Here is a 56,090-nt window from a genome sequence, read left to right on the forward strand (position 1 = left end):
TTCTTTACCAGCATTTTTATCCCCCCACACTATTATACCGCTTTCTTTTCCTCAATACGAGAAAAAGGCCACCTTTCGGTGACCTTTTTCGACAGGCTGAAAGGGCCGCCCGAATGATCGGGCGGCCCTTTTCCTTATTTCAGAAAAAAGGTGTATATCGTGTCCAGAAGCATCAGGGCGGCAAGACTGCCGCTCACTGCGAAAAGTACGCGGTCCGGCATTTTGGCGCTCAGGCGGCGGAACAGAGGCTGGAGCAGATACAGAAAAAGCATGCCGCCAAGCCCGAACCGAATGCTGGGATTCAGGGCGATGCGGCCCTGGAAGTTAAAGGCGTAGCTGGTGTAGTCCCACAGCCAGCCGCCGGTGATAGCCTGCATGATGTAGCTGGCGATCAGCTCCAGTACGGTGGTCAGTACCACCACGCCGACGAACACCAGAGCAGGGGTCAGATTCACGCGGCCCAGACGAACCGGCCGCCGCTGCAGCGGCCCCAGACAGAAGATGAGCAACAAAGCGCCGGTGCCGTACACCACGCACCAGGGCCCCAGCAAAACACCCCGGTTGGAGAAGCCCCAGCGGTAAACCACCACTTCCAGAAAGACTTCATACAGCCATCCCAGTATAGAATAAAGAACAAAATACAAATAGTATTCTGCAAACCAGCGCTTTCGCTTCTCCATACCCTGCTCCTCCTGCCTGAATTCATATTCGCTGACTGGAAAAATCATACCATAAAGGGGCGAAAATTGGAAGATGCAGGGAAAAAGAAAGCTGCCCGGAATATGGGCAGCTGAGAAAATCAGGAAAAGAGACCGGGGACGGAACGATTCTGAATACGGCTGCGAAGCTCCAGAATCTTTTCTTCAATGGCCCGGATGGTTGCTTCAAACACTTCGTCCGGCTGGCCGGTGGGATCTTCGAGCCCCCAGTCCTCCCGGTGGCGGCAGGGCAGAGTGGGGCAGCTCACATTGCAGCCCATGGTCACCACGATGTCCACCGGGGGCAGCTCGGCCAGCAGCTTGCTGCGCTGGGTCTCTTCCATGTCGATGCCATGGATCTGCTTCATCAGGCGCACGGCATCCTGATTGATGCGGGGCCTGGTTTCGGTGCCGGCGGAATAGCTCTCGAAGGTGTCGGCGGCAAGGGCTTTGCCCAGAGCTTCGGCAATCTGGCTGCGGCAGGAGTTGTGCACGCAGACGAAGGCCACACGGATGGTTTGTTCCATAGCTTACTCCATCCCTTTCCGGATCAGGTCCTTGACCTCATCCTTGCCCGGCACACGGCCGTAGCACACCACTTTGCGGTTGACCACCAGAGCGGGGGTGGTCATTACACCGTAAGCGGCGATCTGGGAAAAATCGGTGATGTGATCCACCTCAGGGGTAAGGCCCAGCTCGATCATGGCAGCCTTGGCGGCTTCTTCCAGCTGGTTGCATTTGGCGCAGCCGCCGCCCAGTACCTTGACCATACGGCCGGTATCACCGCTCTCTGCGGGAGTGGAGCAGCCGCCGGAGCAGCTGCAAGCCGACTTCGGCGCTTCGGATTTCTTCTTGAAAAACAAACCCATTGTAATATTCTCCTTGAATTAAACGAAAAGGAATTGAATTGCGTTGAAAAAGTAGCCCACCAGAATGATTCCGGTGGTGCAGATGGCAACGAACAGAGCCAACAGGCGGGGCTTCACTGCCTTTCGCAGCATGATCATGGAAGGCAGCGAAAGGGTAGTTACCGCCATCATGAAGCTGAGAATGGTGCCCAGCTGCGCCCCTTTGAACAGAAGCGCTTCCGCCACCGGGATGGTGCCGAAAATATCCGCATACATGGGCACGCCCACCAGAACGGCAAGGATCACACCGAAGGGATTGCTACCGCCCAGAACGGTTTCTACCCAGGATTCGGGAATCCAGTTGTGGATGATTGCACCGATGCCCACACCCACCAGAATGTAGGGGAATACCTTTTTAAAGGTTCCGATCATCTGTTCTTTGGCATAGGTCAGTCGGTCTTTGCGGGTCAGGGTGGGGGACTGGATGTCCACGCTGCCTGCTTTGAGGATGAATTCCTCCACATGGCGTTCCATGTGCAATGCCTCGATCAGGCTGCCGCCCGCCACTGCAATGACCAGCCCAACGACCACATAGGTCACGGCGATCTTCGCACCGAAAATGCCGGTAAGCAAAATCAGGCTGCCCAGGTCAACCATAGGGGAGGAGATCAGAAAGGAGAAGGTGACGCCCAGCGGCAGGCCAGCGCTGGTGAACCCCATGAACAGGGGGATGGAGGAACAGGAGCAGAAGGGGGTAACAGTGCCCAGAAGAGCGGCGATACAGTTGGCCCCAAGACCGTGGAAGCGGCCGATGATCTTTTTGCTGCGCTCCGGGGGAAAATAGCTTTGGATGTAGGAAATGAGGAAGATCAGGGCGCACAGCAGGATGGTGATCTTGATCACGTCGTACAAAAAGAATTGCAGGCTGCCGCCCAGCCGGGAAGAGATGTCCAGACCGAGGGCACTGAGCAGGGAGCCAATGGCGCTGTTCAGCCATTTCATGCCCAGAATCTGATCCTGAAGAAAGGTCCATATCATTGACAGCAGCCCTCCATGGTTTCGGAATTTCGGCCCAGTTCGGTCAGAAAGGCCTGAAGAGCCTCAAAGGTTTCGCGGTTCAGCGAGTAATGGGACCATTTGCCCTCCTTGCGGGCGGTGACCAGCCCACATTCGCAGAGAATCTTCATGTGATGGGAAAGGGTGGGCTGGGTAAACTGGAACTGTTCCAGCAGCTTACAGCCGCATTTCTCACCATCGGAAAGCATTTGAACGATCTGAAGCCGGTTGGTATCGCCAAGGGCTTTGCAAAGCAGGGCAACATCGGCAGCGACCATGAAAATCACCTCACATAGAAATTTGTCTATATGAGAGTATACTGGATACATAGATAAATGTCAATATGAGAATGGCGAAAAGAACGCCGAAAAACGAAAAAAGCCCGGCGGGCAGGAAAAAGACCTGCCCGCCGGGGGATTTTTGAGGGAATAGTGAAGAGTGAAAAGTGAAGAAGTAAGGTGTGCCGCAAGCGGCACGGATTTTAATTGACCAAGCGGAACGGTTTGCGTATCGCATTCCGGTACCCGGTCGAGTCCGCAAAAGGCAGTTGACGGTGTTTGCTGAGGAAAGCCCGGTGTGTATTGGCTTGTGGATTGCATCCCAATGGCCGGTCGAGTCCGCCAAAAAAGGCAGCTGGAGGTTTTCACTGAGGAAAGCCCGGTGTGTACCAGTTTGCGTATCGTGCCCTGATGCCAGGTCGAGTTCGCCAAAAAAGGAAGTTGGATGTTTTGGCTGAGAAAAGCCCGGTGCGGAACGGTTTGCGTATCGCATCCCGATGGCCGGTCGAGTCCGATAAATCAATCTTCGTCGAGTTTGAGAACGGCGGTGAAGGCTTCGCTGGGCAACTCCACGCTGCCGAGCTGACGCATCTTCTTTTTGCCTTCCTTTTGCTTTTCCAGCAGCTTTTTCTTACGGGTAATATCGCCGCCGTAGCACTTGGCCAGCACGTCCTTGCGCATGGCCTTCACAGTCTCGCGTGCAATGACTTTTCCGCCAATGGCTGCCTGAATGGGAATCTCGAACATCTGGCGGGGAATGTTTTCTTTGAGCCGCTCGGCCAGACGACGGCCCTTGGCATAGGCCTTGTCCGCATGTACGATCATGGACAGGGCGTCCACCATGTCACCGTTGAGCAGCATGTCCAGTTTCACCAGCTTGGACTCCTTAAAGCCCTTCATCTCGTAATCGTAGCTGGCATAACCGCGGCTGCGGCTCTTGATGGCGTCGAAGAAATCGTACACAATCTCGCCCAGAGGCAGCTCGTAGTGCAGATCCACGCGGGTGGCGTCCAGATACTTCATGTCGATCATGGTGCCGCGCCGATCCTGACACAGATCCATCAGGCTGCCCACATACTCGCTGGGGGTGTAGATGTGCGCGTCCACAACCGGCTCCTCCTGCTTGGCAATCCGGCCCGGATCCGGGTAATCGGAGGGGTTTTCAATCACCTTCACCTCGCCGTCGGTCATGGTGATGCGGTATTCTACGCTGGGCGCGGTGGTAATCAGATCCAGATCGAACTCCCGCTCCAGACGCTGGGTGATAATATCCAGATGCAGAAGGCCCAGGAAACCGCAGCGGAAACCAAAGCCCAGCGCCACACTGGTCTCGGGCTCAAAGCTCAGGGAAGCATCGTTCAGCTGCAGCTTTTCCAGCGCGTCCTTCAGATCGGGATACTGGGAGCCATCCACCGGATAGATGCCGCAGAATACCATAGGGGTGACCTTGCGGTAGCCGGGCAGGGGTTCGGGCGTCGGGTTGGATACCAGGGTCACGGTATCGCCCACACGGGTATCCTGCACGGTTTTGATGCTGGCAGTCAGATAACCTACCTCGCCTGCCTGCAGCTTGTCGCAGGGGGTCAGGCTGGTGGCACCCATCCGGCCCACCTCCACCAGAGTGAACTCCGCACCGGTGGCCATCATGCGCACGGTGTCGCCCGCCTTCACGGTACCGTCGAACACACGGATGTATACGATAACACCCTTGTAGCTGTCGTAAACGCTGTCGAAGATCAGGGCTTTCAGCGGGGCGTTCTCGTCACCCTTGGGGGCGGGAATGTCCTGAATCACCTGCTCCAGCGTATCCTCAATGCCGATCCCCATCTTGGCCGATACACGAGGCGCATCCAGGCAGGGCAGGCCGATCACATCCTCCACTTCCTGAGCCACCCGATCCGGCTCGGCGCTGGGCAGGTCGATCTTGTTCAGAATCGGCACCAGCTCCAGATCATGCTCCAGAGCCATGTAGGTGTTGGCCAGCGTCTGGGCCTCCACGCCCTGGCTGGAGTCCACAACCAGAATCGCGCCCTCACAGGCGGCCAGGCTGCGGCTTACCTCATAGCCGAAGTCCACATGACCCGGGGTGTCGATCAGGTTGAATTCATAATCCTTGCCGTCGCGGGCCTTGTAATTCAGGGTTACAGCGCGGGCCTTAATGGTAATACCGCGCTCCCGCTCCAGATCCATATTGTCCAGCAGCTGATCTTCCATCTGGCGCTCGTCCACGCTGTGGGTCTTTTCCAGAATGCGGTCGGCCAGGGTGCTCTTGCCATGATCGATGTGGGCAATGATGCAGAAATTACGGATATTATCTCTTGCCAAAAATATTTCCTCCTATAAATTTAAACTTTATATGTTATGCGCTCTGGATTTCGCTGTGAGGCGCAGCCAGAAGGGAAACTCCAAACAGCAAAAGGCAGCAGGAATAACAAAACGGATAGCGCGCGTTCGCTTCCCAAAGGGTAAGAAACGAAAGGTTCCCCAAAAGGCAGATCGCGCAGAGAAACAGTCCGGATTCCCCCGGCTGGCGGCGATTTCGAATCCCACGTATCGCGGCAATGAATGCTCCGGCCCACAGCATCCAGTAGAATGCCTGGCCAAAATCGGCGGTCACATCGGAATGGATACCGTCCACGCTGAGCCATTCATGCAGCCAGGTACGCTGCACCGGCGCAAGGTTCACAGTTTGCGGGGCGGTGTACAGTCCGTCGCCCCAGTCGGTTTCTGCTTTGGTGAAAAACAGCCAGGCAAGGCTTTGCGGGCTGCTAAGCAGGTGCTTCAGATTGGTTTGGATACGAGCAAGATTTGCGGCTTTCTTTTCCTCAATGGTGGAAAAACGACCGGTGTAAGCATAGCTGTCGTTGCTGAAGGCGCCATCATTTTCCAGTCCCATCATGATCCAGTGGGTAATGGGGGTGTGCATGGATTCATACAGCGAAAGATCCAGCAGACCACAGTTCCACTTATAGGCGTTAAACCCGAAAACCACTGCCGCACTGCCCATACAAAACAGCAGCACAGTGGCAAGTGCACTCCGCCAGCAGCGGCGCAGAGCAGCCCAGAAGCCCGGGCGCAAGGCCAGATACACCACAAAGGCAGGATAAAGCAGAAGGGCGTTTCCCTTCATCAAAAAGGCTGTTCCCACAAGGAAACCAAGCCCGATGCAGCTCAGCAGGCGGGTGCGCAGCGACAGGCGGTTCCAGCGGCCTTCCAGCGCCAGAAATCCCCACAGGCTGCCCACCACAAGAGGGGCGGCCATGGTGTCGGTGTACACAAAGGAAGTGAAGGCGTAATAGGGTAAAAACAGAAGACAGAGGATCAACGCAGCTGCCTTGCCCCGGCGGCCCCATAAATGCCCCGCTGTACCGCATACGCAAACCGCCGCCACAAACAGGAACAGGGTATTCAGTCCCATGGCCCAGGCGGGGCCGGTGGAGCCGGTAAGCAGATAGACCGGCCGGTACATCCAGTACAGTACAAACATGCAGAGCACGTTGGTGTCCACACTGGCAAAATAGTCGTTGTACAAAGCAGGTACGGTGCCCTGCGCCAGCTCGGTGGCCGTGCGCAGCACTGCTTCGGTGTCAAACGGAGAGGTGGTCAGATCCTGCAAAAGCAGAAAACCGCTGCCCAACTGCAATGCAAACAGAAGCACCAGCCCGCCGCCGAACACCGCTCGCCAGCGGCCGGGGGTGAGCCTGTCCACCAGTGGCAAAAAGCGCCGCAGCAGAAAAGCACCCGCTGCCAGCAAAGCGCATAAGAGTAGCCTCCGCGGCCCGAAGCTCCAGTGGCCCCGCAGTGCAATCACAAGAAAAATACATCCGAACGAACCGAGAAGCAGCAGCCAGACAGCCCGTCGAAGCCAGACCTGCAGGCCGCCCTGATTCAGGGCGCTCACCGGTTACCCTCCACGATGCGATACCCCATGCCCTTCAAAAGGTGAAGAGCGTTCTCATGGTCGGCGGGATCCCCAGCGGCACACAGGTCCGCCCGTACGGACACATCCGCGTTCAGAAAAGCCGAGTGCAGCACAATGGCGTTGCTCACCACGCAGATGTTGGTGACCACGCCGCAAACCTCGATCTCCTCCGGCTCGCCGCCGCACAGCGCCCGTACAGCAGCAGGCAGGCCCTCGGCGCCGAAGGTGGGCTTGTCCAGAAATGCCACGTTTGCCAGCGGGGTGCGCTCGTATTCCGCCAGCTGGCCGTAAAGATGCCAGCCCTCGCTGTTTTTCAGGCAATGGGGCAGGGGAAGAAAACGACCCTCCCGGCTGGTCAGATAGTCCGCTCCGTGCGTATCGCGGGTAAACAGCACCTTCCAGCCCTCGTCCAGAGCCTGTTTTACCCGGATTGCCAGAGGAGTCTCCAGCGTGCGAGCGGCTTCAAAGCCCAGTGCGCCGGAAACAAAATCCACCTGATAGTCTACAACACACAAAAGTCTGCTCATAACAGACACGTCCTTTCGTTTTCAGGCAATGCCGTATAATTTCCGACGTGTTGCCTTCACATCTGTTTCAGATAATCCGCAACGGCCACACAGCGGTCCTCACGCAGATACACACGGGGAACACGCAGCGCCAGACCGCACATGATTTCGTAGGGAATGCTGCCGACCTTATTGGCCACGTCGTTCAGGCTGTCCGCACCCGGGCCGCCAAATACAACGGCCTCGTCGCCTTCCTTCACATCATCCAGACCGGTCACATCCACCATCATCTGATCCATGCACACCCGGCCCAGTACCGGTGCGGAATGCCCGCCAATGGAGCAGACACCCTTGCCGGAAAGCAGGCGGGGGTAGCCGTCCGCGTAGCCAACGCACAGGGTTGCCACCTTGCGGGGAGAATCGGCGGTGAATTGCAGCCCGTAGCTGAGTGCCTGACCGGGCAGCAATTCCTTCACCTGGCTGACCACGGTTTTTAAGGTCAGCACCGGGCGCAGCCCGTCCAGATGGACCTCGTCGCTGGGATCGCAGCCGTAAAGCACAATGCCGGGCCGTACCATGTCCATGCCCCATTCCGGGTGCTCCACCAGAGCGGCGGAGTTGCAGCAATGTACAGTGCGCAGCTGGTGGCCACGGGCCTCCACTTCGGTTTTTACCTGTACAAACAGATCGTGCTGACGGCCGGTGTATTCCACATCCTCCACGGCATGACTGTCGGCTACCGCGAAATGCTGGAACATACCGGTAATTTCCAGCCCATCCAGAGCGAAGCAGGCTTCCAGCTGTTCCAGACAGGCGGGGATGTCGTCCTCACAGCGGGCGATGAAGCCCAGACGCCCCATGCCGGTATCAATTTTCAAATGGCAGCGCACCCGGCAGTTTGCCTCCAGCGCTGCATCGCTCAAAGCCCGGGCATATTCCGGGCTGAATACCGCCTGAGTCAGCCGATGGCAGGCCAGGGTGGCCGCACAGGCCGGGTCGGTGTGACCCAGGATCAAAATCTCGCCGGTCACGCCGCCGCTGCGCAGATGCAGCGCCTCCGCCAGGCAGCTTACCGCGAACCACTTCGCGCCCGCGTCCGCCAGGGTACGGCATACGATGCCATCGCCATGGCCGTAAGCTCCGGCTTTGACCACGGCGCACACGGCGGCAGATCCGGCGTGCTGTTGCAGCAGCCGGAAATTATGGGCCAGTGCGTCCAGATCCACCTCGGCCCAGCAATGTTTTTCAAAATTCAAACCAAAACACCTCGATGTTATCGTGTTGAAAAAGGGATGCTGTCAGCCCTTCGCCACAGGGGCCCAGCCGTCCAGGTCCGCGCCCTGCATGGCTCCCAGCATTTTCTGGCGGAAGGCCCTGTCCTTGCGGCACATATCAGCCACATATTCCTTCATCTCCTGGCGGCGGGTGGCGCCGTCTGCCGGGCAGGCGCTCTTTACCACCGGCAGGCTCTCGTGCTTCACTGCGCGGCGAACGTCGCTTTCGGTGGCAAGAATCATGGGCCGAATCATGGTCAGATCCTTGCGGGAAAGATAAGTCACCGGGGAGAAGCAGCTCAGCCGCCCCTCGCCCCAGAGGTTCATGTAAAAGGTCTCAATGGCATCGTCCAGATGATGGCCCAGCGCAACCTTGTTGCAGCCCAGCTCCTTGGCGGTGTCGTGCAGAAGGCCCCGGCGCATCTTGGCGCAGAGGGCGCAGGGATTGGGTTCCTTGCGCACGTCGAATACCACCGCTCCAATGTTGGACCGGCGGATTTCAAAGGGCACCTCCAGCTTTGCGAAAAGTTCCTCCAGTGGGGCGTAATCGGTGGCCTTGCCGCCAAACTGGGGGTCCAGGCTTACCGCAACCACCTCAAAGGGGATGTTCAGATAGCGGCGCAGATGGGCGAGACCTACGGTCAACGCCACACTGTCCTTTCCGCCGGAAACGCCCACACAGATCCGGTCGCCGGGTTCGATCATTTTATATTCTTGAATGGCTTTGCGCATCAGGCCTTCCAGCCGCTGCATGGCAGTACCACCTTTCGCTACTTATATATAGTAATATAAAGCTGTGTATGCACAGTTGCTTATATTATATCATATTTACGCCATTTTGTACGCAGTATCCGCCTGATTTGCAAGACAAGCGTTTCGGGTGATTTTTCGTTGGTAATATACAGGGTGCACAAACACATGAGAAACTTTTTGAAAAAATCGAAAGCGAGAAAACAAGAGAAAACAAGAGTAAGAGAGAGAATAAAAGAGTTTGGCCAGATTAAATTAAAAATATCGAAAAAAGTGCTTGACGCGGCGGGCAAAGTAGGCTATAATCACTCTTGCGTCAAAGTGCGCTTTCAATGGAATGTTTCCCGCGCCCACCGGCGCGACTGTTCAAAACAAATTCAGGAGGAAAATCGACATGAGCACTACTCTCGCTAAACCCGCCCAGATCGAGCGCAAGTGGTATGTGATCGACGCCGCGGGCAAGCCCCTCGGCCGCGTTGCTGCCCAGGCTGCTGTTCTGCTGCGTGGCAAGAACAAGGTTACCTTTACCCCCAACGTGGACTGCGGTGATCACGTGATCGTGATCAACTGCGATCAGGCTGTTCTGACCGGCAAGAAGCTGGAGAAGAAGTACTACCGTACTCACTCCGGCTGGATCGGCGGCCTGAAGGAGATCCAGTACAAGACCCTGATGGCGGAGAATTCCGACAAGGCTATGTACGTTGCCATTAAGGGCATGATCCCCTCCAACACCCTGGGCGCCAAGGCCATGACCCGTCTGCGCTGCTACAAGGGCGCTCAGCACGAGCAGGCTGCCCAGAAGCCCGAAGTTTACGAGTTTTAATAGGAGGCAATAGAGTATGTACGAGACTAAACCTTACTTCTACGGCACCGGTCGTCGTAAGAATTCCGTTGCCCGTGTTCGCGTTTACAACGGTACCGGCAAGATCACCATCAACGGCCGCGATATCGATGATTACTTCGGCCTGGAGACCCTGAAGCTGATCGTTCGTCAGCCCCTGGCTGTGGCCGAGGTTGAGGGCAAGTTCGACCTGGTTGTCCGCGTTGGCGGCGGCGGTGTTTCCGGTCAGGCTGGCGCTATCCGTCACGGCCTGGCTCGCGCCCTGCTGCAGTACGACGAGAACCTGCGCCCTGCTCTGAAGAAGGCTGGCTTCCTGACCCGCGATCCTCGCATGAAGGAACGCAAGAAATACGGCCTCAAAGCCGCCCGTCGCGCGCCTCAGTTCAGCAAGCGCTGATTTCAATTCAAAACAGCTCAAAAACCCCGAAACCATGCGGTTTTCGGGGTTTTTCCTTTTCAGATTGTTTGCCCTGCTTTGGCATAGTCTGACCCGTTTTGAACCATTTTTTATGGGTTAAATTAAGGACAACCACCCCTAAAATGAGGGCTAATGGGTTAAATTATAGGACAACTTTTTTGCCCCTGCACCCTCCCATGAGGTCATTTTTGCTTTTTTGCCCCTCTGAAATTTTATGCAAAATCGGTTTGGCAGAGTTTGACCAAATCTGAACAAATGAATATGATTTTATTGCGAAAGCGTTCAGCGTTCCTGCTGGGCGCTTTTTGCATTTCCGGGAACCGACGTTCCGGGATCAGAAAAAGCCGTCACTCTTTTTTTCAAGAAAGTAGTGGCGGCTTTTTCTATTTCCAGAACCAAACACGACAAACAGAAACGAGGTGAAATACGATGAACGCACAAATCATTGCCGTCGCCAACCAGAAGGGCGGCGTCGGCAAAACGACCACCTGCGCGAACTTGGGCATCGGGCTAGTCCAGGCCGGGAAGAAGGTGCTGCTGGTGGACGCCGATCCCCAGGCCAGCCTTACCATCAGCCTGGGCAACCCGCAGCCGGACAAGCTGCCCTTTACCCTGTCCGACGCGATGGGCCGCATCCTGATGGACGAGCCTATCAAACCCGGCGAGGGCATCCTGCACCACCCGGAGGGCGTGGACCTCATACCTGCTGACATCCAGCTGTCCGGCATGGAGGTATCGCTGGTAAACGCCATGAGCCGCGAGACCGTCTTACGGCAGTATCTGGACACCGTGAAGGGACAGTATTCCCATATCCTCATCGACTGCCAGCCTTCCCTGGGAATGCTCACAGTCAATGCACTGGCGGCAGCCAACAGGATCATAGTCCCCGTCCAGGCGGAGTATCTGCCTGCCAAGGGCCTGGAACAACTGCTGTCCACCATCAGCAAGGTCAAGCGGCAGCTGAACCCCAAGCTCCAGATCGACGGCATCCTGCTGACGATGGTGGACAGCCGAACCAATTTTGCGAAAGAGATCGCCGCCCTGCTGCGGGAGACCTACGGCAGCAAGATCAAGGTGTTCGGCACCGAGATACCCCACTCGGTCCGGGCCAAGGAGACCAGCGCCGAGGGCAAGAGCATCTTCGCCCACGATCCCGGCGGCAAGGTGGCCGAAGGCTACCGAAATCTGACGAAGGAGGTGTTGAAACTTGAAAAGCAGCGCGAAAAAAGTAGAGCTGGCCTCGGTCGATGACCTGTTTTCCACCGAGGAAAGCCGCGCCGACGCCCAGCGTGAAAAAGTCATGGAAATTCCCTTGTCGGAGCTGCACCCATTCAAGGATCACCCCTTTAAGGTCAAGGACGATGAGGCCATGATGGAGACCGCCGACAGCATCCGGCAGTACGGCGTACTGGTCCCGGCCATTGCCCGCCCGGACCCTAATGGCGGCTATGAGCTGGTTGCCGGGCACCGGCGGCACCGGGCCAGCGAGCTGGCGGGTAAAGAAACCATGCCGGTGATTGTCCGCGACCTGGACGATGACCAGGCCACCATCATCATGGTTGACAGCAATTTGCAGCGGGAAAGCCTGCTCCCCAGTGAAAGGGCTTTTGCCTACAAGATGAAGCTGGAAGCTATGAAGCGACAAGCTGGCAGACCGTCCAAAGAAAATTGTTCCCAAGTTGGGAACGATTTTGGGAAGAAGTCGAGCGAGGTATTGGCTGAACAGGTCGGCCAGAGTAAAAACCAGATTTTTCGTTATATCCGCCTCACCGAGCTAATTCCCGAACTGCTGGACATGGTGGACGAGAAGAAAATCGCCTTCAACCCGGCCTACGAGCTGTCCTTCCTCAAAAAAGAGGAACAGGTGGATTTGCTGGACGCGATGGACAGCGAACAGGCCACGCCGTCGCTTTCCCAGGCCCAGCGGCTGAAAAAGTACAGCCAGGAGGGGCACCTGACCCTCGACATGATGCGGGTCATCATGGGGGAAGAAAAGAAAAGCGACCTGGACAAGATCACCTTCACCAGCGACACCCTGCGCAAATATTTTCCCCGGAGCTATACGCCCCAGCGGATGCAGGAGACCATCATCAAGCTATTGGAGGCATGGCAGCGCAAGCGCCAGCAACAGCACGAACGCTGAGAAAGGAGAGCCTATGAGGGATATTTCAGCCCGCGAGCTGAAAGGACACAACATTTTGGCTGTGGAGCGTTTTCAAGACAGTACCCGCTGGATGATCGAGTTTGCGGTTCGTAAGCCCCATACCCCCTACGGCAACCCCGGCGATGAGGTTCGCCTGTTTCTCACCGAGGACGGCTACCGGCAGGCCCTGGACGCCCAGCACAGCCAACAGATCAAAATTAAGCGGTATGCCCACGTTGTCGAGGGGCATATCCTCGATTTCAAGCCAAAAAAGAAACGCCGTCACTCGTAAACCCACCATCTGCCAAGAAAGGAATGAACTATGTGTACCGTTAGAGAGATTCAAGAGGCCATCCGCGAACACTGCCAATCCCAGCATGACATGGAAAGCACTGAGATCGACCGGGTGATGCAACGCCTGCCCTTTGTGAGTGAGCAGGACGTTTTTACCCGGCCCCCTGTGCCAAAGCCGCCTTATTCCTGGCGCAGCCGGAAATATCGCACCTGACCGCCGCAGTCTTTTTGAAAGATTGCGGCTTTTTTCATGCCATAAATGCCGAGAGGAGTGATGAAATGGCCGTTTTTCGTATTGAACGGACCCGTGATTATACCGTGATGAGCAACCACCACCTGCGTGATAAGGCGCTGTCTCTGAAATCCAAGGGGCTTTTGTCCATGATGTTATCTCTGCCAGAGGACTGGAACTACACCACACGCGGTCTGGCGAAGATCTGCAAGGAGGGCGTGGACGCCATCGGCGGGGCGCTGCGGGAGCTGGAAAGCGCCGGGTACATCGTCCGCCACCAGATGCGGGACCGGCAGGGCCGCATCAGCGACACCGAGTATGTCATCTATGAGCAGCCCCAGCCCAAAGCGTCGGATACGCCCCAGCCGGATACGGCTTCACCAGATACGGAAAACCCGTATCTGGCTGACCCGGATGCGGAAAAGCCCGCAGAATTAAATATAGAGAAATCAAAGACCCAAAAACAAACAACGGATGTACCAAGTACCGATTCCATTCCCTTCCGGGGATTTGCGGCGGCCAGGCCGCCGGAACGGAAAGGACGGGATGCGATGTCGGTGGAAGAAATGCAGAGTTATCGGGATTTGGTGTTGGAGAACATCGAGTACGACCACCTGTGCCGGGAGTTTTCCACCTATCGGGAGGACCTGGACGAGATCGTGGAGCTGATCGTGGAGACGGTCTGCGCCAGACGCAAGACCACCCGCATTGCCGGGGCGGACTTCCCCCATGAGGTGGTGCGGTCCCGGTTCTTGAAGCTGGACAGCTCCCACATCGAGTTCGTCATGGAGTGTCTGCACAACAACACCACCGAAATCCGCAACATGAAGCAGTACCTGCTGACCGTGCTGTTCAACGCGCCTACCACCATGAACAACCACTACACGGCCCAGGTCAACCACGATATGCACGCAGGCGGCTGGTAAGCGGCCGCCTTTTCTGCTGCACCGCCCAAGGAGGCACGATATGAACCAGATGGAAATTTTCAAAAACCCGGAGTTTGGAAGCATCCGCACTTTTGAGCAGGACGGCAAGGTGCTGTTCTGCGGAACGGATGTAGCAACTGCGTTGGGATATGCCAATCCCCGTAAGGCCGTCCGCGACCACACCCGCTGTGGAACGAAATGTTCCATAGGGGTCCAGACCGGGAAAAAGGCGGATGGCACACCCGCCGTGCAGATGGTGGAAATGCTCTTTATCCCCGAAGGCGACGTTTACCGCCTCATTGTCCACAGCAAGCTGCCCTCGGCGGAGCGGTTTGAACGCTGGGTGTTCGATGAAGTCCTGCCCAGCATCCGCCAGCACGGGGCCTACCTCACCAGAGAAAAGCTGTGGGAGGTCGCCACCTCGCCGGAAGCCCTGTTGAAGCTCTGTTCCGACCTGCTGGCCGAGCGTGAGAAGAACGCGGCGCTGCAAGCGGACAACGCCCGGCTGCAAGGTAAAGCCGTCTACTACGACCTGTTTATCGACCTGCGCCACAGTACCAACCTGCGCACCACCGCCAAGGAGCTGGAGGTGCCGGAGCGGCGGTTCGTCCGTTTCCTGCTGGAACGCCGGTACGTTTACCGCGCCCCCTCTGGCTGCGTGCTGCCCTACGCCAAGAGCGCCAACGAGGGGCTGTTCTGCGTGAAGGATTTTTGCCGCAACGGCCACACCGGCTCCTACACGCTGGTGACGCCCAAGGGCAAGCTGCACTTTGCGGAACTGCGGTCGCTGATCCTGGTGACGGTATGACGGGCCGCCACCTGTTACGGCGGCTGGTGGTCCCGCCTTAGTACCCAAGACTGCTTTCTGCATAACCGACGAAGGGAGGGATGACCTATGCAGGAGGAAGTAGAAAACAGAACCTTGACGCTGATCGTCAGCGGCACCAAGTTCACCGGGCGGCTGTTCAAGGCCGCCATATCCAAGTACATGGCCCACCGCAGGGAGAAAAAGCTGAACAAGCAGCGCGGCCGGGATTCCCCCGTCACCCCCAAGGGCAAACAGACGGTGAAGCAGCTCATTGGGCAGAACCAGGGCGTTTCCAACATCGAGATCAACGACCCGTCCATCCGGGACTTCGAGCGGATCGCCCGCAAGTACGGCGTGGACTATGCGGTGAAAAAGGACCGCAGCACTTCGCCGCCCAAGTACCTGATCTTCTTCAAAGCCCGTGACGCCGACGCCCTGACCGCTGCTTTTACCGAGTACACCGACAAAAAAGTCAAAAAGGCGGAGAAAACCGAGCGCCCCTCCGTGCTGGCGAAGCTGGCCCAGTTCAAGGAGCTGCTCAAAAATACCGTGGTGGACCGCAGCCGCCGGAAGGAGCTGGAACGATGAAGCAGCTGAATGTGAAAAAGCTGGTGCTGCTGAACCTGCCCTATTTCCTGCTGGGCCTGTTTGCCACCAACCTGGGGGAAGCCTGGCGGCTGGCGACCGGGGCGGACGATTCTGCCAAGATGCTCTCGTTCTTCTCCACCCTGCCGGTGGCGCTGGGGAGCTGGTGGCCCAGCCTGCACCCACTGGATTTGCTGGTGGGGCTTTGCTGCGGCGCTGGCTTGCGGCTGGCGGTGTATCTGAAAGGCAAGAACGCCAAGAAGTACCGCCACAACGTGGAGTATGGTTCGGCCCGTTGGAGTGCATAATCTTAAGTGTAAAGGAACTCTACATGGACGCACAGGAGGATATGCACATGAATGATTACAACAAAATCACAGCCCTTTACTCCCGTCTTTCCGTAGGGGACGAGGACAGGGACGGCGGCGAGAGCAACAGCATACAGAACCATGATGTAATGTATAGAGGGTGGATTACACCAAAAAACATTACATCATGACTGGCGGCTCATTTGTGGCGAATGAAAAGACAGTTATGATAAAGGAGGGATGCCCTCAAACCTACCGTAACTGTCAACCACATTCCCACGAAAGGAGCCTTGTATGGAACTGACTTACACCAAATGCGGCGACTATCTCATTCCTGACCTTGTGTTATCGGATACCAAAGAGTACCATATCGGGAAATATGGCCGGTTGCGCCGTGCCTACTTAAAAGAACACCGGCCCATTCTGTATACCGATCTCATTGTCACTGAAAAGTTGTTTTCCCACTTGGAGGAAATCGACATCGCCTGTCGGGAGCGACTGGAAATCATTGAAAAAGCCATGATGCAGCAAGAGGGTGTCACGGAAACCCTGAAAACTGCCGACCAGATAGCATGGGTGCGCTCCATGAACTCCATCCACAACAGGGCCGAGGAAATCGTCCTGGCTGAGCTGGTCTACTGTTGAGGGAGGGAACGCAATGATTTTGGAAGCCATGTATAACGGGGAGTTTTATCCCTGTGAAACCGTTGTTCCCACGTCCCCGGAATACCGCAAGGCAGTCCAAACCTGTGCGGCGTTGATGGAGCAGTTATCCCAGCGGCTCAGCAAAGAGGACTATGCTCTGGTGGAAGAACTCCGGGCGCAGAACGCTATCGCTCAGTGCGAGGAAAGTGAGAGCCATTTCAAGTATGGCTTTTCGGCGGGGCTGATCGTCCAGCAGGAAGCCCATGAACAGCTGCAAAACAAGAAATAAGCGATTGCCGAAAAAGCCCACGCAGCCGGAAAGAGAACCGGTGGCGTGGGCTTTCTGTGTATATGGTTATTCTGTCAGATCATCCGAAGTTTCCGCAACCAGCCGGTCAAAGTCGCTCTGATAGGTTCGATCCTGCAAAACTCGGAACTTTTCAAACTCTTTTTCAGCAAAGGCTTTGGCAATGGCGGCGGTCACCTTGCCTTTATCATGCAGAATATCTTCCTCGTTGAACTGTAAAAATGCGTCAAGCCGCTTGACCCAATCGGCCATATACATGACATTTCCCCGGCGGGCCTGCCGTTCCGCATAGTCCAGGTACATGGTGACAATCTCGTTCAGGTTACGCATTTCCGTTTCGTTCAGATAGTTTTTAGCGACGGTGACATCCGATTTGCGGATGCGGCCTTTGGGGGCGTTTTTCCATGTGGTCAGCCCCATGTTGGGCTTGGTACTGTCGGCACGGCCATATACGATCTCGGCGGCGGTATGATGGGTGACCGCATAGTGGAGCTTGTTCTGCACCGTGGCGAAAAACTCCTTTGTGATGGGGCTTTCCACATCGTAGTCGGCGCTGCACTGGGAATAGATGTCCGTGATTTTCTGGTAGAACCTTCTCTCGCTGGCCCGGATGTCCCGGATACGCTCCAGTTGTTCCTCGAAATAATCCTTGCCGAAAAAGTTCTCCGGCTCCCGCAGCCGTGCGTCATCCATCACATAACCTTTGATGATGAACTCTTTCAACACCCGGTTCGCCCAAATGCGGAACATGGTCGCCTTTTTGGAGTTCACACGATACCCCACAGCGATAATGGCGTCCAGATTGTAATAGTTGGTCTGATACCGTTTCCCGTCCGCCGCAGTTGTTTCCATTTTGGAAACAACTGAATCCTCGTTCAGTTCGCCGGATTCAAAAATGTTTTTCAGATGCTTGGAAATGGCTGCTTTCTGTACCTCGAACAGCTCTGCCATTTTTGCCTGTGTCAGCCAGAGGTTTTCCTGAAAGAGCAGGATTTCCACCCGCACTTCTCCGTTTTCGGTCTTGTAAAAGAGGATTTCTCTGGTTTCATACGGGGTCAGCCCCTGTTCCTCGCTCATTCCTGGTCACCTCCATCCGTCCGGTTCTTTCCCCGGCTCTTGTAGACATTGTACTGATTTTTACACCGTGGGCTGCAAAAGGCGGCGTTGGACCTGCTGCCCAGAAACACCTTCTGGCAGTGCTTGCACAGGCGCAGGGGCTGATCCCCGTCCACCAGCATGAAGCTGAACATCATCTGGATACCCAGCAGCAGGGAATGGAAATCCCAGTAAATGGTAGGCTTATCCAGCAGCTCAATGTGGTAGGTGGGGGCAATCCCGCCAAATGCGGCCATAGCCTTGCGGTGCAGCCCCCGTTCGTCCTCGCCCATGAAATCATAGTCATTGTAGTAGAAAAAGGCCGTGGTTAGCGTAAAGGCCCAGTCCTTGAACTGTTGAGCAACCCACTCGTAGGGTTCCGCATATTCCCGCTGGAAGCTCATGTTTTTCGCCATCGGCTCGTCCATGAAGGTCATGGTCAGGGCAATCATCGTCCGGTCACCGGACACATTCCACGTGGATTCTATGCCTTTCTTCACCAAGTCCAGCTGGTCAAAAGGATAAAACAGGGACAGGTATTTGTCTGTCGCCATGGATTCTTCCTTGATGAAGTGGTTTTTCGGCAGGTACACCGCCTCATAGTCCATAAAGGACGGCGTGGTGGGCAGGGCGGTCATCAGCCCCAGCAGGCCGTACCGGGTGATAAACTCCATTATCGCCTTTTCCACTTCTGCTTCCGGCTTGCGTCCCATCATCAGCATCCCTACATTCAGGGCATCCAGCACAATGTTGGGGACCTCTTTCAGCGGATTGTAGACATCCGGCTTTGCACTCTTGCCGGGGGTGATGTACCGCTTGCCATTTTCCGCTGTTTTCAGCTCATAGTGATCGTACCGCACCCAATGGGAACGGGACTGTTCAAATAAATTTTTCATCATACACGCCCTTTCTCCTTAATCGTCCCAATTATCAGGGGCGGTTTTTCTTTTTTCTGCGTTTGGTCTTGTTTTCCCGCCGGATCACGGCGTCCTTGCCCTGTTTTCTTGCGATTTTCGAGTATTCCTCCAAAAATTGGCGTTCCCGCAAGGTCAGGCTGCCGCCATGCTCCTGCTTGCTGCACAGATGGTCATACATCCGGCGCTGCAATTTCTTGTGGATGGTCTTTCGCAGCTTGCGGATATTGCGGTCAGACTGCCCACGCACAGCGGCAAGCCGGGTGGTGCTGTACAGCCGCAAAGAGAGAAAATACAAAACTTCCTTGTGTTCCTCGCTCAGTTTCTCCACCATGCGGGAAATAAAGGGATCAGCGGTCAGGTTGTGCATTTCATAGGGGCAGTCAAACAGGATGTCCAGAAAGTTCCCGGCCATCAGCTGCCGGTATGTGGAGTTGTTCATCCAGCGGGGAATGAGCTTCGGCTCAGGCACTGCCTGATATTCCAGAGGCACATCCCCACGGAGATTTTCGTGGTCCCGCTCCCTGCGCTCCCGGTTCCGATCCAGCTTGTCCCATTCCCCTACGACAACCTGGAAGTCCTTTTCGGTGCGGGCCGCTTCCTCCAGCCGCCGCACAGCTTCCGCTCGAATCTCTCGTTTCAGCCGCTTTTCGCTGACCGGGGCGGCTTCTTCTTCCTCGGTTTCCAGTTCGGCATCATAATCGACGGGATGCTCGTCCTGCTCCAGCTCGCTTTCCAGCTCAGCCAGACGTTCTTCCGCAAGCGCCTGTTCCAGCGTTTCCTCCGCCCCAGCGCCTGTCCCATCGTCCCATCCGGTGAAGCCACCCTCGGTATCCAGAAGCTCATCATCAGACAGATACGCCATGACCCCACCTCTTTTCAAAAAATATTTTGCGGTTTTTCAAAAATGGTTCCGTTTTACACCCTGGATTTCTCCTATTAGTGAAAGAGTAATCTAAAAACAAGTTACTTGGGTTGCATTTGCTTTTTCACGCAGGAGAAAGGGGGCTTTCGCCATGTTCAGGCTTGACACAAAAAAGAAGTAACACAATCGCAGGTTACAAACAACGGAACTATAACAACAGTATACACCGGATGCGCCGAAAGCGCAAGAAAGAGAGGTTCTATGGCAGATAAAAACGCCGTGTTTCTGACCCGGCACATTGGCAACACCACCTATAAAGTTCGTGTCTACCTCAGTGAAACCGCCGAGGAAACGATGGAGGATAAAATTTTGCGGCTGATCCGCAACGACGGGCTGGCAAACCAGCCGGAATGTGGTATAATGGAACTGCCACAAATGAGCCGTCCGTCTGAAAGGAGCGCCTAATATGGCAAACAGACAGACGGAAGAAAAAATCACTGCGCTCTATGAGCGCCTGTCCCGTGACGATGACCTCACTGGTGACTCGAACTCCATTCTGAACCAGAAACGTTATCTCGAAAGTTATGCAGCACAGCGGGGCTACACCAATATCGTCCACTACACAGACGATGGGTGGTCCGGCGGCAACTTTGACCGTCCCGCATGGAAGCGCCTTGTGGCGGACATCGAGGCGGGAAAGGTGGCCCATCTGCTGTGTAAGGACCTAAGTCGGATCGGCAGAAACTACCTGCAAACCGGCTTTTACACCGAGGTAATGTTCCGGCAGAATGGGGTTCATTTTGTTGCTGTCGCCAATAACATCGACAGCGAGGAACAGGACAGCGGCGAGTTTGCGCCCTTTCTCAATATCATGAACGAATGGTATCTGCGTGACCAGTCCAAAAAGGTTTCAGCAGCATACCGTGTCAAAGGCAAGGCGGGCAAGCCCACCACCAACAACGCCATCTATGGCTACAAAAAAGACCCGGAGGACAAGGATCACTGGCTGGTGGACGAGGAAGCCGCCGCCGTGGTGCGGCGGCTCTTCCGGCTTGCGGTGGAGGGGCACGGCCCCCATGAGATCGCCAAGATACTCACACAGGAAAAGGTGGAGTGCCCCGCCTATTATCTGGCCCGCAACGGCAGAGGCAGCCGGAAGAACACCGTGGACACCAGCCGCCCCTATGACTGGTACGGCTTCACGGTCAGTTCTATGCTGACCAAGCCGGAGTATATGGGGCACACCGTCAATTTCCGTTCCTCCAAAAAGTCCTACCGGGATAAGCGGGTAAAAAATGACCCGTCCGACTGGCTGATTTTTGAGAACACCCACGAGGCCATTGTTGACCCGGAAACCTGGCAGCTGGCTCAGCAGGTGAAGCGGACGGTGCGCCGGACAGATACCACCGGCGTCGCCAATCCCCTGACCGGCCTTGTGTTCTGTGCCGACTGCGGAGCCAAGATGTATAACCACCGGGGCAAGCGCAAAAAGGCCGGGCGAGAATATTCCGTGGATTTTTACAGCTGCTCCACCTACACCCTGACCTTTGAGCGAGAAACGCAGATGTGTTCTTCTCACACGGTCAGCACTAAGGCTCTGAATGCTCTGATTCTGGAAACCATCCGCACTACCGCCAGCTATGCCATTCAGAACAAGGAGGAATTTATTCAGAAGGTTTGCAGCATTTCACAGGTTCGCCAGCAGGAAGCGGCCAAGGAGCTGAAACGCAAGGTTGCCAAAGAGCGCAAACGCAGCGCCGAGCTGGATGTGCTGATTAAAAAGCTGTACGAAACCTATGCCATGGGTAAATTGGAGGAAAAACGGTTCGAGCTGCTTTGTGCCGAATATGAGAAGGAACAGGCCGAACTGGAACAGCTGCTTGTCTCCGAGCAGGCGCAGCTGGACCAATTTCATGAGGACACGGACCGTGCCAGCCACTTTCTGGCGCTGGCACAGAAATATACGGATTTCACCGAGCTGACCGCCCCCATGCTCCATGAATTTGTGGAGAAAATTCTGGTCCATGCCCCGGATAGAAGCACCGGGGAACGGGTGCAGGAAATCGAGATTTATCTGAACTTTATCGGGAAGTTTGAAGTGCCCATGCCCGAACCCACCGAGGAAGAACTGGCTGCGGAGGAAAAGCGCCGCCAGAAGCGCATCCGTGACCATGAAAAGTATCTGCGCCAGAAGGAGCGCAAACAGAAGATTGCCGAGGGGCTCATCGTTCCGGGTGAACCGTACCAGCTGGTATGCCAGTGCTGCGGAGAGCCGTTCCAGTCTGTCCGCCCCAACGCTAAATTTTGCAAACCCGCCTGCCGGGAGAAATTCTACCGGCAGGAAAAGCGGAAAGCCAAGGAAATGGAAACATCACAAACTGCATAAAGACTGCGGCCTGCCCCAACAAACTGGGCAGGCCGCTTTTTTATGCCCTGAAACGGAGGGATTTTCATGACACTCTTTGAACTGGTAAAACAGAATATTTGTGTGCCGGATGCAGCGGAACACTATGAGCTGCAAGTCAACCGAAACGGGATGTGTCACTGCCCGTTCCATGAGGACCGACACCCCAGCATGAAGCTGAACAAACGGTATTTTTACTGCTTCGGCTGCGGAGCCACCGGCGATGTGATCGACCTTGTGGCAAGGCTGTTTGGCCTGAACAGTTACGAAGCAGCGCAGAAACTGGCACAGGATTTCGGGATTGACCCGGACAAGCCCCCGGCGGCAATCGCCTTACCAAAACCGGAGCGTCCTCTGCTGAAAGCATACCGGCAGGAGGAAGTACATTGCCTGCGGGTGCTGTATGATTATCTGCATCTTCTGGAAAGCTGGAAGGTGCAGTACGCACCCGAGACACCGGCAGATACTTTGGATGACCGGTTTGTGGAAGCCTGTCAGATGTTGGACTATGTGGAGTATCTGGCGGATTTGCTCATTGCCGCCGAGTTGGAACAGCGGGTGAAAATCGTTGAAATGCTGAACAAGGATGGCATGATTGCCGGTTTGGAGGAACGGCTGGACAGACTGAAAAAGGAGGACGGTGCCTATGAAAAACAAAACGCAGCTTGACGGGATGCCCGTCTGGTTCGATGGCAAAAGCATCAACGAAGCCCTGTTTTGTGAGGAGTTCTTGCAGACGCACAAGATTATCTTCACAAACGGGGCTTTTTTCACGCCCGAAGGCCGTGTGACAGACGAACTACCCCTGCGAGGAGAAATTTTTGAGGAGCTGAAATGCTGTGCGGTCAGCAACATTCCCCGCAAAATCAGCAACATTGTGGAGCTGATGAAACTGGCGGCGCTGGTGGAGGATTTTCCCCCGGAGCCGGACCGGATTCATCTTTCCAACGGGACACTCTTTCTGGACGGGACCTTTGTGGAGGGAAAGCCAAAAATTGTCCGCAATCGTTTCCACGTGGCCTACAACTCCAATGCCCCGAAACCTGTTCTCTGGCTGCAATTTCTGGATGGCCTGCTCTACCCGGAGGACATCCCCACCTTGCAGGAATATATCGGCTATTGCCTGATTCCCAGCAACAAGGGGCAGCGGATGATGGTCATTAAGGGCAGCGGCGGCGAAGGCAAGTCACAGATCGGCGCTGTGCTGGGAACTTTGTTCGGTTCCAACATGAAGGACGGCAGCATCGGGAAAATATCGGAGAACCGGTTTGCTCGTGCCGATTTGGAGCATATCCTCCTGTGCGTGGATGACGATATGCGAATGGAAGCCTTGCGACAAACCAACTATGTAAAGTCCATCGTGACCGCCCAGGGCAAGATGGATTTGGAGCGCAAGGGCAAGCAGAGCTATCAGGGATGGATGTGCGCCCGGCTGCTGGCCTTCTCCAACGGAGATTTGCAGGCGCTGTTTGACCGGAGCGACGGATTTTACCGCCGCCAGCTGGTGTTGACTACAAAAGAAAAGCCTGCTGGCCGTATGGATGATCCCGACCTTGCCGAGAAGATGAAAGCCGAGGTGGAGGGCATCCTGCTCTGGGCTTTTGAGGGATTGCAGCGGCTGGCCGCAAACAACTTCAAGTTCACCGAAAGTGACCGCACCAGAGAAAACCGGGAAGCAGTCAAACGGGACAACAACAATGTCTATGATTTTCTGGATTCTGACGGGTATGTTCACCTGAAAGCCGATCTGTCCGCCAGCTCCAAAGAGTTGTATGAAGCATATCAGATTTACTGCACCGAAAACAACCTGCCTGCCCTGAAGCCACGCAGCTTCAGCGAAGCCCTGATCGCCTGCCAGAGCCGCTACAATCTGGAATACTGCAACAATGTGACCAACGCAGCCGGACGGCGGGTGCGTGGATTTCTGGGAATTGAGGTATTAGTGAGAAATCATATATCAGTGTTTTCCGGTGATTCGATGCGTACGTACGTACCGGAAGATGTGCCGGAGGAATGGCGGCGTTAATACTGGGTCCCCCAGCGGAACCCTGTAAAGCGGTTCCGTTGGGGAAAGGACGAGCAGCGGAACGAGTGAGCTTTCGGCTTTAGCCGGAAGCGAAGGATGTGGAGTTTGTGAGGACGCTGTACGTACGTACGTACGCTTTGATTGACCGTTGTTCTCCCTTTTATAGCAATTCGACGGCTATACCAGTCAGAATCACCGATCAAATCCCCATGCTAAATCAAGGCAAGTGGGAATCGAAAAGTATTTGACGGTTGGAAGAAATCATTTTGCGGAACAGTGCTTCTCGCCCCGGTGAACCGGGTGCATGGAACCATGGGAAATTGCACGGTTTCAAGCCAAATCACACGAAACAGAAAAGTCGGAAGGTGCGACCTGTGGACAGGACATCACACCGGCAATTCTGGACGGATTTGTTGACGAGAGAATTTTTCACGACACAGCGAAGCGGTTATGCCAGAGGGCATACCGGCTTCGCTTTTTTATCAAGTAAATTTAGGAGGATTTTTTATGATGACGGTACGCAACGAGATTAAGGCACAGATCGTCCGGGCGGGATACACCATGCAGGAGGTAGTTGACCGGCTCCATGAGGAATACGGCTGGTCGGACAGCGTTTCCAACCTATCGGCCAAGCTCCAGCGGGAATCTATCCGCTACAAGGAGGTCGTGGAGCTGGCTGATGTGCTGGGCTATGACCTGATCTGGCAGAAACGGAGGTAAATCTATGACAAGTGAAGAAAAGAAACTGTTGCAGGCAAAGCACCGCTTGGAGGAAGCCCAGGCACGGGATCGGGTGAAGGAGCGAAAAGCCCGGACAAGGCGGCTCATTCAGGAGGGCGCAGTGCTGGAAAAAGTGCTGCCGGAAGTACAGGCGGTAGGGCTTGACAATCTGGAAGAATACCTGCGGCGAAAGCTGGCAGGATACGATTGAAAACGGCTGGGAGGTCTCCGGGAAACCGGGGGCCTTCCTCTTTTTTATCCCGAAGGGCGCACTTACTCACCACCTGCTAAAGCAGGCGGTGGTAGCCCTCCCGTTGGTCGGGCACGTGCGCTCTCCGAGGGGGATTGCAGCTCCTGCGGGAGCCGCTGGACAAGGCTGCATTTCTGCCAAACTGCCAGCCATGTCCACGCAGCCGGCGCAGGGTTTTCCGTTTTGGAAGCCCCTGTTCATGGGGTGGTATATTGCCACCCCATCCCGCCGCCTGCCTGCGTCAACCTGCCACCGGCAGCTTGACACAGATACAGGGGTGGAACGAATCGTTCCGCCCCTGCTGGTGGTGTGTCGCATTTCACGACGTACTGAGCGAAAACAAGGGTGCCCTGTTTTGGGGCACCCCTTTCAGAAAGGACAAGGTGATTTATGGCGATTTATCATTTGGAGGCCAAGATGGTCAGCCGTGGAGCCGGACGCTCCGCCGTGGCTGCTGCGGCCTATCTGAGCTGTTCCCGGATGCTCAACGAGTATGACGGAGTGCAGCACGACTACACCCGCAAACAGGGACTTGGATGGCGGCAGGTTTTTCTGCCAGCCACGGCCCCCGCAGAGTGGCAAGATCGAGAAACCCTGTGGAATGCTGTGGAGGAAACCGAAACCGCAAAGGACAGCCGCCTTGCCCGTGAATTTGTGGCGGCGCTGCCCATAGAACTGAGCCGGGAGGAACAAATCCAGCTCCTGCAAGATTTCATCAAGGAGCAATTTGTGGCAGACGGAATGTGCGCCGATGCTGCCATCCATGACCCATATCCTCCCGGACACAATCCCCATGCCCATATTCTGCTGACGGTGCGCCCACTGGATGAAAAGGGGAAATGGCAGTACAAGACCGAGAAAGAATATCTCTGCGTCAAAGACGGCGAGGAACGGGGCTTCACCGCTGCTGAGTTCAAACAGGCACAGGGCGATGGCTGGGAGAAGCAGTATCAGTACAAGGTGGGCAAAAAGAAGGTGTATATGACCCCGTCCGCAGCGCAGGCGCAGGGCTATGAACGGGTGTCCAAGTACCCTAAAAGCACCAAATTTGGCAGACAGAACCCCATCACGGAACGATGGAACAGCGACGAGCAGCTTGTCCTGTGGCGGGCTGCATGGGCGGATGTGGCAAACCGCCATCTAGAGCGCACCGGGCACGAAGAACGCATCGACCACCGCAGCCATGCTGAGCGTGGCCTGTTGGAGCGGCCTACGGTCCATGAGGGTGTGGTCGCCAGATCCATGGAGAAAAAGGGCATTATCTCTGACCGGTGCGAACTGAACCGGCAGATCAAGGCCGACAATGCCCTGCTCCGGGAACTGAGAGGACAGGTCAAAAAGCTGGCGCAGGCAGTTAAAAGCACCCTACCGGCGCTTGCCGAGGCCATGGAAAATCTGCGAAAAAATCTGTTGCTATTCTGCTATCAGCTGGGGTATCTCCGCAAAGGCAAGGAGCGTCTGAACACTTCACTGAATACCCTGCGCCCTGCCCTCACACAGTACAACCAGCTGGCAAAGGACATTCGGGATAAGACAAAAGAGCGCCGCAGCCTGCTTACCGAGAAAAAGGCGCTCTCTGCTGTCCATGTATTTCGACACCGGGAGCTGGCGGCTAAGATAGCGGTTCTGACAGAGGATTTGGAGGAACTGCGTTCGGAGAAAAATATGCTTTTGGCATCGCTGGCATATACCGAGGAAGATGCCGCCGATAAATTTCCTAAAGACATTGCCGCCATGGAGCAGAGCCTGAAACGGCTGGAAGAACAGGAACAGAAGCATTCTGCCGAGCTGGACGCTGCCCTGACTGAGTATGCCGGGCTTCGGGAGCAGGCACAGGGCTTTGACCTGGTGCAGCTCTATGAAGCAAGACAGGCCATTCGTCCCAACAAGGAACAGGAAGCGGAGAATCGGGCACAGCAAGTTTACGGCGAGAAGTACAACCCTCTGCTGCTGTTTGACAGCAAAAAGGCGGTTTCCCGGATGCTACATGAAGATATGGAGCGGCAGGCTGTGCGGCGAATGGTGCGTCAGGCGCAGAAGGAGCAGCAGATATGGCATAATAAAAAAGATAAAGAGCGAGACCGATAATGGTTCGTGCATTGCCTCGATATAGTTGCTGCGATAAACAGGAGATAACTCTTAAAAAAGAATTTATACCAAAGATACGATAAAGGCCAAAATGCCCGAAACAAAAGGGTTTTCTGGATTTTTTACGTTTGTTCCCAGCAACGTGCTTCTATATATTGCTGTTGATATCGCTTTTTATACTATATATAGTGTGTTTCAAGGCTTGTAAAACCCGTATTCCTTGTATCTTGACAATTGACAAAAAGTGCTATATTATTAGGAAAGAGAAAATAGATGAGGAAGGAGGGAATCTTATGATTCGTATTGGTTCTGACGCATACGAAGCTCTGCTGGGTAACATCGGCAAGGAGGCACTTTCGTACGCTGCTTCTTGCATTGGTCAGTGCACTGGTTGTATGTGCAACTGTCGGTGTTCTTGCTCTGGTGGTTGTGTTTCTGATTTTGAATGGGAGGTAATTTGAGATGAGTGCTAATAATGCTCAGTATATGCAGCTCTTTGGTATGATTTGCAACGAGGCTGTTGTAATGGCCCGCTGTGCTTGCGTGGCCTGTAATTCCTGCACTTGTGCATGCTCTTGCCGTGCGGTTCCTGAAACGGGGGAAATCGAATGGTAAATATATCTCGGTTTACCCATTCCTATGATTTGGGAGATGCAGTTGCACTCTACCATTCATTGAGAATGAAACCGGTGTATTTATCTAAAGACGCATTTGAGGGCTTGCAGGCATGGCTTGCAAGCCCTTTTTGTGACAAAATAGAAAATGCTCCGGAAAGAATCTACACAGAAGTTCAAGAACTCGCTAAGTTCAAGATACTTACTCGAGATGAGAATGAGGATGATAGGGTTCTGCAATTTGTGAGATCCAAAATTCCATCTCCTGCTGTTAATGTATGCTATATGATCTTGAGCGAGCAGTGCAATTTGGCTTGCAAATATTGCTTTCTTGGAAATAATGATTGCGCCAAACGAAGTAATTTTTTAATGGAAAATATGTCTGCCGAAACCGCAGATAAAGCCATCAACTTTTTTATCCGCCAAATTAAAGCATCCGGTTTAGATGTGGAAGAGAATAAACCGGTTTTAATTTTCTATGGTGGAGAACCCATGGTTAATTTTGAGATATTGGAGTATGCTGCTACGAGAATCAACGAGCTTCGTGAGAAAGAACAGTGTATTCGAAATATTGAAATGTCGATGGTAACAAATGGCTTGCTTCTTAATGAAGAGAAGGTTCGCAGACTTCATGAGCTTGGTGTTGCAATCGCAATTTCTATTGATGGTTTTACAGAAGAAGCAAATAGTATGCGGGTAGATGTTGCAGGGAAACCTGTTTTCTCTCGGATTCTAGAGAAGCTTGATATGTGCAAAGCAATGGGAGTTGATGTCTCTCTCTCCGTCACTTTGAGCGAAGAAACCATTAAAAACACGAAGGATATTTTGAAATTGGTTGACACTTATGGTGTTAAAGCCTTTGGGTTTAACATTATGATGTCGAGCGATACCTTTGTCCTTCCCCAAAGCTATAATGAGGCCGCAGCTCAGTTTATCATTGATGAGTTTATTGAACTGCGAGAGCGCGGAATATATGAAGATCGTATGATGCGCAAGTTAAAATCTTTTTCTAAGGCTCAAGTCTATTTTTCTGATTGCGCTGCAACTACTGGTGGGCAGATTGTGATTGCTCCAAATGGTCAAGTAGGAATATGCCATGGATGTCTTCACAACAAGCAATACTTTGTGGCACATATTGATGATGACGACTTTGTTGCTGTAAAGGACAAAAATTTTATTGAGTGGTCTCAATTAACTCCTATTAATCACGAAGAGTGTATGGAATGTCCGGCTTTAGGCATCTGCGGTGGAGGCTGTCCTATTAATGCAATGCACCTTAAACCTGGGAATACGATTCATTCTATTGATGAAAGATTTTGTGTCCATTCCAAAAAGACCTTGGAGTTTTTTATTAGAGATTTGTACCGCATTATTGTAAGCGAGCAAACAAGCGACTGATACGTCAATTGGATACTTTTTGTCGGCGAAAGCCGCTTTAGTGGTGGCTGCACTTTTAGAAGGCAGCCACCACTTGTTTTTTAATTGGACATGAGTAAACTGTATATACACTTCTAAATGTTGAGGGGGTTGAGCATGAATAATTTAATCAGTATCTGGGGTATTGAAACAAATAATTTAAAGAATATTGACATTCAACTTGCGTGCAATGGGATAAATCTTATTGTTGGCCCCTCAGGCAGTGGAAAATCCTCTCTGGCTTACGACACAATTGCCCAAATAGGGCAGCACGAATTTATGTCCATGTTTGCAGACGATGTTTCTGAGCCTACCTATCGTATAAAAGGGCATAAAAATATGGTGCCAGCGGTTCCTATTAAACAATCAAATTTTAATAATAATATACGTTCAACAATTGGGACTTATTTTGGAATCAATAGAAGTATTATCTTGATTTATTCTGCTGTTTTAGGCTTACCTGAAGATTTTTTCGTGCTTAACAAAGAGGAGAATCTTTGCGAAAATTGTCATGGCATAGGCACTGTAAAAGTACTTGATCCAAACAGAGTTATTAATTATGATGTGCCATTATGCAAAAACCCTATTCGGTGTTGGAGCCGTTACAAGGACTTCTATGCTCAAATAATCCAACAGTTTTGCGAGGATAATGGAATAGATAGCAAGAAAACCTTCCGCCAACTTTCAGCTGACGAAAAGCATTGTATTCTCTATGGTGAAAGCGAAAAAAAATATTCTGTTCGGTATAAAAAGAGTTCCGGATTTTCAAGAAGAAGCACTCGGTACTTTGGGATTATGACCGAAAAACCCATGATGGCAAAATTTATACCTTCTCCGCAATATTTTTCGGATATCACATGTGAATATTGTCACGGAAAAAAATACTCATCTCAATATGATCAATACAAACTTCTTGGCGTATCTATTGGCGACTTTATGATGATGCCATTTGTGCAACTTCAACACCACATCAAAAGAATGATATCCACAATAGTAGATAGCAACTTAACATTTGCATTAAATAATATAAATAAGTTTGTCCAAAAAGCTGTTGAACTAAATTTAGGGCATTTGTGCTTTCATAGATCAATTCCTACTCTTTCGGGGGGCGAGCTTCAACGATTAAGAATGGTTCAAGTGCTAAATACGCAATTATCTAATTTACTGTTGGTTTTGGATGAGCCATTAGCCGGATTGTCTGGCAGAGAAAAAGCTTCCGTCTATAATTGTATTACAGCTTTATCTGAAAAACACACTGTAGTAGTTGTTGATCATAGTGATGTTTTTGCGGATAGTGCAAGAATAATTATTGCATTAGGCGAGAAAGGTGGATCATTAGGTGGGCATCTTATTGATGCAAATAGCTATTTAGAAAAGCAACGGATTGTAAATAAAATGGAAGTCGCACCCGCGAAGGAAAACATTCATGTTTTAATAAACAACTCAATATATGCATATAGCGGCGTAGATATTAAGATTGGAAAAGGCTGTCTGAATCTAATTACCGGTCATTCCGGAGTTGGAAAATCCACTTTATTACGTGAATATTTCCCGCAGTATTTTGAGCAATACTTATACATTAATCAGAAACCCTTATTGGGCAATAAAAATTCTTCTGTTGCCACAGCTTTGGGAGTTTTTGTAAGGATTTCGACTTTATTTGCGAATAAGCACAAAAAAGATAGACGATTTTTTTCTAATTTAACTGGGTGTGAAGGAATGTGTCCAGTTTGCATGGGAGCCGGATATGTAGAATTTGGGACAGGATATGATGCCAAAATACAACTCCAATGCAAAGAATGTAATGGCACAGGGTTCAATAAAATACTTCAAAAATACAAGCTCAATGGCAAAAGCATATTCGATGTTTGGAATATGACAATTGATGAAGCAAAAGAGTTTTTTTCCCATTTAGACGATAAAATATCACACTCCTTAGAAGAAGCGTCTTCTTTGCTATTAGGGCATCTGAAAATCGGACAGCCCATATCAACACTTTCCGGGGGTGAAAATATTCGAATCAAACTTTTAAAAGCTATCAATTCTAGGGCAGACATATTTGGAATTGATGAACCCTTCAAAGGATTGAGTAACGACGAGATTTTTTGCGTTGTGAGATACCTAGATCGTATAAGACAAAAAGGAAGAACGATAATCGTAGTAGATCATTCTGATTCGATTAAACAATATTTTTTTAATCATATTGAATTAGTGTGTGTTGATGGAATTCTGAGAGGGTAACGCTTGGTTTGTGCATAAGAAGCAAAGGACCTCGTAACATACTTTAATTATTCAAGATATTAGGCGAAATAATCGGCGCAGAGATTTATATAAAGTCTACTGCGTCGATTTCGTGCATCACTTGCGCGAGGGTTATTTTAATCTAATCCACCCTTGACAAATCTCTTTCCAGAAAATCTTTTTGGAGAACTACGCCAGAGGGCAGCGGCTGACGAATATCCGGCACTACATCGACGACGATGAAAGCGGCAGATTTTTTGACCGTTCTGCCTACTCCCGCATGATGGAGGACGTTGAAAACGGGAAAATCGGCGTTTGCATTATGAAAGACCTTACCCGCTGGGGGCGCGACTATCTCCAAGTCGGCAACGCTATGGAGATATTCAGACGGAACAACGTGCGTTTTATCGCGGTCAACAACGGCATTGACAGCGAGAAGCCCGACACATTGGAGTTTGCGCCCTTTATCAACATCATGTCGGAGTGGTACGCAAAGGACATCAGCAAGAAAGTGAAAACGGGCATTAAGACCAAAGGCATGAGCGGAAAGCCGATTGCCACCGAAGCCCCCTACGGCTATGTCAAAGACCCGGACAACAAGGATTTTTGGATAATCGACGAGGAAGCCGCCGAGGTTGTGCGCCTTATTTTCCGTTTGTTTATCGGCGGGAAGAACCGCAACCAAATCGCCGTATATCTGAAAAACGAGCAAATCCCTACCCCCACTTTCTACATGAAAGACCGGGGACGGGGAACGTGTAAAAACAAGGCGCTCAATGAGGATAACCGCTACAAGTGGAACAAAGCCACCTTGACCCATATCCTTACGCGGCAGGAGTATTGCGGCGATGTAGTCAACTTCAAGACTACAAAGCATTTCCGGGACAAGCGGAACCACTATGTAGACCGGAGCCAATGGCAGATAACCGAAAATGTGCATGAGCCGATTATTGACCGCGCCGACTTTGAAACCGCACAGCGGATTTTGGAAAACGCGCCCGTCAGACGCCCCAACGGGGACGGGGAAATCCACCCTTTGTCGGGCTTGCTTTTCTGTAAGGATTGCGGCGCAAAAATGCACATCCGCATAGATTACAGAAACGGCGGCAAGCGGCACGTTGCCTATTGCAGCGAGTACCACAAGGGGAAAGCCAAAAACCCCAAGTGCCATTCCCCACACATCATTGACGCGGATTTGCTCATGCAGACCGTCGCGGAAGTGCTGAAGAAAATCGAGGACTACTCTATCAGCAACCGGGCGGAGTTTGAAGCCTTAGTGAAAAAGAACCTTGCCATGCAGCAGACCGACAAGACCAAGAAACAGCAGAAGCGTATCCCGCAAATCACGACGCGCCTTGAACAGATTGACAAGGTGCTGAACAAGCTCTATGAGGACAACGCCCTCGGCACGATCCCGCAAGACCGCTATGAGCAAATGTCGCAGAAGTATTCAGAAGAATACTATGCGCTGAAAGCGGAGCTTGCCGAGCTGCAAGAGCAGCTATCCGCTTTTGAGAACGCGGGCGGACGGGCGCAGAAGTTTTTGAAGCTGACGGAACGCTACGCTGCCTTTACCGACCTGACCCCCGCCATTCTCAACGAGTTTATCAGCCGGATTGAAGTGCATGAGCGCGACAAGAAAAGGGCAAAACAAGCCATTCAGCACATCGGGATATATTTCAACTATATCGGCAAATTTGAGAACGAAGTGACACAGCTTACAGAGCCAACGGAGCAGGAAATCCGGCAAATGCGGGAGAAAATCGAGGAAGCCCAAAAGGAAAAGAGCCGCGCCTACCACCGGCAGTATTCAAGGGAGTACCGGGCGCGTAACCTTGAAAAGCGACGGGAGTATGACCGCATGAAAGCACGGGAATACCGGGCAAAGAAAAAGGCACAGGAAGCCGCCGCAGCACCCGCACAGTAAAACCGAATACTGACAACCAAGAGGGATTTTCCGGGCTACGGGAAATCCCTCTTTTGCACCCAGAGAAAGGAGCCGCCTATGGCAGAACAGAACGGGACACCTCAATCCCCCGACAGTGTTATCACGACACAGAGGGACGGACAGACCATCGTTGCGGAGTTGTTTTTCAACCACAGCGGCACAGAAACATTCCGCGACAAGCTGCTCAAAGTGATACTTGCCGACAGCTTGCAGGACGGTCAAGAGCCGGAAAAAACGAAAATCACGCGATAGGAACCGCCCGGACGAAGAATGGTTCGCCGGGGCGGTTTCTATTTGAAAATCCCCATTTTCCCCAAGTCAAGAGCCGGGAAAATTCCCTCAAAAATGCCCCTCTCTCCAAACGAGGGCGCAGAAAGGAGAGTTTATGCGAACAGGGCTTCCCAAGCAAAAAAAGGTCACAGACATCTGGTTTGATGAGAAAGACCCGTTGATCCATATCCGTACCCACAACACCGACTTGAAGAAGCGGCTTGCCGCCTATGCCGAGCAGCACCCCGATGTGTGCCGCCAGACCGACGCAGACCCGGAAACGGGCTGCATGGAGTTTGACATTGAGAAAGGCCGCTTCTCTTTCCGTCTGACCGCCCCATACAGCGAGGAACGGCGGGAAGCGGCGCGGCGGTATGCCAGAGAGAGCAACGTCGCCGACAGGCTGAAATAGAGTTGAAATGTTCATAGTTTTGTGCTATACTTTTTCTAAAAGCAGAGTAATACTGCGGAATTGATTGGAGGACAACACAATGGTTACATTTATGAGATTAAGATAAAACCGCGAGTTATGTTGCGGTTATCCGTATTGCATAACTCGCTTATTGAAGCAGAGATGTAATTACGGAGGAAAAACAAATGAATAATAATTTATCACGCTTTGCAGACAGCAAGGTTTATTTTCAATGCCCAATTTGCACAAAATCAATGGATATACAAGGCAATAGCCTAATTTGTAGACATGGACATTGCTTTGATATTTCAAGATATGGGTATGTAAATTTGTTGTTAAAATCATCGCCCAAAACCAACTACAGCAAGCGGTCTTTTGACAACCGGCACCAAATTTTGGAGTATGGCATGTATGATGTTGTGTTGGAGAAAATCATACAGTTTATTTCTGATACGCCATCTATAAGAAACATTTTAGATGTTGGTTGCGGCGAGGGTTTCTATGCAAGGCAGATACAGCAAAGAACAGAACGAAACATCTTTGCCTTTGACTTGTCAAGGGAGGCAATACAGATTGCATCAAAAAAAGACAAGCGCAAAGCAGTGAAGTGGTTTGTTACTGACTTATCAAAAATCCCTTTGAAAGACGGAAGTATGGATTGTATTTTAGACATATTTTCGCCTGCACACTACAAAGAATTTCAGCGATTGCTATCTCCTAACGGATATGTTGTGAAAGTAATTCCTACGAAAAATCATTTGAGGGAAATCAGGACTAAAGTGCAAGCACACTTGAAAAATCCAGATTATTCAAATGAGTCTGTCGTTGAATATTTTGAGAAATATCTTAAAACCATTTCAAGAGAAACGGTTTCAGCCACCGTACAGTTGTCATCAGAACAAAGAATGTCGTTTATTGAAATGACGCCGCTTCTCTTTTGCGTTGAAAAAGATTGCGTTGATTGGCGTACTCTCACACATTTGACAATCGAAGCTGATGTTTTAATAGGAATGTATTAAAGGGCGTATTGATATTTAATATTCCCATTTATTGAGCAGAACGGAGTAAACCAAACACCCTAATCAAAAGGACAGCCGAGGAAATCGACTGTCCTTTTTCTGTGCCGACAGGTAGAAAGGAGTGACCACCCATGACGAAACCGAGAGAAAAAAACGCGAGGAATTGCAAGCCGAGATTGAGGACGGGAAGAAGAAAATCCGGCAGCTTGAAAATCGGGAAAAGGTGTTGCGGCAAAAGTTATCCCAAGAGGAACGCAGGACGCGCAGCCATCGGCTGATCGTCCGGGGTGCGGTCTTTGAGAGCATTGTGCCAGAAGCAAAGACCATGACCGACGAAGAAGCCGCCGCCTTTCTCCGGCTTGCCCTGACGAGCGAGGAAGCGCGGGGCTATCTGAAAAAACGCACCGAGGGCGGGAAAAGCGAATAATCCCTTTGGTACAAAGGGCGCACTTATACACCCTTACGGGTGCGTGCGCTCTGCCGAGGGCTTGTCGGCACAGAGAGAAAGCCGCTTGCTTCCCTCTCTGACCGACATTGGCGGCTTTGCCGCAACAAGGGGCTGCACCCCTTGCGCCGCTTACGCGGCTATCCCTGCACACCCACAAAAACAGTATACCCGCCTTTGGCGTCTGTACCATTTTTGCGGGTTTTCATTTTATCCGGGAGGTGATACCCATAGCCATCTATCATTGTAATATCAGCATTGTCAGCCGGGGCAAGGGCAAATCAGCCGTTGCCGCAGCCGCCTACCGAAGCGGCGAAAAGCTGACAAATGAGTGGGACGGAATGACACACGACTACACCCGCAAAGGCGGTGTTGTCCATACGGAAATTATGCTGCCACCCCACGCCCCGCCCTCTTTCTCTGACCGTTCAACCTTGTGGAACAGCGTGGAGCTTTACGAGAAAGCCGGGAACGCCCAGCTTGCCAGAGAGATTGACGCGGCGCTCCCCATAGAGTTATCCAGAGAGGAACAGATCCGGCTTGTCCGGGAATACTGTTCCTCTCAATTTGTTTCCAGAGGAATGTGCGTTGATTATGCCATTCACGACACCGGCAAGGGCAATCCCCATTGTCACATCATGCTTACCATGCGCCCCCTTGACGAGCGCGGCGCATGGGCGGCAAAGTCCCAAAAGGAATATGACCTTGATGAAAACGGCGAGCGTATCCGCTTGCCAAGCGGCAGATACAAGACGCACAAAGTTGACCTGACCGGCTGGAACGACAAGGGCAACGCCCTCTTGTGGCGTAAGGCATGGGCGGATATTTCAAACGCCTACCTTGAACGAGCCGGAAGCCCGGAGCGTATCGACCACCGCAGCAACGCCGAGCGCGGCATTGGCGAGATACCCACCGTCCACATGGGCGTGGCGGCTTGCCAGATGGAGAAGAAAGGTATTGCCACCGAGAAAGGCGAACTGAACCGGAATATCCAAAAGGCAAACCGCCTTATACGGGAAATCCGAGCGCAGATTGGAAAGCTCAAAGAATGGATTGCCGACCTGTTCAAAGCGTGGGAAACCGCCCCGGAACAGCCGCAACAATCCCCCGGCCTTGCAAATCTGCTGATGAAGTATTTGAGCGTTCAGAGAGAAAAGAGCCGGAAGTATTCGCAAAGTTGGCAAAGGCAGCACGCCGCCGATGAACTGAAAACCGTTGCAAAGGCAGTAGGCTACCATGCGCTGTCCGATCAGATTAAGGCCGCCGAGAAGCGCATGGCCGAGATTGCCGTGCTGCGCACCCACATCGTCAACTACGCCAAAACCCGCGAGACCTATGTGGCCTACCGCAAGGCCGGGTATTCAAGGAAATTCCGGCAGGAACATGAGGAGGAAATCTTGCTGCACCAGGCCGCCAAGGAAGCCTTCAACGAGCTGAATGTGAAGAAGCTGACCACCATCAAGGAGCTTCAGACCGAGTATGCCAAGCTGCTGGCGGATAAGAAAACGGCCTACGCCGAGTACCGGCAGGCCCGCGCCGCCATGCGGGAGCTGCTGACGGTCAAGAACAACGTGGATCGGGTCCTGGCGATGGAGCAGACCGAGCCGCAACAGAAAGAAAAAGACCACGGCCAGCGGTGAGCTGGTCGCGGTCAAAAGCGTTTGCAAAAACGCGCAGCCACAGATTGAAAATCTGTGTTCCAAGGGGGCTTGGGGGACTTCCCTCAACAAGCGCGTGGGGCTATCTGGATAGCCACAAGCATTGCTTGCCGCTTTCTTTGCAGAAATGAAAAGAGCCAGAGAGGAAACCGTCAAATTTCACTCACTGGCTCAATTCGCTTCAATTTTCTTAGATAGTTCTGTTAATTCCTGCATGGTCTCCTGTGTATGGTGCAGCAGGGTTTCACGCATTTCTGACGGGCAACTGGAATAAAGCATTTTCATCTGGTTGGCTCCCTCATCTTCTGGAGAAACATCCGGATTTATTAGAGAGTCCAGAGAGATGTTCAAAACCTTGGCCAATGCTCTTAAAATCAAATAGGAAGGGTTCATCTGCCCTTTTTCAATGTTGGCAATTTGTTTTACAGAAACATGGCTCAGATCTGAAAGCTCCTGCTGTGTCAGGTCTTTTTTCTTTCGGGCCTCCCGCATTATTTGACCCAAAGCGGTTAAATCGTCAATCGGCATAATCATTCACCTCAATAACATTGTATCGTGCCGATTTGTTTTGAGGAATAACCTTATTATGCCCGCTAAAAGGTATGATAATGCCGATTTTGTAATATAAAAAACGAATAGGGCGCAAAGACCCTTGATATTTTTATATCATGAGTCCTTACACCCTACTATGAGTTTTTATCTTGAGATAATTTTTTTAGGATATATTCTGTTTATGTGAATTACCCATCTGCTCTTTTTCTTGTGTTTTCAGATGCGTTTCCCGCTTATCGGTTGCTTCTTTCAAAAGAGCGTAAGTGGCTGCTGCGGCAGGTACGCCAAGCAACATACCGATTGGTCCAGCCAGATTGCCACCTATTGTGATTGCCGCTAAAACCCACATGGCAGGAAGGTTGATTTTTGCGCCCACAACTTTCGGATAGATTGCATTTCCTTCGATCTGTTGCAAAGTAAGCAGGAAAATAATGAATACCAGTGCCTTAAAAGGATTGACTGTCAGAATCAAAAATGCACCCACAAGTGTAGCAATCCAGGCACCGACATAGGGAATCAGTGCTGTTACCCCAACAAGCGCACCGATCATCGGCGCATATGGTATTCTCAGAATTAACATACCGATTGCACACAGGCTGCCTAAAATTATTGCCTCAGTCGTTTGCCCTGCTACAAAAAGCTTGAAGTTTTTTTCACAGACAGCTGCCACATGAATGCCCCGCTCGGCAAAACATGCTGGAATCCATACACGGACAATTCGGGTGATCTGACTTTTTAATTTCTCCTTATTGGCCAAAATATAAATTGAGAACACAAGACCAATCGCAAAATCGACTGCCGTCGCAACCACGCTTCCAAATGCGGAAGCAGCAGTGTCCATAATGGTGGTTCCCAATTGATTCAACCATTCATTCAAATTGTCTTTCAGTTCAAGAAAATCAATATCAATTTGGGACAGCTGTTCTCCGAATGGGATTTTAGAATAGTCAGCCGTGCTTTCAAATGCCACCAGTTGATCCAGACCATTCGTCAAGGATGATATGACAATAGATACTGCATCGATCAATTCGGGAATAACAAGAAAAGCAACACCGACAAAGACCCCTATCACCAAAATAAATGAAAGCAGGATCGCAAGCGGGCGGCGCATTTTCGTTTTCCTAGATGTCGGATGTTTGGGGAACAGATGTCTTTCAATAACCCCCAACGGAACATTCAGAAACAACGCCAAAATCAATCCAATTAAAAGTGGGTTCAGCAGGTCTTTCAACCACATCACGGCATCAGCTACATGACTAATATGTCGGATGCCAAGATAAATCAAAATGCAGGCTGTAAACGTTCCGATAATCCACTTTGATAATTTTTTGTGTGTTTCAATATCTTCAAACATTCAAGACCCTCCTTACATTAGTGGTGCAAATAGCCGCAGTATATCCTGGAGCAGATGCACTACGATATTTGTTTTGCAATCCTTTTCTGTCACCTGTTGGCATATCTCCAGCGTTTGCAGAAAATCCTCCTTGACTTCCATAACAGCTTTGGCCTCATAGAGCAGAGCACCACATTCATAGTGCAGATATAAGCTGCGAAAATCCAAATTTGTTGTCCCGACTGTTGCAGTACGGTCATCGGACACAAAGGTTTTGGAGTGGATGAAACCATTGGTATATTCGTAGATTTTAACGCCTGATTTTATCAGCTCTCGGTAATACGAGCGTGTGGTCATGTGTACCCACCATTTATCCCAGCGGTGGGGTGTGATGATGCGTATATCTACACCACTTTTTGCCGCAAGACGCAAAGCGGAAAGCATACTATCATCGACAATCAGATATGGGGTGTTGATATACACGTACTTCTTTGCATTGTTTAAGATATGCAGGTAAACGTGTTCGCCCACATTTTCTTCATCCATTGGACTGTCAGCGTATGGCTGAACAAACCCCTTTGCAGTAACAGGGCACTCTTGTTCTTTCCATGGGTAGAAGATTTCGTAGTCCTCGTCTGTATGGGTACAAATTTCCCACGTCTGTAAAAAAATTAGTGTGAAACTCCATGCGGCTTTGCCTTTCAGCATGATCGCTGCATCTTTCCAGTGTCCGTGTTTCTCAATGGCGTTGATGTATTCATCTGCCAGATTGATACCTCCGGTAAAAGCCACCTTTCCATCAATGACCGCTATTTTTCGGTGATCTCTGTTATTTTGCTTTACGGTCAGAACAGGTCGGAAGGGATTGAATACGGCGCACTGGATACCGTGTTTTTTTAGCTGCTTTGCGTAGTCTTTCGGAAGAGTGAGAAAGCAACCCATATCGTCATAAATCAGTCGCACAGTTACGCCTTGCGTGGTTTTTCGCTTCAAAACTTCCAAGATGCTGTTCCACATAACGCCTTCCTGCACGATGAAATATTCCAGAAATATGTACTTCTCGGCTTTTTCAAGTTCCGCCAAAAGTGTTTCCAGCTTTCGTTCACCCGGTGTAAGGTAATGTGTTTCTGTATCTGCATATATTGGAAACCCCGTGTATTCCTGCAAGTAATGAATTTGAGGGTAATATTCAGGCAGTTGTTTTGTTGCGCTTTCATAGCAAATGCCGGGGAGTGCATAGAGTGGTTTTGCCTTTTGTTGTGTATGGAGGACACTTTTTGCAAAGCGCCATTTCGAGGATTGTGCATTAGACAAAAGATACATCAGTCCACCAAACAACGGGAAGGTTAGGATCAGGATCGCCCATGCAGTTTTGTAGGCGCCTTTGTCTTTCTGGGAAACGATATAAAGCACCGCAATGATACTGACGATTGTCAGTAGGCGACTGAAATTTCGGGAAAGCTGACTTCCCCCAAGTACAAGGCATATAAGAAAATATACCTGTAAAAGTAGCAGGAGTATCGTCAACATCCTTCTACGGAATAAGACACGGAGCCAACGCTGGCGCATAATGATTCCCCCCCCTTCAAACTCAAATCTACGGATTCTTTTTCCGCTGTTCGCAAAATTCCCAAAACTCTTTTGCAATGCGCTCGTAGGTGCTTTTTCCTACGAGATAGCTCATACAGTGGTCAGCGCCCGGAACAATCAGCAGACGCTTTTCTGATGTACAGGCTTTATAGTTTTCGTATGTCATTTCAACTGGAACAAAGTGGTCATCTGTTCCGTGGACAAAAAGAACAGGAATTTGGCAGTGCTTCAACGCTTCTGTAGTTGAGGCAGCATCAGCATCCATTTGGATGCGCTTTTTGCACATCCTATCGGCACCTGTTTTATGCAGAGCATAAGGAATATGCAGATTGCTTTCGGAGACATGTTTCCAAATTGCATGGAGCGAAGTAAATGCACTGTCCGCTGCGATTCCAAATACATTATCCGGCAGTTCCAGTTCGGACGCCATTAGCACAGAGGTTGCACCCATGGATACCCCGGCAAGATAGATGGGAATGCTTTTTCCTGTTTTCTCGTTTATCCAATTTGTCCATGCCAGGCAATCGTAGCGTTCCAGCAAACCTAAACTCATATGGTCGCCGCCGCTATTATTTTGTCCCCGCTGCTCTGCGTAGAGTACAGAACAATGATTATTGCGCCAGAAATCTGCGATTAGACCAAAATCATGTGACCAGGAGGAACGCCACCCGTGCATGGCAACTATAGTTCTTTTCGGTTCTTCGCAGGGACACCAATGCCCAATCAATGAAATTCCGTCGTGAGCAGTGATTTCCACCACGTCACAGCCGCTTTTTTCGAGCTGACCAGCTGCCTTTTTTACAATTTCAGTGGTTTCTATCATTTCAGGTGAACCGGACACACGCATTTTTCCGTTGCTTCTGTCCTGCGGCGCAACCCGATCCATGGCGAGCTGCATCATCTTTTTGGTTAGAAGATGATGCCAAAGCACACAAATCGCACTACCGGCAGCACCTATTATCAATCCTTTTTTCAATGAATCCTTCATAGCACGTCCTTTCATAACGTGGGTATAACTTACTCTTTGTCATTGGCAGTTTTCTTACTTAATTTTCTGCGATATGCGTAATATAACAGAATCGACATTGAGGCTTTTTCATAACCAAACTTGCCGAAGCACTGGAACGCCGCATTGAGAATGGTCAATCTCTTTTCTTCGGTCAGGGCCAAAAATTTGTTCAATTCATTTCCTTCTTCTTACACAATAACCGTTTCGGTTATTCAGAGTATAGCACCAATAACCGAATCGGTCAAGTGTTAATGCAGCAAGTGTATTGATGCGCTTTTTGCAAGCGTCATCTGCGCTCATGTCTGGATAAAAGAACTGATCCACCGATATATCGAACATTGTCACCATCTGATAAAAAGTGTTCAAGCTCGGATGCTGACCGTCGTTTTCGTTATATATGATGGTGCGGGGATCACGGTCAATGATAAGGGCCAGTTGATCCTGTGTCATCCCGCTGGTTTCTCTTTTGCGCTTTATCTCGCACCCTATATCGTGGAAATCAAATTTGCGCTCATCGCGTTCAAATTTCATAGACATCACCCAATGTAATTTTATATTTCAGGTAGTAGTATTTGAACGAATTACATTTTCGTGCAACTGCTGACTTGAACACACCGGTACTTTCGAGACTAATCTTCGTTGGTCTAACAGTATAAAAAGAAAACTTTTGAATCATACTCCAAAATACTTGACCGTTTCGGTTATTGGTGCTATACTCTAAATAACCGAAACGGTTATTGTGTAAAAAGGAGGAAATGAATTGGACAAATTTTTGGCCCTGACCGAAGAAAAGAGATTGACCATTCTCAATGCGGCGCTCCAGTGCTTCGGCAAGTTTGGTTATGAAAAAGCCTCAATCAATGATATTGCGGTAGCCGCACACATTTCCAAAGCGTCTGTGTTTCAGTATTTCGGCAGTAAAAAGCAGCTCTACATTTACCTGCTGGAATACTGCAAGAAAATCATAGAGGGACTATTTGATAAGGAAGCCCTCGATTCCGAAACAGATTTGTTCGACAGGATTCTGGCATCCAGCCGCATGAAAATGGAGGGGCTCCAAAATCAGCCTTTTATCTTGCAGTTTATTACCAGTGCCTGGGAGGAAAATTCTCCCGAGGTGACGGATACGCTGGCGATCCTGACGGAGGAGACCGGCAGATTCCGAAACGATCTTGTTCTGCGGGAAGAGGATGCTTTGAAATTCAAAGACCCAGAGGATGCCCAGCCGGTCTTTCAGATGCTGCTTCTGATGGCCGAGGGCTATGTGGCCGGGTACCGGGGGGCGGCGGCTTTCGATTTTCAGGCTGTCATGGAGGATTTTGAGAAGAACATCGCAATTCTGCGGAAAAATTTTTATAAGGAGGAGTATTTGAAATGAGTGAACAAGCGATTGTCTTGAATGAATTGACCAAGCACTATGGGAAGCATCGAGGAATCAATAACCTCAGTTTCTCTGTCAACCAGGGAGAGTTTTTCGGCTTTATCGGCCCCAACGGTGCGGGTAAGTCCACCACGATCCGCACCCTAATGGGGCTGATCCGTCCCACCGGAGGCAGCGCATCTATCTTCGATTTGGACTGTCACTCCAAGGCCAGCGTCATCGCCAGGGATGTGGGCTATCTGCCCAGCGAGAACAGCTATTACGAAAACATGAAAGTCCGTGAACTTTTGCAGTACACCGCCGATCTGTACGGCATGGACTGCAAGACAAAGATGAAGGAGCTTGCCGACAGGCTCAATTTGGATTTGTCCCGCAAGATTGCAGACCTTTCTCTGGGCAACAAGAAAAAGGTGGGTATCGTGTCTGCCATTATGACTTCGCCCAAACTGATTATTATGGACGAGCCCACCAGCGGATTAGACCCACTGATCCAGCAGGCTTTCTATGATATTCTGAAGGAGGAAAACAGCCGGGGCGCTACCGTGTTTTTTTCCTCCCATGTGCTGAGTGAGGTGCAGAAACTGTGTGACCGGGTGGCCATTCTGAAAGAGGGACAGCTTATTGGCATACAGTCCATCAAAGAACTGCGTGAGAGCGGCTATAAGAAAGTCTCTCTGAGCGCAAAGGAGGCTATCCCTCGCGATTTCTTTGATTTGTCCGGCATTGCGAACTATGCGGAGACTGCGGATAAGACCTCTGTTTCCTTTATGTATAACGGAAATATCACGGCGATTATTGACAAGCTTCACCTGCTGCATTTGGACGATGTGCTTTTGGAAGAGCCCTCTTTGGAGGAAATCTTCATGCACTACTATGCGTAAGGAGGTGTCAGGCATGGTCATTTTGAAATATGAACTGAAAAGGCACCGCAAATATATTTTGGGTTGGGCCATCGCCTTGGCTCTGTGTGTTTTTGTGATGACGCCTACCTATTACAGCTTTATGGATGTTTCCACCGGAGACCTCTATGAAACGCTGGGTACGAGTGATTTTTACAAAGGCGTTGGTGTGTCCATGGAATATCTGACCTCACCGTTGGGCATTTATGCGTTTCTTACCAGCTTTTTTATGATTGCGTCCGGTATTTTCGGGATGCACTTCGGTATCGCCATTCACACCAAGGAGTGCTCGGAGCGAACCTCTGAATATCTGTTTACAAAACCCCATACCCGAAAAACGATTTACTGGGCAAAGGCGTTCACGGTTTTTTTCGGCGTAGTGGTCGTGAGCATGGTATATCTTCTCGCCTCTTTTTTGGCGCTGGCCCTGTTCCGCTCCGGCATTGACTGGGGAGAGTTCTTTCTGATTGCTCTTTCCCTCATGCTGGTCACGCTGTTCCTTGCAGCTATGGGGCTTTTGGTTGGAATTCTATTTTCACGCAATCGAAGCCCACTTTTGACTGCCGGGTTAATTGTCTTTGTCGAGTACTGCGTCACCAGCTTCTCCAACATTGTCAGCAACCGTGCCATTAGTTTTCTGTCCCCGTACTCGTTCTTTAGTGCGGCTGAGATTTCCAAATCTGGCTTTTATGAGTTGGATTACTTGGGATGGTGTGTACTGCTGTTTGCCCTGTTTTTGGTGCTGTCTTATCGTGTCTTTTTGAAAAAAGACATCCAGTTCCGCTCATGAGGGGGTGCAAAGATGAAAACATTGGTGAAAAACGAATTCCGCCAAACCAGAAAGACCCTGCTGATCTGGCTGGGGATCATGTTACTGCTGTGCGGATTCTGCTATTTTGAACTTTTATCCTTGAAGGACAGTCTGGATGAGATGGCCCGGACAGTCGGCCAATTTCCTCGCTTGATCATGATCATGTTCGGTGTGAAAGGGGATCTCACGACTGCCCTTGGTTGGTACGCGTGTATCTATTTTTGGGAGGGGCTGTTGGCCTTTGCCTATGCAATCTCTCTGGGCCTGTCCTGTGTGGCGAGGGAAAAGAAATTTGGAACATCCGAATACCTGTTCACAAAGCCTGTGGAGCGGAAAACCATTGTTCTGGCGAAGGTGATCGTTTCAGCAGTGAACCTGCTGGTGTTCGCCCTGTTCAGCGGCGTGTGCAATTATTTCACGATCGTTCTTCCTTTGGGCGGTCTGGATCAGCCGGGAGCGGTGCTTTCCACAACGATGGGAATGTTCTTTACCCAGCTTCTCTTTTTTGCCTTGGGTCTGCTGTTTGCCAGCCTTTTCAAATCTTATAAGGCCGCGGTACGCGCCGGTACGGTTTTCGTATTGGCCGCCTATGTGTTGGCCTTTACTGCCGAGTACACAGGGAATCGTTTCTTGGATTATCTGACCCCTCTGCGGTACTATGATGTGTATGAAGTAGCACTAAATGGCGTCTATCTTTCCTACATCGTCTTAACAGTACTCATTGTGGGCGCGTGTGTAATGGTTTCTACAAGGCGGTGGAAACTGCGTGAGTTGTAAATGTAATTGTCCATAGATATTCTATTATCTGATGAAAAACAAAGAATGAAAAAAACCGAATGGCTATTATGCCCCAACTGCAACAACAAAACGAGAATTAAAATCTGTGATAATACAGTACTTGAAAATTTTCCGCTATACTGTCCGAAGTGCAAACGGGAAATAATAATCAGCGTAAAACAATTCAATACCACAGTTATCACAGAGCCAGACAAAAGGAGACAAAACCATGAGTAATTCTATTAAAGACAGCGCACAGGCTTTCGCCGTCAATCAAGTGCTGAAATATGTTGACAGCAATCCGCAGGAAGCATTCCCCAAGTTGTTAGATTGGGCGGATAAGTTCGATAAGGATAACCTCTATCTCACACAGCGCCAGCAAATCCGTAAGGTGATGGAGCAGCCTGACAGCAACTGGATGCGCCTGATCAACAGCCTTTGGACGGACATTGATTCTGAAGTCCGCAAAGTGTTCTTCCGCAATTTTATTGTCAATGCATCTCTCTTAGGCAGCCGCAAGCAGGTGGCTAATCGTGAAAAGTACGGCTGCAATATCCCCTGGGCAATCCTGATGGACCCCACTTCCGCCTGCAACCTTCATTGCACCGGCTGTTGGGCGGCAGAATACGGTAATAAGCTGAATCTGAGCTATGAGGAACTGGATGACATCATCAATCAGGCCAATGAACTGGGAACCTATATGTTCCTCTACACCGGCGGTGAACCTATGGTACGCAAGAACGATCTGCTCCGCCTGTGTGAAGCGCATCCTGACTGCGTATTCTCTGCCTTTACCAACGGTACCCTTATCGATGAGAAGTTTGCCGATGAGATGCTGCGGGTGAAGAACTTCTACCCGGCCATCAGCATTGAAGGCTTCGAGGAAGCTACTGATTTCCGCCGTGGCAAGGGTACTTATCAGGCTACTATGCGGGCGATGAAGATTCTGAAAGAAAAGAAGCTGCCTTTCGGCGTATCTGGGTGCTATACCAGCAAGAACATCGACTCCATCAGCTCGGATGAGTTCTTCGATCATCTGGTGGAGTGCGGTGCGAAGTTCGCATGGTTCTTCCACTATATGCCTGTGGGCAACGATTCCGCTGTGGAGCTGCTCCCGTCTCCTGACCAGCGTGAAAAGATGTATAACCGCATCTGCGAATACCGTAGCACAAAGCCTATTTTCACAATTGACTTTCAGAATGATGCGAAATTTGTAAACGGCTGTATTGCTGGTGGCCGCAACTATCTGCATATCAATGCCAATGGTGACATTGAGCCTTGCGCTTTTATCCATTACTCTGACTCCAACATCCGTGAAAAGACCCTGCTGGAAGCATATCAGTCTCCGCTGTTTATGGCCTATCACGACGGTCAGCCCTTTAATGATAATATGTTCCAGCCGTGTCCTATGCTGGAAAATCCTGAATGTCTGCGTAGCATGGTAAAGAAATCCGGTGCCCATTCTACCGAGTATCAGTCCCCGGAAAGTGTTGACCATCTGTGTGATAAGACTACACTTTATGCAGAAACCTGGAAGCCGAAGGCCGATGAGCTGTGGGCTGCTTGTCAGGGCTGTAGTGGGTGTAAGAAGTGATGGACGGCTATCAAATTTTCACAGATGCCACCTCAGATCTCGCACCGGAGTTAACCGCAGGTCTGCCATCTGTTGAAATGATTCCTATGAATGTTGAGATCGGCGGAACAGAATACTCATATGGTTCCCCGGAAGGAATCACAGCCAAGGAGTTCTACCGCTTGCAAAGAGCTGGGAATTTTGCAACGACCTCACAAATCAACCCAACGATTTATTTTAAGCATTTTGAACCCTGTCTGCGACAGGGAACCGATATTCTGTATCTCTGTTTTTCCTCTGGTCTGTCAGGTACATATCAGTCTGCGTTTTTAGCGGTTGAAGAACTACAGCAGGAATATCCGGAAAGAAGAATCATCTGCATTGATACGCTTGCTGCCGCAGTGGGTGAAGGGTTTTTAGTCAGAGAAGCTGCGAAAAAGCAGAGGGAAGGACTGTCTATTGATGAATTGGCTTCTTGGGTCATGGAACACCGATTAGAGGTATGTCATTGGTTTACGGTTGATACCTTTACCCATTTGAAACATGGCGGGCGGGTTTCAGGTGCCGCAGCCGCAATGGGAACGGCTTTGCAGATCAAACCGTTGCTTCATGTGGACAGCGAAGGAAAGCTGCAAGCAGTGGAAAAACCTCGTGGAAGAAAAAAGGCTGTTACCACTCAGATTGCCCGAATGGAACAGGGCTGGAAACCTGAACTTGGTAAATCGATTCTGATAGGTCATGCCGATGACCCTGAAGCAGCAGATATGCTGAAAGAAAGGTTGTTGGAACAATTCCCGGATTCTGAGATTTGTATTGCTTATATTGGCCCTATCATCGGAGCACACACCGGTCCCGGCGCACTGGCATTGATTTACTGGGGAAATAATCGATGACGGAGGATTTGTAGATACGCAAAAAAGCATTCTCCATCATAGAAAAATATAGTTTTGTTTAGAGCTGCCGGGTAACTTATGCTCGGCAGCTTTGAACTGTCTGCTAGAAGTAGATAGTGTCAAATGATGTATGGAAAAACGAGTCAAATAAATAAGGCTCAATTGAACCTTGAAAACTGTAGATATTGATCACGATAAGCTCTCCGAGGGCTTAGGGCTCTGCCCTAAGTACCCGCAAGGGACTCGTCCCTTGACCCATTTTCAGGCTCTGCCCGAACCCGTCCTCGCCGGAAGGCAGGAAAAGGGCGCAGTTGCCCCTTTTCTGTTTGACAGGATAATCCGAGAACCTTATGTCAAGCAACTTTCGCGGCATATCCTCGCGCCTACGGCACTGCGGTATTCCACGGTTTACCTGACAACAGTTCCGCTCCATTATGCAGATGCCTGATTTTGAAGATTAAGGATGGTCTGCTGGCCGAGGAAGATGAGAAGCTGCCATTTTCCAGGCATGTTATCAGCGCCTTTGAGCATTTCTACTTCGTTCAGTACTTTGTAGCCGACATGCTTGTGTGGGCGGAGAAAGTTGTAGTAAGCAACCCATAGAGCCAGATCATAGTTGGCACCGTCGATGTTGTCAAAGCCGTTTGTGGGTCTGTAAGAGGCCTTGTATGTACGGTTGAGTCTTTCAATCATCTGTTTGTATGGACGGAACTCTTTTGACACCGCATCGTCGTTGGTAAGACCAATTACCTGGGTAATATCGAACTTGAATTTATCTCCAAATTCATGGAAGAACTGCTGTGCAGCCAATGGATAGGCGCTGTATCCATCCGCAATGAATTTAAAGTTTTTTGGAAGTTCTTTTAGGTTCCGGAAAGCCATTCTCATTGTAAGGATACAAGGACCGACACCACGATTATCCGAGACCTGGTAGCCAATGATGGAACGTTTTGCCGCATCCATAATGAACCAGATGTAGGCTTTAACGCCACGGATTTTAATGTAGGTTTCATCAGCAGTGAATACAGAGCCTGTGCCGTAATCGTAATGGTCTACAAAGGGTTTGATACACATGGCGGCAGATTTGCAGTAGTTGGCAATGCTCTGATGTGAGATGTCAATACCGTAAAGATCAAGGAGTGCCTGCTTGGTTTTTCTGAGAGAAAGACCGAGATTCACATGCAGAGTCAAACAAAGTGCCATGGTATGGGAATCGAACTTGGTGAATTTCAGGGAAGATGCATTCTTTGGAAGGGAGTTTAAATCCAACTTAAAGAAATCTATCGTGAATTCGCGGTAGATGTAGTGAAGCTTATATTTGTTTTTGCCGTAATCTTCTTCAAGATGCTTTTTGTCAACTTTCTTCAGATTGTGTAGATAGTATGGGCACTTGGGGTTAACACATTTGTGGACGATGAAGTGTTTCCGGTCCTTTTTACGATCAAGACTGTGATTACAGTGAGGGCATCTCAATACAGTGGATTTAGAAAAACGGTTATCTTCGGTTGGGGAAAAAGTGGTCTGGCAGACCTTGCACAACACTTGAGATTTGCGCTTTCCATTGTTCCACTTGAGATAGTCAGCAGGCGCGTCGCAAACGGGGCAGTGACAGGACTCTGGAATATCGCATTCTCCGTGCCTGAACACAGGCTTGATGATTTTGTGATAGCGTTCCTGATAGTAAGGAATAAGCTCTTTCCAGTCCCAATCCTGTTTGTATGAAATAATCTTAGGAAGTTCGTCAATCTTGAACTTCTGATACTTGGGAGAATGGGAATCATCGAAAGCCCATTGTTTGAGAGGGATATATCTACAGATAAAGTTAATAAGCCAGCAAATTTGTTTATGTTGGTATTGAATTAAGTGAAGTAAATACAGTATAATGTCCATGAGCATTGTCTCCTTGGTTTAAGGTTGGTTTGGCGATTGACATTATACCAGAAAAAGGGAGGTCAATGCTCTTTTTATTGCAAACTCCCATAAAATCAAGGTTTAACAATAAAAAAAGGTAGTGAAACTTGACACTACCCGAAAATTTCGGGAGGAACATGAGCAAGAAATTCTGCTCCATCAGGCGGCAAAAAATGCCTTTGATGAGATGGGAGTGAAGAAGCTGCCCAAGGTCAAAGACCTGCAATCTGAGTATGCCAAACTGCTGGAGGAAAAGAAGAAAACCTACGCCGAGTACCGGCGTTCCCGTGAGGAAATGCGGGAACTTTTGACGGCAAAGGCCAATGTGGATCGGCTGCTGAAAATGGATGAGGAACAGAAAAAAGAACAAGAAAAAGACCACGGCCAGCGGTAAGCCGGTCATGGTCATAAGCGTCCATCGGACGCGTAGCCGCAGAATGAAATTCTGCGTTCAAAGGGGCTTGGGGGCGCTGCCCTCAACAAGCAAAGCAGAGGGGGAAATCACGTCAGGATTTTTCCCTCTGTGGGCCGAGTGTATTAACACCGGCATTGCTTGCCACTTTTGTTCGCAAACAATATCCGTATCCTTTACACGATGATTTACTTTTATTATCATAGTCGTAATAAGTATATAAACTACTTACATATAAGCACCTAAAATATGAAAGGGCTGATAAAATGATGACCTTTGAAAAGGTTTTAGAAGTATTCAACGATTACCTAAATAAAGATAGTGTTTTGGAGGTGGTGAACACTAAGCGAGGATACACCGTTATGATTTGGGATGAAAAAGATGAGCAATGGTTTGGTGTGGAACATTGCAAAGCCCCCGAGCTTTTACGGGATGCCTTACTTGATGGCTATCGTGATTTTTTAGAGCAACAACTTACTCATAACCGCAGGAGTTTAACCGAAACAGAAATCTTAGATATTCAAAACCGATGTGAACAGCTTTATGATTTGTGTGGAGAATAAAAAAATAACCTAAAAAGTGCGATAGCCTGTGTAGGTGTCGCACTTTTTTCAGTTGGCTTGGCTTACGAAAACAGCGTTAATTATTCCGCAGTTTCTCTTGCCTTTTTCAAGCCTTGAGCCGTAGCTTCCATCACGATAAGCTCCTTTTCTTCCATATCATTCAACAGTACATCAACTTGTTTGCGGCGATTGTTGTCGCCATCTTCATTGCATGGAAAAAAGAACTGGTCTACAGAGATGTCAAGCAAGGTAGTAATGAGATAAAATTTGTTAAGCCTTGGGTGCTGCCCCCTGTTCTCTATATACATAATAGAGCGTGGCGTAAGGTCTACCAGTTGGGCAAGATATTCCTGTGTCCACCCTTTTGCTTCCCGAGCTTTTTTTATCGCTATACCTAACGGCTTAAAATCAAGTTTTCTTTCATCTTGGTACATTTTAATATCATCCTATATCATTGTACATTTCGGGTGATGATATTTGAACGAAGTATGATTTTATGTTTAGTAGTGTATAATTTCGTATTAGTGGAGAGAAACTTGCTATTATTCGTCATTCCGTATATAATAATTATATACTCTTTGCGAAAGGAAGTTGATATTATGAATTACATTTCTGTGAAAGCCGCTTCTGAAAAATGGGGCATATCGGAAAGACGGATACAAAAATTATGTGAGATCGCATTGACGGAACTGAAAAATTTGGTCGTGCATGGATGATACCAAAAGATGCAGAAAAACCCGTTGATGGACGTATGAAAACAAGGAACAAACAGGAGGAGAATCATGGAATTTAATGAAAAGCTACAACAGCTTAGGACTGGAAAGAACTTAACGCAGGAACAACTTGCGGAGCAATTATATGTATCAAGAACAGCCATTTCAAAATGGGAAAGCGGCAAGGGTTACCCTAACATTGAGTCGCTCAAGTGTATTTCTAAATTCTTTTCTGTGACCATAGATGAACTGCTATCGGGCGAAGAACTGATTACACTTGCCGAAACTGAAAATCGTTCCAACTTGAAAAAAATTTACAGTTTCATTTATGGAATATTAGATATGATGGCGGTTACTTTTATACTTTTGCCGTTGTATGGTAACGTTAACCTTGTTGACGGATATATTTATTCTGTCAATCTACTTTCATTTACAGACACTACCCCAATATATCTTGCAATCTATTGGATTGTTTTTATTGTTTTGATTGCACTTGGGATAGCGAAACTGATGTGTGTTTGTTTTGAAAAGGAATCATGGAGCAACATAATCACAAAATGCTCTCTCGTGCTGAGTACGCTTTTTATCTGCTTCTTCGCTGCGGCAAGACAACCCTATGTAACCGCCCTTATGTTTCTGCTATTTGTTGCTAAAATATTTGTCTGGATAAAGCAAACCCAAACAAAGTAAAATGCCATAAACCCTTTAAAATAGGCTCTGACACGATAAGTGTCGGAGCTTTTTTCGTGCTGACATCTATTGTGTCGGCATTGTGACGGTAGATTTCTTGGCTTCTATGCAATACTCGTGGATAATAAGATTGTGGTCAGCGAAAACAAGAACAGCAACCCACGGAAAGGAGAATCAAATATGGATTATATCATTGAAACAGAAAATCTTACGAAGCGATACGGAACAGCCACCGTTGTCGATAAGGTAAATCTTCATGTGCCAAAGGGCAAAATTTATGGTTTGCTCGGCAGAAACGGAGCAGGCAAAACCACAGCAATGAAAATGATGTTGCAGCTTGCTTTCCCAACGGAGGGAACGGTACGCTTGTTTGGCACAAACTATAAGGAAAATATCCATACCCTTTATAGCAAAGTAGGCTCTATTATCGAAACACCGGGATTTTACAGTAATTTAACAGGGTATGAGAATTTGCAAATTCTCGCTAAACTGCGAGGGGGAGTATCTAAAAGTGGAGTAGAAAAAGCTCTTGAAGTTGTGGGGCTGCATAAGGAGAAAAGAAAAGTCTTTTCCGATTATTCCCTCGGAATGAAGCAACGGCTTGGTATTGCCGCCGCCATTATGCACGAGCCGGAGCTTTTAATACTTGACGAACCGATTAACGGACTTGACCCCATTGGAATAGTTGAAATACGCTCATTTTTATCTGAACTTAGTCACAATCATGGCATTACCATTTTTATCTCAAGCCATGTTTTAAGCGAGATTGAACAGATAGCAGATATTATCGGCGTTATGCACGAGGGGCATTTAGTAGAGGAAGTGAATATATCCGAGCTTCACAAAAGGAATCGAAAATACATTCAATTTGATTTATCTGACAGTGAGATAGCCGGAAAGATTTTAGAAAACCACTACCACATGACGGATTTTACAGTGCAGGACGGTACGGTGAGAATTTATGACTTTAGCCAAAGTGTTGGAGAAATCAATCGAGAATTTGCACGAAATGGACTGCTCGTGACAAGGATAAATGATAGTGAGGAAAACTTAGAGGACTACTTTTCTAAACTGATTGGAGGTGGCGGTATTGCTTAATCTTATTTCTTGTGAATTATTAAAACTAAAGCGTTCAAAAATGGTGCTAATTAGTGTGGCAGGGGTATTATCTACCCCACTTTTGATGTTAATAGAAGCCTTGCAAACACATTTTGATAAGCCGGAGATTATCTTTACCTTGTCTGACATATACAGCGACAGTGTACTGTATATCATGCTGCTGGTAAACATTATGATATATGTGGCAATTGCAGCTTACTTGTTTAGCAGAGAGTACACAGAAAGCACCCTCAAAACCATATTGCCCATACCCATTTCAAGGACAAAACTATTAATTGGAAAATTTTGCACCCTGCTTCTTTGGATTGTTATGCTAACCCTTGTAACATGGGCAGGTATATTTATCGTTTGTGGGCTATATGACGCTGTCTTTACATTGGAGGGATATAGCTTACTAGTGGCAATAGTATGGCTCCCCAAGTTTTTGTTTGGCAGTATCCTGATGTTTTTAACAGTTTCTCCTTTTGTGTTTGTTGCTATGAAAACAAAAGGATTTGTCGCCCCGATGATTGGCTCTGCCGTGATTGTCATGGGAAGTGCCGCACTTTCAAATCAAGAATGGGGAGCGTTGTATCCGTGGACAGCCACCTATTTCTTGGTGCAGGGTAAACTTCAGAGTACCGGCTATCCTACACTGCTGTCTGTATCTATTATTATTCTTGTATCAGCAGTTGGTTTTCTTATGACCTTTCATCATTTTAAAAAGGAGGATTTGAAATAATGGTACTTGATTTTATAGAAATTTTAAAAGTTATTTTTCTTGGAATTGTTGAGGGTATTACTGAGTGGCTACCTATCAGCAGCACAGGACATATGATTCTTGTGGACGAATTTATCACACTTAATATGAGCGAAGCATTTAAAGAAATGTTTTTTGTTGTTATTCAACTTGGAGCTATACTCGCAGTGGTTGTAATGTTTTGGAACAAGATGTTTCCCTTTCAATTTAAGAACAAAGCACAGTCAATTGTTAAAAAGGATACTTTCTCGTTGTGGTTCAAGGTTGCGGTAGCTTGTGTACCGTCAGCTATTATGGGGATTCTATTTGATGATTATTTGGATGCTTACCTCCAAACCCCCATTGTGATTTCAATCATGTTAATCTTTTATGGTTTGTTATTCATTCTCATAGAAAATTGGAATAAAAAGCGTACTCCTACTACTATGGCACTTTCTGACATCAGCTATAAAACAGCAATCTTGATAGGGGCATTTCAAGTGTTATCACTTATACCCGGCACATCACGGTCGGGAGCAACGATTATAGGTGCTTTACTCATAGGAGTTTCACGAGTGGCAGCAGCAGAGTTTACTTTTTTCCTCGCAGTACCTACTATGCTTGGAGCAAGTGCTTTTAAGCTGTTAAAATTCGGGTTTGAATTTACAAGTGCAGAACTGCTCGCTCTTGTTCTCGGTATGGCTGTGGCATTTGCGGTATCTGTCTTAGTAATTAAATTCCTAATGAACTTTATCAAAAAACATGATTTTAAGGTGTTTGGTTGGTATCGAATTGTGCTTGGTATACTTGTTGTACTTATAAAATCTTAATAATGCGTTTTCTTTGTGCGCGAATAAAAATGCCAGTTGGTCCTTAAGATCAGCTGGCATTTTTGTTTCTGGGGATGGAAAACAACCCAGAGATTCTCGTTGTCGATCTCCTCCTGATTTTAGTTTGCATGGTGAATTTTGCAAATTGAATCTACAGGAGGTTAATAATGGGATTTAATTATGGATATGAGAAAAAGAAGTTTGATAGTAGATGGAAGCGTTTAGAAGTTGAGTATTGTGATGCAGGGATGAGCGAAGAACAGATTGCTGCCATGAAAGAATATGACTGGGCATGGTTTTGCAGTCAAAGGGTTTTTCAAAACCATACGCAACCAATACCTTGTGAACAATATGATGAAGTATGTGGTCAATCACAGCTGTTCCGAAAGTTTGCATCGTTATCTTATCAATGGGATGTTGATAAGATTGATCAAACGCGATATGGATGGTTGGCTTCGGTGGAAAACGAACAACTACTGTTGAGATTGAAGAAGCTGTCGAAGAAAGATTTGGAGCTATTGACATTACTTTTTGTGGATGGTTATCGTCAAATTGATGTAGCACGTCTTTGGCATTGTTCCAGAAGTGCTGTTGCACAAAGATTTAAAAAAATAAAAAAATTTTTGAATAACACTTAACAAATGAAGCGTATCAGTGCCTACCCATTGAGGGAAGAACATTCTCCCAATGTGGAGCTTGACAATTTCATAGACGGCATTTCCGGTACATAACCTATGTACGAGCGAATCAGGCACGCCGCGAAGATGGACAGCCCCAGGAGGTGATGAATAGGACTGTTCCGAGCGATCCACGTCAGCCTGATACCCGAAAGTGGCATTTCAGGGCGCGATGACTGCATAGGGGTTAAAGATACTTCCTCACGGCCTCCTAAAGACTTGGGGGGAACTCTGCGGCGCACGAGTAAAACGACGCTGTGGAGTTATGACAGCCGCGCCAGCGGAGACCGGAATGTCCCCATCGCCAGGGGTGCGTGGCAAATGTGGCGAGTAAATTTTTCAAAGTCAGATACCATGCGCTGGCAGCTTCGGTTGCCAGCGCATTCATGTGATTTTGAAAGCAACAACCACATCT

Annotated in this window: 64 protein-coding genes and 3 pseudogenes; 46 read left to right on the forward strand and 21 right to left on the reverse strand. The window is 49.8% G+C overall.

Features of this window, described 5'->3' with window-relative positions; genetic code table 11:
- Positions 1-134: 134 nt before the first annotated feature.
- The 10 genes from ACESYO_RS00005 to ACESYO_RS00050 form a co-directional block, all read right to left on the reverse strand.
- Positions 135-680 carry a putative ABC transporter permease gene (locus ACESYO_RS00005; RefSeq protein ID WP_283127955.1) on the reverse strand — a complete coding sequence of 182 codons (546 nt, stop codon included), beginning with the start codon at positions 678-680 and terminating at the stop codon, positions 135-137.
- 119 nt (positions 681-799) lie between these two features.
- Complete coding sequence (locus ACESYO_RS00010) at positions 800-1,225, reverse strand: arsenate reductase ArsC (protein WP_373209066.1); 426 nt, start codon at positions 1,223-1,225, stop codon at positions 800-802.
- Positions 1,226-1,228: 3 nt separating this feature from the next.
- Complete coding sequence (locus tag ACESYO_RS00015; RefSeq protein ID WP_283127953.1) at positions 1,229-1,567, reverse strand: thioredoxin family protein; 339 nt, start codon at positions 1,565-1,567, stop codon at positions 1,229-1,231.
- Between the two features lie 18 nt (positions 1,568-1,585).
- Positions 1,586-2,584 (reverse strand): permease, encoded by a 999-nt coding sequence (locus ACESYO_RS00020; RefSeq protein WP_373209068.1) that lies wholly within the window; start codon positions 2,582-2,584, stop codon positions 1,586-1,588.
- Complete coding sequence (locus ACESYO_RS00025) at positions 2,581-2,880, reverse strand: ArsR/SmtB family transcription factor (RefSeq protein ID WP_058967088.1); 300 nt, start codon at positions 2,878-2,880, stop codon at positions 2,581-2,583. Before ACESYO_RS00025 ends, ACESYO_RS00020 begins: the two co-directional genes overlap by 4 nt.
- A gap of 519 nt (positions 2,881-3,399) precedes the next feature.
- The gene (lepA, locus tag ACESYO_RS00030) at positions 3,400-5,205 is read right to left on the reverse strand and encodes a translation elongation factor 4 (protein ID WP_058967087.1); all 1,806 of its coding nucleotides are present in this window, start codon (positions 5,203-5,205) and stop codon (positions 3,400-3,402) included.
- A 34-nt stretch (positions 5,206-5,239) separates the two neighbouring features.
- Complete coding sequence (locus ACESYO_RS00035) at positions 5,240-6,781, reverse strand: glycosyltransferase family protein (RefSeq protein WP_373209070.1); 1,542 nt, start codon at positions 6,779-6,781, stop codon at positions 5,240-5,242.
- On the reverse strand, positions 6,778-7,329 hold the full coding sequence (locus ACESYO_RS00040; RefSeq protein ID WP_058967085.1) for a cysteine hydrolase family protein: 552 nt from the start codon (positions 7,327-7,329) through the stop codon (positions 6,778-6,780). Before ACESYO_RS00040 ends, ACESYO_RS00035 begins: the two co-directional genes overlap by 4 nt.
- A 56-nt stretch (positions 7,330-7,385) precedes the next feature.
- A complete protein-coding gene (alr, locus tag ACESYO_RS00045; RefSeq protein ID WP_132587436.1) occupies positions 7,386-8,564 on the reverse strand; it encodes an alanine racemase in 1,179 nt (392 codons plus the stop codon).
- Between the two features lie 42 nt (positions 8,565-8,606).
- Positions 8,607-9,335 carry a tRNA 2-thiocytidine biosynthesis TtcA family protein gene (locus ACESYO_RS00050; RefSeq protein WP_058967083.1) on the reverse strand — a complete coding sequence of 243 codons (729 nt, stop codon included), beginning with the start codon at positions 9,333-9,335 and terminating at the stop codon, positions 8,607-8,609.
- Between the two features lie 165 nt (positions 9,336-9,500).
- On the opposite strand from ACESYO_RS00050, the gene ACESYO_RS00055 reads away from it, so the two are divergent.
- The 14 genes and pseudogenes from ACESYO_RS00055 to ACESYO_RS00120 all read left to right on the forward strand — a co-directional run bounded on the left by ACESYO_RS00055 (position 9,501) and on the right by ACESYO_RS00120 (position 16,821).
- Positions 9,501-9,746, forward strand: a complete 246-nt coding sequence (locus ACESYO_RS00055; protein ID WP_132587435.1) for a hypothetical protein — start codon at positions 9,501-9,503, stop codon at positions 9,744-9,746.
- Positions 9,727-10,155, forward strand: coding sequence for a 50S ribosomal protein L13 (rplM, locus tag ACESYO_RS00060; protein WP_058967082.1), 429 nt, complete (start codon positions 9,727-9,729; stop codon positions 10,153-10,155). Before ACESYO_RS00055 ends, rplM begins: the two co-directional genes overlap by 20 nt.
- 16 nt (positions 10,156-10,171) lie before the next feature.
- Complete coding sequence (gene rpsI, locus ACESYO_RS00065) at positions 10,172-10,570, forward strand: 30S ribosomal protein S9 (protein WP_058967081.1); 399 nt, start codon at positions 10,172-10,174, stop codon at positions 10,568-10,570.
- 450 nt (positions 10,571-11,020) lie between these two features.
- Positions 11,021-11,842 (forward strand): ParA family protein, encoded by an 822-nt coding sequence (locus ACESYO_RS00070; RefSeq protein ID WP_273235681.1) that lies wholly within the window; start codon positions 11,021-11,023, stop codon positions 11,840-11,842.
- On the forward strand, positions 11,799-12,734 hold the full coding sequence (locus ACESYO_RS00075) for a ParB/RepB/Spo0J family partition protein (RefSeq protein ID WP_273235680.1): 936 nt from the start codon (positions 11,799-11,801) through the stop codon (positions 12,732-12,734). The genes ACESYO_RS00070 and ACESYO_RS00075 overlap by 44 nt, the downstream gene beginning before the upstream one ends.
- A 13-nt stretch (positions 12,735-12,747) precedes the next feature.
- A complete protein-coding gene (locus tag ACESYO_RS00080; RefSeq protein ID WP_273235679.1) occupies positions 12,748-13,026 on the forward strand; it encodes a DUF5720 family protein in 279 nt (92 codons plus the stop codon).
- A 90-nt stretch (positions 13,027-13,116) separates the two neighbouring features.
- The gene (locus ACESYO_RS00085; protein WP_443984171.1) at positions 13,117-13,242 is read left to right on the forward strand and encodes a hypothetical protein; all 126 of its coding nucleotides are present in this window, start codon (positions 13,117-13,119) and stop codon (positions 13,240-13,242) included.
- A 65-nt stretch (positions 13,243-13,307) separates the two neighbouring features.
- Positions 13,308-14,186: a DUF6017 domain-containing protein gene (locus ACESYO_RS00090; protein ID WP_273235678.1), complete on the forward strand. Its 879-nt coding sequence runs from the start codon at positions 13,308-13,310 to the stop codon at positions 14,184-14,186.
- Positions 14,187-14,226: 40 nt separating this feature from the next.
- Positions 14,227-14,994, forward strand: coding sequence for a BRO family protein (locus ACESYO_RS00095; RefSeq protein ID WP_273235677.1), 768 nt, complete (start codon positions 14,227-14,229; stop codon positions 14,992-14,994).
- A gap of 87 nt (positions 14,995-15,081) precedes the next feature.
- Positions 15,082-15,582 (forward strand): PcfB family protein, encoded by a 501-nt coding sequence (locus ACESYO_RS00100; protein ID WP_273235676.1) that lies wholly within the window; start codon positions 15,082-15,084, stop codon positions 15,580-15,582.
- Positions 15,579-15,878 (forward strand): annotated as a pseudogene (locus ACESYO_RS00105) (VirD4-like conjugal transfer protein, CD1115 family); the annotation flags it as partial. The gene ACESYO_RS00100 and the pseudogene ACESYO_RS00105, both read left to right, overlap by 4 nt.
- 56 nt (positions 15,879-15,934) lie before the next feature.
- Entirely contained in the window at positions 15,935-16,078 is a 144-nt protein-coding gene (locus tag ACESYO_RS00110) for a hypothetical protein (protein ID WP_164706667.1), read from the forward strand.
- A 103-nt stretch (positions 16,079-16,181) separates the two neighbouring features.
- Positions 16,182-16,532: a TnpV protein gene (locus ACESYO_RS00115; RefSeq protein WP_373209077.1), complete on the forward strand. Its 351-nt coding sequence runs from the start codon at positions 16,182-16,184 to the stop codon at positions 16,530-16,532.
- Between the two features lie 13 nt (positions 16,533-16,545).
- Entirely contained in the window at positions 16,546-16,821 is a 276-nt protein-coding gene (locus ACESYO_RS00120; RefSeq protein ID WP_087171132.1) for a DUF6809 family protein, read from the forward strand.
- Positions 16,822-16,887: 66 nt separating this feature from the next.
- Here ACESYO_RS00120 and ACESYO_RS00125 read toward each other — a convergent pair whose 3' ends face one another.
- Genes ACESYO_RS00125 through ACESYO_RS00135 form a run of 3 tightly spaced genes read right to left on the reverse strand, consistent with a single transcriptional unit; the run spans position 16,888 to position 19,713 of the window.
- The gene (locus tag ACESYO_RS00125; RefSeq protein WP_044939852.1) at positions 16,888-17,916 is read right to left on the reverse strand and encodes a virulence RhuM family protein; all 1,029 of its coding nucleotides are present in this window, start codon (positions 17,914-17,916) and stop codon (positions 16,888-16,890) included.
- A complete protein-coding gene (locus ACESYO_RS00130) occupies positions 17,913-18,833 on the reverse strand; it encodes a hypothetical protein (RefSeq protein ID WP_373209080.1) in 921 nt (306 codons plus the stop codon). Before ACESYO_RS00130 ends, ACESYO_RS00125 begins: the two co-directional genes overlap by 4 nt.
- A 31-nt stretch (positions 18,834-18,864) precedes the next feature.
- Complete coding sequence (locus ACESYO_RS00135) at positions 18,865-19,713, reverse strand: sigma-70 family RNA polymerase sigma factor (protein ID WP_373209082.1); 849 nt, start codon at positions 19,711-19,713, stop codon at positions 18,865-18,867.
- A 261-nt stretch (positions 19,714-19,974) separates the two neighbouring features.
- Here ACESYO_RS00135 and ACESYO_RS00140 point away from each other — a divergent pair, with 261 nt between their 5' ends.
- The 17 genes from ACESYO_RS00140 (at position 19,975) to mobQ (ACESYO_RS00220) (ending at position 37,206) form a co-directional block, all read left to right on the forward strand.
- Positions 19,975-20,178 carry a transposon-encoded TnpW family protein gene (locus ACESYO_RS00140; RefSeq protein ID WP_007885061.1) on the forward strand — a complete coding sequence of 68 codons (204 nt, stop codon included), beginning with the start codon at positions 19,975-19,977 and terminating at the stop codon, positions 20,176-20,178.
- Position 20,179: 1 nt separating this feature from the next.
- Entirely contained in the window at positions 20,180-22,099 is a 1,920-nt protein-coding gene (locus ACESYO_RS00145) for a DUF4368 domain-containing protein (protein ID WP_373209084.1), read from the forward strand.
- A gap of 66 nt (positions 22,100-22,165) precedes the next feature.
- Positions 22,166-22,786, forward strand: a complete 621-nt coding sequence (locus ACESYO_RS00150; RefSeq protein WP_373209086.1) for a CHC2 zinc finger domain-containing protein — start codon at positions 22,166-22,168, stop codon at positions 22,784-22,786.
- Positions 22,764-24,143 (forward strand): DNA primase family protein, encoded by a 1,380-nt coding sequence (locus tag ACESYO_RS00155; RefSeq protein ID WP_373209088.1) that lies wholly within the window; start codon positions 22,764-22,766, stop codon positions 24,141-24,143. Before ACESYO_RS00150 ends, ACESYO_RS00155 begins: the two co-directional genes overlap by 23 nt.
- Before the next feature lie 510 nt (positions 24,144-24,653).
- Positions 24,654-24,863, forward strand: coding sequence for an LLM class flavin-dependent oxidoreductase (locus tag ACESYO_RS00160; RefSeq protein ID WP_430661831.1), 210 nt, complete (start codon positions 24,654-24,656; stop codon positions 24,861-24,863).
- Between the two features lie 4 nt (positions 24,864-24,867).
- Positions 24,868-25,074 carry a DUF3847 domain-containing protein gene (locus ACESYO_RS00165; RefSeq protein ID WP_087235256.1) on the forward strand — a complete coding sequence of 69 codons (207 nt, stop codon included), beginning with the start codon at positions 24,868-24,870 and terminating at the stop codon, positions 25,072-25,074.
- 429 nt (positions 25,075-25,503) lie between these two features.
- Positions 25,504-27,201, forward strand: coding sequence for a MobQ family relaxase (mobQ, locus tag ACESYO_RS00170; protein WP_373209091.1), 1,698 nt, complete (start codon positions 25,504-25,506; stop codon positions 27,199-27,201).
- Positions 27,202-27,494: 293 nt separating this feature from the next.
- A complete protein-coding gene (locus ACESYO_RS00175; RefSeq protein WP_087235290.1) occupies positions 27,495-27,662 on the forward strand; it encodes a FibroRumin family radical SAM-modified Cys-rich RiPP in 168 nt (55 codons plus the stop codon).
- A 40-nt stretch (positions 27,663-27,702) separates the two neighbouring features.
- The gene (locus ACESYO_RS00180; RefSeq protein ID WP_242969733.1) at positions 27,703-27,816 is read left to right on the forward strand and encodes a hypothetical protein; all 114 of its coding nucleotides are present in this window, start codon (positions 27,703-27,705) and stop codon (positions 27,814-27,816) included.
- On the forward strand, positions 27,810-29,213 hold the full coding sequence (locus ACESYO_RS00185) for a FibroRumin system radical SAM peptide maturase (protein WP_373209094.1): 1,404 nt from the start codon (positions 27,810-27,812) through the stop codon (positions 29,211-29,213). The genes ACESYO_RS00180 and ACESYO_RS00185 overlap by 7 nt, the downstream gene beginning before the upstream one ends.
- A gap of 135 nt (positions 29,214-29,348) precedes the next feature.
- The gene (locus ACESYO_RS00190) at positions 29,349-31,472 is read left to right on the forward strand and encodes an ATP-binding cassette domain-containing protein (RefSeq protein ID WP_087235287.1); all 2,124 of its coding nucleotides are present in this window, start codon (positions 29,349-29,351) and stop codon (positions 31,470-31,472) included.
- A gap of 160 nt (positions 31,473-31,632) precedes the next feature.
- Positions 31,633-33,399: a recombinase family protein gene (locus tag ACESYO_RS00195; protein ID WP_373209230.1), complete on the forward strand. Its 1,767-nt coding sequence runs from the start codon at positions 31,633-31,635 to the stop codon at positions 33,397-33,399.
- 78 nt (positions 33,400-33,477) lie between these two features.
- Entirely contained in the window at positions 33,478-33,672 is a 195-nt protein-coding gene (locus tag ACESYO_RS00200; RefSeq protein ID WP_022030172.1) for a transposon-encoded TnpW family protein, read from the forward strand.
- Between the two features lie 133 nt (positions 33,673-33,805).
- Complete coding sequence (locus tag ACESYO_RS00205) at positions 33,806-34,102, forward strand: P-loop NTPase family protein (RefSeq protein WP_070087571.1); 297 nt, start codon at positions 33,806-33,808, stop codon at positions 34,100-34,102.
- A 185-nt stretch (positions 34,103-34,287) separates the two neighbouring features.
- On the forward strand, positions 34,288-35,121 hold the full coding sequence (locus ACESYO_RS00210) for a methyltransferase domain-containing protein (RefSeq protein WP_002584969.1): 834 nt from the start codon (positions 34,288-34,290) through the stop codon (positions 35,119-35,121).
- Positions 35,122-35,242: 121 nt separating this feature from the next.
- Complete coding sequence (locus tag ACESYO_RS00215) at positions 35,243-35,548, forward strand: DUF3847 domain-containing protein (RefSeq protein WP_002584968.1); 306 nt, start codon at positions 35,243-35,245, stop codon at positions 35,546-35,548.
- Positions 35,549-35,787: 239 nt separating this feature from the next.
- Positions 35,788-37,206, forward strand: a complete 1,419-nt coding sequence (gene mobQ, locus ACESYO_RS00220; protein ID WP_373209231.1) for a MobQ family relaxase — start codon at positions 35,788-35,790, stop codon at positions 37,204-37,206.
- A gap of 189 nt (positions 37,207-37,395) precedes the next feature.
- Here the strand turns inward: mobQ (ACESYO_RS00220) and ACESYO_RS00225 are convergent, their stop codons facing one another.
- The 6 genes from ACESYO_RS00225 to ACESYO_RS00250 all read right to left on the reverse strand — a co-directional run bounded on the left by ACESYO_RS00225 (position 37,396) and on the right by ACESYO_RS00250 (position 42,239).
- Positions 37,396-37,752, reverse strand: a complete 357-nt coding sequence (locus tag ACESYO_RS00225) for a helix-turn-helix domain-containing protein (RefSeq protein ID WP_016147209.1) — start codon at positions 37,750-37,752, stop codon at positions 37,396-37,398.
- A gap of 187 nt (positions 37,753-37,939) precedes the next feature.
- On the reverse strand, positions 37,940-39,130 hold the full coding sequence (locus ACESYO_RS00230; protein ID WP_002587438.1) for an AI-2E family transporter: 1,191 nt from the start codon (positions 39,128-39,130) through the stop codon (positions 37,940-37,942).
- A 12-nt stretch (positions 39,131-39,142) separates the two neighbouring features.
- Positions 39,143-40,678 carry a cardiolipin synthase gene (cls, locus tag ACESYO_RS00235; RefSeq protein WP_002587439.1) on the reverse strand — a complete coding sequence of 512 codons (1,536 nt, stop codon included), beginning with the start codon at positions 40,676-40,678 and terminating at the stop codon, positions 39,143-39,145.
- A gap of 28 nt (positions 40,679-40,706) precedes the next feature.
- A complete protein-coding gene (locus ACESYO_RS00240; protein WP_002587440.1) occupies positions 40,707-41,687 on the reverse strand; it encodes an alpha/beta hydrolase in 981 nt (326 codons plus the stop codon).
- 29 nt (positions 41,688-41,716) lie between these two features.
- The gene (locus tag ACESYO_RS00245) at positions 41,717-41,869 is read right to left on the reverse strand and encodes a hypothetical protein (RefSeq protein ID WP_178139613.1); all 153 of its coding nucleotides are present in this window, start codon (positions 41,867-41,869) and stop codon (positions 41,717-41,719) included.
- Between the two features lie 13 nt (positions 41,870-41,882).
- Entirely contained in the window at positions 41,883-42,239 is a 357-nt protein-coding gene (locus ACESYO_RS00250) for a helix-turn-helix transcriptional regulator (protein WP_002587442.1), read from the reverse strand.
- A 229-nt stretch (positions 42,240-42,468) separates the two neighbouring features.
- On the opposite strand from ACESYO_RS00250, the gene ACESYO_RS00255 reads away from it, so the two are divergent.
- Genes ACESYO_RS00255 through ACESYO_RS00285 form a run of 7 tightly spaced genes read left to right on the forward strand, consistent with a single transcriptional unit; the run spans position 42,469 to position 48,042 of the window.
- Positions 42,469-43,086: a TetR/AcrR family transcriptional regulator gene (locus ACESYO_RS00255; protein ID WP_349232194.1), complete on the forward strand. Its 618-nt coding sequence runs from the start codon at positions 42,469-42,471 to the stop codon at positions 43,084-43,086.
- Positions 43,083-43,970, forward strand: a complete 888-nt coding sequence (locus tag ACESYO_RS00260; protein ID WP_002587444.1) for an ABC transporter ATP-binding protein — start codon at positions 43,083-43,085, stop codon at positions 43,968-43,970. Before ACESYO_RS00255 ends, ACESYO_RS00260 begins: the two co-directional genes overlap by 4 nt.
- 13 nt (positions 43,971-43,983) lie before the next feature.
- Positions 43,984-44,778 carry an ABC transporter permease subunit gene (locus tag ACESYO_RS00265; RefSeq protein ID WP_002587445.1) on the forward strand — a complete coding sequence of 265 codons (795 nt, stop codon included), beginning with the start codon at positions 43,984-43,986 and terminating at the stop codon, positions 44,776-44,778.
- Positions 44,779-44,790: 12 nt separating this feature from the next.
- Positions 44,791-45,576, forward strand: coding sequence for an ABC transporter permease subunit (locus ACESYO_RS00270; RefSeq protein WP_002587446.1), 786 nt, complete (start codon positions 44,791-44,793; stop codon positions 45,574-45,576).
- A gap of 45 nt (positions 45,577-45,621) precedes the next feature.
- Positions 45,622-45,813 carry a cysteine-rich KTR domain-containing protein gene (locus ACESYO_RS00275; RefSeq protein WP_373209100.1) on the forward strand — a complete coding sequence of 64 codons (192 nt, stop codon included), beginning with the start codon at positions 45,622-45,624 and terminating at the stop codon, positions 45,811-45,813.
- Complete coding sequence (locus ACESYO_RS00280; RefSeq protein WP_002587447.1) at positions 45,806-47,170, forward strand: radical SAM protein; 1,365 nt, start codon at positions 45,806-45,808, stop codon at positions 47,168-47,170. The genes ACESYO_RS00275 and ACESYO_RS00280 overlap by 8 nt, the downstream gene beginning before the upstream one ends.
- On the forward strand, positions 47,170-48,042 hold the full coding sequence (locus ACESYO_RS00285; protein WP_002587448.1) for a DegV family protein: 873 nt from the start codon (positions 47,170-47,172) through the stop codon (positions 48,040-48,042). Before ACESYO_RS00280 ends, ACESYO_RS00285 begins: the two co-directional genes overlap by 1 nt.
- A 432-nt stretch (positions 48,043-48,474) precedes the next feature.
- Here ACESYO_RS00285 and ACESYO_RS00290 read toward each other — a convergent pair whose 3' ends face one another.
- On the reverse strand, positions 48,475-49,932 hold the full coding sequence (locus ACESYO_RS00290) for a DDE-type integrase/transposase/recombinase (protein ID WP_129880151.1): 1,458 nt from the start codon (positions 49,930-49,932) through the stop codon (positions 48,475-48,477).
- A gap of 139 nt (positions 49,933-50,071) precedes the next feature.
- Between ACESYO_RS00290 and ACESYO_RS00295 the strand changes: the two are divergent.
- A pseudogene (locus tag ACESYO_RS00295) lies at positions 50,072-50,347 on the forward strand (relaxase/mobilization nuclease domain-containing protein); the annotation flags it as partial.
- 284 nt (positions 50,348-50,631) lie between these two features.
- On the forward strand, positions 50,632-50,928 hold the full coding sequence (locus ACESYO_RS00300) for a hypothetical protein (protein ID WP_002576327.1): 297 nt from the start codon (positions 50,632-50,634) through the stop codon (positions 50,926-50,928).
- Positions 50,929-51,008: 80 nt separating this feature from the next.
- On the opposite strand, the gene ACESYO_RS00305 is transcribed toward ACESYO_RS00300, so the two are convergent.
- The gene (locus ACESYO_RS00305) at positions 51,009-51,368 is read right to left on the reverse strand and encodes a helix-turn-helix domain-containing protein (RefSeq protein WP_425330774.1); all 360 of its coding nucleotides are present in this window, start codon (positions 51,366-51,368) and stop codon (positions 51,009-51,011) included.
- 159 nt (positions 51,369-51,527) lie between these two features.
- On the opposite strand from ACESYO_RS00305, the pseudogene ACESYO_RS00310 reads away from it, so the two are divergent.
- The 6 genes and pseudogenes from ACESYO_RS00310 (at position 51,528) to ACESYO_RS00335 (ending at position 55,636) form a co-directional block, all read left to right on the forward strand.
- A pseudogene (locus tag ACESYO_RS00310) lies at positions 51,528-51,721 on the forward strand (DNA-binding protein).
- Positions 51,711-52,331 carry a bacitracin resistance transcriptional activator BcrR gene (bcrR, locus tag ACESYO_RS00315; RefSeq protein WP_373209103.1) on the forward strand — a complete coding sequence of 207 codons (621 nt, stop codon included), beginning with the start codon at positions 51,711-51,713 and terminating at the stop codon, positions 52,329-52,331. The pseudogene ACESYO_RS00310 and the gene bcrR overlap by 11 nt, the downstream one beginning before the upstream one ends.
- A 180-nt stretch (positions 52,332-52,511) precedes the next feature.
- Complete coding sequence (bcrA, locus tag ACESYO_RS00320) at positions 52,512-53,429, forward strand: bacitracin ABC transporter ATP-binding protein BcrA (protein ID WP_002576324.1); 918 nt, start codon at positions 52,512-52,514, stop codon at positions 53,427-53,429.
- Positions 53,422-54,171 (forward strand): ABC transporter permease, encoded by a 750-nt coding sequence (locus ACESYO_RS00325; RefSeq protein WP_002576323.1) that lies wholly within the window; start codon positions 53,422-53,424, stop codon positions 54,169-54,171. The genes bcrA and ACESYO_RS00325 overlap by 8 nt, the downstream gene beginning before the upstream one ends.
- A complete protein-coding gene (bcrD, locus tag ACESYO_RS00330) occupies positions 54,171-54,998 on the forward strand; it encodes a bacitracin resistance undecaprenyl-diphosphatase BcrD (RefSeq protein WP_002576322.1) in 828 nt (275 codons plus the stop codon). The genes ACESYO_RS00325 and bcrD overlap by 1 nt, the downstream gene beginning before the upstream one ends.
- A 167-nt stretch (positions 54,999-55,165) precedes the next feature.
- Positions 55,166-55,636, forward strand: coding sequence for an RNA polymerase subunit sigma-73 (locus ACESYO_RS00335; RefSeq protein WP_002576321.1), 471 nt, complete (start codon positions 55,166-55,168; stop codon positions 55,634-55,636).
- Positions 55,637-56,090: the final 454 nt, after the last annotated feature.

This window comes from Allofournierella massiliensis (assembly GCF_964241245.1).
GTDB lineage: Bacteria > Bacillota > Clostridia > Oscillospirales > Ruminococcaceae > Allofournierella > Allofournierella massiliensis.

Coding starts and splice junctions, on each gene's coding strand:
- ACESYO_RS00110 (WP_164706667.1), top strand. CDS start 15,935: ATGAATGATTACAACAAAATCACAGCCCTTTACTCCCGTCTTTCCGTA.
- ACESYO_RS00085 (WP_443984171.1), top strand. CDS start 13,117: ATGGAAAGCACTGAGATCGACCGGGTGATGCAACGCCTGCCCTTTGTG.
- cls (WP_002587439.1), bottom strand. CDS start 40,678: ATGCGCCAGCGTTGGCTCCGTGTCTTATTCCGTAGAAGGATGTTGACG.
- ACESYO_RS00275 (WP_373209100.1), top strand. CDS start 45,622: ATGAAAAAAACCGAATGGCTATTATGCCCCAACTGCAACAACAAAACG.
- ACESYO_RS00335 (WP_002576321.1), top strand. CDS start 55,166: ATGGGATTTAATTATGGATATGAGAAAAAGAAGTTTGATAGTAGATGG.
- ACESYO_RS00250 (WP_002587442.1), bottom strand. CDS start 42,239: ATGAAATTTGAACGCGATGAGCGCAAATTTGATTTCCACGATATAGGG.
- ACESYO_RS00160 (WP_430661831.1), top strand. CDS start 24,654: ATGACGGTACGCAACGAGATTAAGGCACAGATCGTCCGGGCGGGATAC.
- ACESYO_RS00280 (WP_002587447.1), top strand. CDS start 45,806: ATGAGTAATTCTATTAAAGACAGCGCACAGGCTTTCGCCGTCAATCAA.
- bcrD (WP_002576322.1), top strand. CDS start 54,171: ATGGTACTTGATTTTATAGAAATTTTAAAAGTTATTTTTCTTGGAATT.
- ACESYO_RS00055 (WP_132587435.1), top strand. CDS start 9,501: ATGAGAAACTTTTTGAAAAAATCGAAAGCGAGAAAACAAGAGAAAACA.
- ACESYO_RS00080 (WP_273235679.1), top strand. CDS start 12,748: ATGAGGGATATTTCAGCCCGCGAGCTGAAAGGACACAACATTTTGGCT.
- ACESYO_RS00015 (WP_283127953.1), bottom strand. CDS start 1,567: ATGGGTTTGTTTTTCAAGAAGAAATCCGAAGCGCCGAAGTCGGCTTGC.
- bcrR (WP_373209103.1), top strand. CDS start 51,711: ATGGAATTTAATGAAAAGCTACAACAGCTTAGGACTGGAAAGAACTTA.
- ACESYO_RS00185 (WP_373209094.1), top strand. CDS start 27,810: ATGGTAAATATATCTCGGTTTACCCATTCCTATGATTTGGGAGATGCA.
- ACESYO_RS00180 (WP_242969733.1), top strand. CDS start 27,703: ATGATTTGCAACGAGGCTGTTGTAATGGCCCGCTGTGCTTGCGTGGCC.
- ACESYO_RS00135 (WP_373209082.1), bottom strand. CDS start 19,713: ATGGCGTATCTGTCTGATGATGAGCTTCTGGATACCGAGGGTGGCTTC.
- rpsI (WP_058967081.1), top strand. CDS start 10,172: ATGTACGAGACTAAACCTTACTTCTACGGCACCGGTCGTCGTAAGAAT.
- ACESYO_RS00230 (WP_002587438.1), bottom strand. CDS start 39,130: ATGTTTGAAGATATTGAAACACACAAAAAATTATCAAAGTGGATTATC.
- ACESYO_RS00240 (WP_002587440.1), bottom strand. CDS start 41,687: ATGAAGGATTCATTGAAAAAAGGATTGATAATAGGTGCTGCCGGTAGT.
- ACESYO_RS00125 (WP_044939852.1), bottom strand. CDS start 17,916: ATGAGCGAGGAACAGGGGCTGACCCCGTATGAAACCAGAGAAATCCTC.
- ACESYO_RS00165 (WP_087235256.1), top strand. CDS start 24,868: ATGACAAGTGAAGAAAAGAAACTGTTGCAGGCAAAGCACCGCTTGGAG.
- ACESYO_RS00120 (WP_087171132.1), top strand. CDS start 16,546: ATGATTTTGGAAGCCATGTATAACGGGGAGTTTTATCCCTGTGAAACC.
- ACESYO_RS00210 (WP_002584969.1), top strand. CDS start 34,288: ATGAATAATAATTTATCACGCTTTGCAGACAGCAAGGTTTATTTTCAA.
- ACESYO_RS00070 (WP_273235681.1), top strand. CDS start 11,021: ATGAACGCACAAATCATTGCCGTCGCCAACCAGAAGGGCGGCGTCGGC.
- mobQ (WP_373209091.1), top strand. CDS start 25,504: ATGGCGATTTATCATTTGGAGGCCAAGATGGTCAGCCGTGGAGCCGGA.
- ACESYO_RS00145 (WP_373209084.1), top strand. CDS start 20,180: ATGGCAAACAGACAGACGGAAGAAAAAATCACTGCGCTCTATGAGCGC.
- ACESYO_RS00265 (WP_002587445.1), top strand. CDS start 43,984: ATGGTCATTTTGAAATATGAACTGAAAAGGCACCGCAAATATATTTTG.
- ACESYO_RS00290 (WP_129880151.1), bottom strand. CDS start 49,932: ATGGACATTATACTGTATTTACTTCACTTAATTCAATACCAACATAAA.
- ACESYO_RS00050 (WP_058967083.1), bottom strand. CDS start 9,335: ATGCAGCGGCTGGAAGGCCTGATGCGCAAAGCCATTCAAGAATATAAA.
- rplM (WP_058967082.1), top strand. CDS start 9,727: ATGAGCACTACTCTCGCTAAACCCGCCCAGATCGAGCGCAAGTGGTAT.
- ACESYO_RS00205 (WP_070087571.1), top strand. CDS start 33,806: ATGCGAACAGGGCTTCCCAAGCAAAAAAAGGTCACAGACATCTGGTTT.
- bcrA (WP_002576324.1), top strand. CDS start 52,512: ATGGATTATATCATTGAAACAGAAAATCTTACGAAGCGATACGGAACA.
- ACESYO_RS00190 (WP_087235287.1), top strand. CDS start 29,349: ATGAATAATTTAATCAGTATCTGGGGTATTGAAACAAATAATTTAAAG.
- ACESYO_RS00200 (WP_022030172.1), top strand. CDS start 33,478: ATGGCAGAACAGAACGGGACACCTCAATCCCCCGACAGTGTTATCACG.
- ACESYO_RS00285 (WP_002587448.1), top strand. CDS start 47,170: ATGGACGGCTATCAAATTTTCACAGATGCCACCTCAGATCTCGCACCG.
- ACESYO_RS00140 (WP_007885061.1), top strand. CDS start 19,975: ATGGCAGATAAAAACGCCGTGTTTCTGACCCGGCACATTGGCAACACC.
- ACESYO_RS00020 (WP_373209068.1), bottom strand. CDS start 2,584: ATGATATGGACCTTTCTTCAGGATCAGATTCTGGGCATGAAATGGCTG.
- ACESYO_RS00155 (WP_373209088.1), top strand. CDS start 22,764: ATGAAAAACAAAACGCAGCTTGACGGGATGCCCGTCTGGTTCGATGGC.
- ACESYO_RS00025 (WP_058967088.1), bottom strand. CDS start 2,880: ATGGTCGCTGCCGATGTTGCCCTGCTTTGCAAAGCCCTTGGCGATACC.
- ACESYO_RS00090 (WP_273235678.1), top strand. CDS start 13,308: ATGGCCGTTTTTCGTATTGAACGGACCCGTGATTATACCGTGATGAGC.
- ACESYO_RS00005 (WP_283127955.1), bottom strand. CDS start 680: ATGGAGAAGCGAAAGCGCTGGTTTGCAGAATACTATTTGTATTTTGTT.
- ACESYO_RS00115 (WP_373209077.1), top strand. CDS start 16,182: ATGGAACTGACTTACACCAAATGCGGCGACTATCTCATTCCTGACCTT.
- ACESYO_RS00300 (WP_002576327.1), top strand. CDS start 50,632: ATGATGACCTTTGAAAAGGTTTTAGAAGTATTCAACGATTACCTAAAT.
- ACESYO_RS00040 (WP_058967085.1), bottom strand. CDS start 7,329: ATGAGCAGACTTTTGTGTGTTGTAGACTATCAGGTGGATTTTGTTTCC.
- ACESYO_RS00150 (WP_373209086.1), top strand. CDS start 22,166: ATGACACTCTTTGAACTGGTAAAACAGAATATTTGTGTGCCGGATGCA.
- ACESYO_RS00010 (WP_373209066.1), bottom strand. CDS start 1,225: ATGGAACAAACCATCCGTGTGGCCTTCGTCTGCGTGCACAACTCCTGC.
- ACESYO_RS00270 (WP_002587446.1), top strand. CDS start 44,791: ATGAAAACATTGGTGAAAAACGAATTCCGCCAAACCAGAAAGACCCTG.
- ACESYO_RS00130 (WP_373209080.1), bottom strand. CDS start 18,833: ATGATGAAAAATTTATTTGAACAGTCCCGTTCCCATTGGGTGCGGTAC.
- ACESYO_RS00225 (WP_016147209.1), bottom strand. CDS start 37,752: ATGCCGATTGACGATTTAACCGCTTTGGGTCAAATAATGCGGGAGGCC.
- ACESYO_RS00100 (WP_273235676.1), top strand. CDS start 15,082: ATGCAGGAGGAAGTAGAAAACAGAACCTTGACGCTGATCGTCAGCGGC.
- ACESYO_RS00175 (WP_087235290.1), top strand. CDS start 27,495: ATGATTCGTATTGGTTCTGACGCATACGAAGCTCTGCTGGGTAACATC.
- ACESYO_RS00260 (WP_002587444.1), top strand. CDS start 43,083: ATGAGTGAACAAGCGATTGTCTTGAATGAATTGACCAAGCACTATGGG.
- ACESYO_RS00095 (WP_273235677.1), top strand. CDS start 14,227: ATGAACCAGATGGAAATTTTCAAAAACCCGGAGTTTGGAAGCATCCGC.